The sequence below is a fragment of the Pseudomonas sp. F8002 genome, from assembly GCF_013385495.1.
Lineage (GTDB): Bacteria > Pseudomonadota > Gammaproteobacteria > Pseudomonadales > Pseudomonadaceae > Aquipseudomonas.
On the sequence record NZ_JACAPW010000004.1, the window covers coordinates 1 to 55,232 of the forward strand.

The window sequence follows — 55,232 nt, forward strand, 5'->3', positions numbered from 1 at the left end:
GCCGACAGGCGGGGCAGAGCCCTAATGAGATGGTCAGCCCGGCACGGGCCCCCGGTAAATCTAGACTTACCGGAGGGCCCACTTCCCGCTCAATAAAACCGACCATTACTCTCTTCCCCCCGGGCAAAAAAAACGCCAGACCAGCCTCCCGTGAAAGAGCGCATGATCCAGCGTAAAAATGAACCTCGGCTGCTTCAGCCAGGCCCCATGTTCAACCCCTTCAGACCGGAATCACCACAAAGCTTTCCGGTTTGCAGGTCAACGCCACGTTCGTCCCCGGCGGCAGTGCGTGGCTGCCGGGAGTCGGCAGTTGCTGGCATTTGAGATCAAGCGTGCCACCGGCCACCTCCACGCGGTAGATCACCCGATTACCGATAAACGAAGTGTCCTTGACCTTCCCGGCAAACGCACCGTCGGCCAGTGCGGCGCCCAGAGCCGGCTCAAGGCCGATGGTTTCAGGCCGGATCGACACATTCACCGGCCCTGCACCCACGCCGCTTTTAGCGGTGTGGGCATAACGCCCAAACGGCAACTCGACCACGCCACCGAGCCCATACGTGCCGTTGACGATATTGGTATCGCCGAAAAACCTGGCGGCAAACAACGTGCGCGGCGACCAATACATTTCCTGCGGCCCGCCGATCTGCTCGATGCCACCCTTGTTCAGCAGTACCACACGGTCCGACAAGATCATCGCTTCGTCCTGGTCGTGAGTCACATACACAAACGTGGTGGAAGTCTCTTCGTGGATGCGCTTGATCTCGTTAAGCATGTGATGGCGAATCTTCAGGTCCAGGGCCGCCAGCGGCTCGTCCAGCAGCAACACCGCCGGGCGATTCACCAGTGCGCGGGCCAGGGCCACACGTTGCGCCTGCCCGCCACTGAGCTCGGAGATCCAGCGGCTCTTGAAGCTTTCCAGTTGCACCAGTTCCAGCGCCTTGTTCACTTCACGCTTGATCTCATCCTTGGGCTTCTTCTTCAAACGCAACCCGAAGGCCACGTTGTCGAACACGTCCAGGTGCGGGAACAGCGCGTACTTCTGGAACACCATATTCACCGGGCGGTGTTCAGGCGCCAGGGCGGTGGAGTCCTTGCCGTCGATCACCACTTTGCCGGTGGTGGGCTCTTCGAAGCCGGCAATGATCCGCATCAGGGTGGTCTTGCCGCAGCCACTGGGGCCGAGCAGGGTCAGGATCTCGTTGCGTTTTACCGTGAGGTCGACTTTGCCCAGGGCTGTGAGGTTGCCGTAGCTCTTGGAAATCCCGGTCAGTTCAATACTGTTGGTCATGGTGATTACTCTGCAGTTTCAGCACGTTCAAGTTCGAGGCGGCGACGACGCAAGGTCATGACCAGGCCGGCAATGGCGATGATGGCGATGGTCACCACCAGCATGAATACCGAGGCGGCATTGATGGTGGGGCTGACGGCGCGGCGCATCATCGAAAGAATCATGAGGGGCAGCGTGGTGTCGCTGCCGGTGACGAACACGGTGATCAGGAATTCATCCATCGACAGCGCCACCGCGAGGATCGCGGCGCCGGCAATGGTTGGCCCGATGATCGGCAGCGTCACCAGCCAGAACGCTTTGAGGGGCGAGGCGCCGAGGTCGCGGGCTGCCTCCTCGAACGACAGGTCGAAATACTCCAGCCGTGAGCGCACCGACTCCACGAAGAACGGAAAGGTGAACAGGGTGTGGCCGATGATCACCGTCAGCAGCGAACGGGGCAGGCCGACCAGTGAGAAGAAAATCACCAGTGCAATCCCCAAAAACAAACCGGGCAAGGCGATGGGGGCAAAGTTCATGAACGCGAACACCGCTTTCACCCGGCCTTTCATGCGCATCAGCGCCAGGGCCGAGAACGTGCCCAGCAGCGTGGTGAGAATCGCCGAACCGGCGGCGACGATCGCACTGTTGGTCAGGGCTGTCATGAAGTCCGAACTGCTGAACAGCGCCTCGTACCAGCGCGTGGAAAAACCCTCGAACGGGAACGACAGCGAGGCGGACGAGTGAAAGCTGAACAGCGCGATAATCGCGATGGGCGCGTAGAGGAACAACATGTAGACGTAAGTGAATAACCGGATCATGGCGAGTTACCTTTTTTATGAGCGGCAGTCAGTCGTGGTAACGCTTGCCGGGTGCCAGGTTGGCTGCGCGCAACACCCCCAGCAGCAACGCGTACACCAGCATGAACACGATCAACAGCAGATAAGCCATCGCCGCACCGAGTGGCCAGTTACCTACCGAGCGGAACTGGTTGGCGATCACCAGCCCGGTGGTCATCGCATCCCGGCCGCCCAGCAGTTGCGGGGTGACGTAGTCGCTGGCGGCCAGCACGAAGGTGAACATGAAGGAGCTGACGATGCTCTTGTGGGCCATCGGCATGATCACCCGCCACAGAATGGTGACACCGCCGGCGCCCAGGTCCGCAGCGGCCTCCAGGTAGTCCTTCTTGATGTCTCGCAGGCCCGACACCAGCAGCAACAGGGTGAAGGGCAGCATGATGTGCACCAGGGTCAGCACCACGGCGAACTTGCTGAACACCAGCCACTCCAGCGGCTGGTCGATCAGGCCGAAGTGCAGCAGGGTGGAGTTGATCACGCCGTTGGTGCCCAGGATCGAGCGCCATGCGTAGACCCGTACCAGGTAACTGGAAAACCACGACACCAACGCCAGGTACAACACGGCGTTGGAGCGTGTGCGGTACACGATGTAATAGGCCACCGGCGCACTGATCACGGTGGAGAGCAGGGCGGTCCAGAAGCCGTTTTGCAAGGCGATCCACAGCGAGTCATAAAACCCGCTGGCGCTCAGGGCCTTGGCATAGTTGGCCAGGGTGGCGGCGGGCTCCATGCTGAAGGTCTTGGCGGTCCAGAAACTGGCAATCAGCAACAGTGCCGACGGAACCAGAAAGAACACCACCAGAAACAGCAACGGCGGCGACGCAAGCCAATACCCGCTGAGGGTTCTCTTATCCATCTTCACGTGTTTACCGACCCTTGAATCGCCGTCGTCCAGGGGCATGGACTCGGTGTTGTTGACTACGGTCATGATGAGGTTGCCTTTGCGTTTTTATTCGAGAGTCAGGGCGCGTTGACCCGTGGGGCGCGTGTTGATGAACACCCACCCCACGGTTGCCAGCGCCGGCGTGCCAAGCGCTCTAGAACGAGCCTTTGAAGTTCGCCCACTGATCGATCCATTCCGCATAGGTCACATACTTTTCGGAGCTCAGGGGCGGTTGGCCATAGAGTTTGGATTTCTCGAAGAAGCTGTCGAGGTTCGCGTAGTCAAAGGTGTTTCTCAGGTCCTCCGGCAGCAGCGGCACGGCCTTGGGGTTGACCACGCCGGAGAACATCGTGGTTGCCATCTTGGCCTGGGTATCGGGCTCCAGGGTCTTGTTGATGAACTCCAGGGCCAGGGGAATATCCTTGGCGGTTTTCGGGATGAACAACGCATCGCACCACAGCGCTGCGCCTTCGCTGGGCACCGACAGGGCAGTGGTCACGCCACGCTTGATGGTTTCGCTCGGGGTGTTGGCGGAGGCCGAGAACACCGCGTCCACTTCACCCGATACCAGCAGCGATACCGCGTCACCCGACGAAGCCGCGAACACGCGGCATTGATCACGGTACGGCTTGAGTTTTTCAAAGGCGTCGTTGAATTCGGCGCGGGTCAGGTTGGGGTACTTGTCGCCGTAGCCGGCGATGGTCGCGATCAGCGACCAGTTCGAGGTGCCGTCATCGACAAAGGTCAACTTGCCCTTGAGCTTGGGGTCCAGCAGGTCGGTGTATTGGGTGGGCTTTTTGACGTTCTTGGGGTTGTAGATGATGGTGTTCATCCCCCACAGCAACGGGATGCCCCATTGCTTGCCGTCCCAGTACCAACGGCTGCCCTTGTAGAACAGCGCGAGGGTATTGTCGGCGGAATAGTTGGGGATCTTCGTGGTGTCGATGGCCTTGAGCAGGCCCATTTCCTGATAGATCTTTTCGTAGCCCAGGGCATACATGGTCAGGTCGAGTTGCACCGGATCGGAGCCTGCCAGCCGGGCGGTGATGTCGTCCTGGTTGCTGGCATAACTGGAGCGCACGGTAACGTTGCGTTGCTTGCGCCAGTCGGCGAGTTCGGCGTCGCCGGTTTCGCCTTCCCAGCCGAGGATTTCCAGGTGCCCGGTGGTGGCGGCAAATGCGCTGGGCACGAACGAGCCGAGGTACAAGCCTGCGGCAGAGGCGGCAGCGCCCAGCAGGAACGAGCGTCGTTTCAAGCTGAGGGAATTGAAGTCAATGCCGGTCAAACCATAACCCGTCTCTATTTCTTTTTTCATTTCGAGTTCCTGCCTGGGTGGTGGGTGCAAATGTTGAGCGACTTGCAAGGCGTGGGCCTGGTGTCGATGCCAGGTGCGTCCTTTTGTATGCAGTCAGTTGGATCGGCAGTGTTATGGCCAGCATTGATTCCATGCTGCTGGGGAGGGTGGTAAGGCCTCCACTGTTCCGATTGACTCTTCCTTGGCGGGGCGACGCACGCTTATTCCGGGCTGCAGGGTGTTGCGGGCCTGAAGCGGTGCGCCCAGCGCTTGATAGGCTCGGCTTGTTGTTTTCATGGGTTGAGTATTGAGCGGGGAGGCGGGGGGCTCAATTTCGCAGGGGGGTTAAAAGCGACGCACTCTGACGCATTGGAGTGACCTAAGCGGCGCACGTGGGGGGCCAGGGGTTTCTGGGGGGATCCGTAGCAAGAGCACGGCGGCCTGAAAGCCGACCTGCAGGTTAGAAACCAGAGCAAAAGCAGAGCGGCTTTTCTGTAGGAGCTGGCTTGCCTGCGATGCAGACAACTCGGTACATCAGACACACCTGGGCGATGCCATCGCTGGCAAGTCAGCTCCCACATTTGACCGTGCCCGCTTTAGCTTTTGATTTGGCTTCTAACACTCAAGCCGGCCTGCAGGCCGCTGTGCTGTAGTGAGCCCCAATATCTGCGTCAATCTGCGTCTCTTTTACCCAAGGTGCGAAATTGAGCCCACCCCGCACCAGGCGAATACTCCAAGCCTGATCCCGGCCCAGACGCCGCGCATTCGCTGGAGTATCGAGTGAAATTCACAGGTGGCCAAATCATCGCCAAGGCACTCAAGGCCAACAGTGTCGACTACGTAGCCGGGCCCCCGGGCGACGGCGCCCGGGCCCTGGTGGAAGCGCTGCTGACCCCGGGCACCGACATCCCCTTTATCCACGTCATCCAGGCCCACAGCGCCGTGCACCTCGCCGACGGCTACTACCGTGCGTGCGGTCGCCCCATGGCCGTCGTACTCACGGGCCCCCTGGGCATCCCCTCAGCCCTGGGAGCCCTCGCCACCGCGCACCAGGACGCCTGCGCGCTGCTGGTCATCAGTAACGCCCAGCCCGAAACGATAGCCGCCAACGTCATGAAAGATCACGCGACGGTTTCGACACTACAACAGCTACCCCAAGCCCTGCGCCAAGCCTTCGACACCATGCTGAGCGCCCATCCCGGCCCCGTCAGCCTGTCCATTGACGACGCCCTCCAAGGCGCCTCCACCAACGCCAGCCTGCCACCCGCCACCCTGCGTGCAGAACCCCAACCCACCCCGCGTAAAATCAGCGTACTGCGCGAAGGCCGCGCCTCATCCTCCGTGCTGGAAAACGACGCCATCCTCGTCATCGGTAGCGGCCCCACCCAGCCCATGGCCCGCAAAATGTTCCCGGTGCATTACCCCGGCAGGCACTTGTGCGCCGGCAACCCCGCCACCCTCGGCTGGGCCGTCCCGGCAGCGATCGGCGCCAAGCTCGCCATGCCCGCCCGCCAGGTGGTCTGTGCCGTGGGCAGCCGGGATTTCCTGCAGTCGATGCAAGAGATGGCTGTGTGCGTGATGCACAGCATTCCGGTGGTATTCCTGGTCTTCAACAGCAGCGGTGACGAAGCCCTGGGCGACGTACAGACGCCGCCCATCGAGCAACACCGGGCCGGTGAATTCAACCTGCCGGATGGCAAACCCTATGCCCCGGACTTCGCCGGCATCGCCCGAAACTTCGGCCTTGAAGCCTGGCGCGTGGAACACGCGTCACAACTCAACGCGACCCTCGTCAAAGCCCTCAACAGCAAGGGCCCGTCGCTGGTTGAAATGATGACGGCACGCCAGCCCCTGCAGGTCCCTCAGTCCTGACCGCCCCAGACAATGGTGGCGTTGTCGCCGGTCATGTATTCACGTACGTCCAGCGGGATCGACTGGTCGCTGGGCAACAGCACCGTTGCATTGCGCAAGTGGTGCTTGCGGATCTTGCCCTTGTCCACCAGTCCCAGCGCCATACGCGTGGAGAAGGGCTGGCGGAACGAGGACGACGCCACACCCGTCACCAACCCATAGAGAAAACGGATCGGCCGACGATGCTGCGGCGTGAGGATCGAGAACGTCATTTCGTTACGTTGCTTGCCTTCGAAATCCACCATGAACAGGCGATCGCCCAGCAGCAGGCAGAACCCGTGGTAGGTGAATGAATAACCGATCTTGCCGCTGCCATCGCGCAGCGGAAAGCGCTCGACGGTGACGTACTGCACCATCGAGTCGGCGCGGTACAGGCAGGTGACCGAACGCAGGATCCGGCCCTTGTAGATCGATGAATTGTGGTAGCGGTAATACACCCCCAGATAGTCTTCGAGCACGTCAGCCGACTGCTTGGCCAGCGGCAGGAAATGATTGAACTGCTCCGAAGCCCGCAAGCCGGTCGGCAGTTCGTTTTCATAGCCTTCATAGAACTTCTTGAACTCGGCGGGCGGGCGGAAGAGGTCTTCGGCTTCCATCATGAAATAGCGGCCGATCTTTTGCAGAATCTTCTGCGACGGCACGTGCTGGCCCACCAGGTACTTGTTGAACTGCTGGCGGTTCACATCAACTTTGCGGCACATGTCGGCCACCGACCGGCAGGACTCGACCAGCGTGCTCAGGTTCTTTTGCACATTGGCCTGCAAGTCGCTGCGCGCCTGCTGTCGCTCGGGGTGGGAGGTGGCGGCGGCTAATGACAGGGGCGATGAGTCCGGGCGGCTGGGCATTATTATCTCGATGTACTTGGCTGGGTTAAGGCGCCAGTTATTAAGTTATAGCGCGGTTATCGAATAACCTTGGGCATAACCGTAATAACCGTTTAAGCGTTTGAAACTTCCGATCATTACCAAAGCATCTTTCATGCCGTTTGTTTAAGTTCAAACATGAAGTTTGAGCATAACTGAATGCGTCAGATTGTAAGCGCTTTTGCTGAAGGTTCGGCGCCAGTGCGTTGTGGTTTTCACGGGTCAATCGTGACGGTGGCGGTCCGCCCAGTAACACATTCGATAGCGACGGGTAACACCCCGTGCTGCGCAGGAGTGCTTCAGTCCGCGTCAGGTATCGCCAAGGGTGCGAAATGGTGGAAACACCGGTCACCCCTGATACTCGGGCCAATGCTTTTTGCGGAGGATTGGGCGATGGCAAGGTTGACCGGCGACATTCCCGGAAAGAGGCGACTCAAGGTCGGCATGGTCGGCGGCGGGCAGGGCGCTTACTTCGCCAGTTACCACCGCGCAGCGATGCGCCTGTGTAATCGCTTCGCCATCGTTGCCGGCGCTTTCTCTGCCGACGCGGATAAATGCCGCGAGGCGGGCGCAGCGCTCACTATTGAACCCGAACGTATCTACTTGTCGTTCGAGGACATGGCGGCCGCCGAGTCTCGCCGCCCCGACCCGATCGAGGCGGTGGTTATCGTGACGCCCAACCACTTGCACTTCGAACCGTGCCGGTTGTTCCTGGAGGCGGGCATCCCGGTGATCTGCGACAAGCCCCTGGTCAACCACCCTGACGAAGCCCGGGAGCTGGCGAACCTTGCCGAGCGCCACGGGACATTTTTTGCGCTGACCTACACCTATCAGGGCTACCCGATGGTCAGGGACGCCCGCAGTCGCATCCAGGCCGGCGAGCTGGGTGAGCTGCGCTTCCTGTACGTCGAATACCTGCTGGAGTGGCTGGCCCCCGGCGTGTCCGGCTTGAGCAATAGCCTGGCGTGGCGCGGTGACCCGCAAAAGGCGGGCCCCACCGGCGCGCTGGGAGACGTCGGCACCCACGCCTTCAACCTGTTGGAGTTTCTGTCCGGGCAGCGCTGCACCCAGCTCAACGCCAAGTTGACCAGCGTGGTGCCGGGTTGGGGCCTGGACGATACCTGCGTGGTGCAACTGGAATTCGACGGCGGCGTGGATGGATTGTTGTGGGCCAGTTTCGCCGCGCCAGGGCATCGCAATGGCTTGCGCTTCAAGATCGTCGGCAGCCTGGCTTCGCTCGAATGGTGCCAGGAGTCACCGGAAACCCTGTTGTTCACGCCCACTGACGGTGCAGACCGCATCTATCGGCGAGGCCAGTCCGACAACAGGCCGCAGACGCTGACGTTCACCAGCTTGCCGGCGGGCAATACCGAAGGTTATCTGGAAGCGCTGGCCGTGCTGTACGCCGACTTCGCCGAGGCCCTGGACGCCGGGGCGCAATGGCGCACAGCGACCAGCGTCCCGTTGCCGGATATTCACGAAGGCGTGCGCGGGGTGTTGTTGTCCCAGGCCAGCCTCGAATCCCACCAGCAGCGGGCCTGGGTGCCTTTCCCGCGGTAATTGATTTCATGCGTGGCACCGCTGCGCATCCAACGACTCACCCAAACGCTGTTGAGGAAAAACAATGTCAAGCGAACTGCATCGCGCCGCGTATTCGGTACTGCTTCCCGCATTCGGGGATTTGCACCTGGACGACAATGTGCGCCGTTACCTGAGCCGTGGTGGTGTATCCCTGTTGCTCGGGGAAACCCGGGATGAATACGTGGGCCGAGGCATGAGCCCGGCGCGCAAGGCGGCCGAGTCCAAAGCCGATTTCATCAGTATCGTCAAGGAAGCCACGGCGCTGGCGGGCTCTGCGGTGCTGATCGCGGTAGACCAGGAACTCGGCGGAATCGAACGCCTGCACCAACTGGTCCCGGCGGTCGCCACCCGGGCGCAGCTCCAGGACCTCGGCGCCGAGGACCTCGAGCAACGTTGCTTCGAGATGGCCGCCGCGGCCCGCGGGCTGGGCGTGAATCTGTTCCTGGCGCCCATCGTGGACGTGGTCACCGGCGTCAATCCATGGCTGCACAACCGGCACCTGGGCGCGGATCCAGTGGAAGTCAGCCGAGTGTCCTGCGCGTTTATCCGCGGGGTGCAGCGCGCGGGAGTGATCGCCACTGCCAAGCACTTCCCCGGGCACTACGTCACCGAGCACGATCCGGCGATTGCCGAAGCCACCGTGCCGGGGCCGCTGGAATTGCTGCATGACAATCTTGAAGTGTTCAAGCAGGTCATCGCCACCGGCGTAAAAGCCGTCATGCCTGGCCCGGCGGTGTTTCCTGCGATTGATGCGCAGCAGTCGGCGTCCACCTCGTCGAAGGTCATCGGCGTACTGCGTGACACCCTGGGCTTCGAAGGCCTGATCATTTCCGATGACCTGGACGCCGTGTCGATCCTGCGCGGCAACACCATCCCCGATACCGCCGTAGCCTCCCTGGTGGCCGGTGCGCACCTGTTGCTGGTGTCCAGCGAGTCAGGCCTGGACAGCATCGCCGAGGCGATTGTCGCCGCCGTCCACGAAGGCACCCTGGACCGCCAGGTTCTGTTGGACGCCGCTGCCAAGGTTCGTCAACTGGCAATCGCCACCCAGGAAACCAGCCATGAGCGCGAATGACCGCAAGGCCTACGGCGTACTGTTCCCGGTATTGCTGGACGTGCAGATGACGGATGACGTGCGTCGGTTCCTCGGCAATGGCGGGCGCAGCCTGTTGTTTGGCGAGACGGGAGAGGAATACGTCAGCGGAAAAATGAGCGCCAGCCGCCTGCAAACCGAAACCCTGGACATCTGGCAGCGTTTTACCGGCACGGCCACCGAACTGGGTGGGCCGCTGCTGCTGGCAGCCGATGCCGACATCTCCGCCGTGCACCGCTTGCAAGGGGTGACCCCGGCGCTGCCGGAGCCCGATGTGGCCCGGGCGATGGATTGTGCGGCGCTGGAACAGGCGTGCTTCAAGGTCGCCACCGCCGCGCGGGCGACCGGGGTCAACCTGCTGCTGTCGCCGACGGCGGATGTGGTCGGCGGCCGTAATGTGTGGCTGGCGGGGCGCACGCTGTCGGGCGATGTCCACCAGACGGCGGCGATGGTCGGTGCGTATGTGCGCGGCGTGCGGCGGGCCGGGATGGCCAGCACCCTGAAGCACTTCCCCGGGCACCCGGTGCTGTTTCAGCAGCCGTCGACTGAAACGGCGGTGGTCAGCGAGTCCATGCAGCAACTGCGGGCCTTCTGGCCCGGGTTTCAGGCCGGGATCGACGCTGGCGCCGATGCGGTGATGATGGGCCCGGCGATATTCGCTGCGTGCACACCGCCCACGGCAGCCTCGGTGTCGCCTGAATTGATCGGCGTGTTGCGCCAGGAGTTGGGCTTCAAGGGGCTGGTCATGACCATCGACCTCGATCACCGCTCAATCATCGGCCAGATGTCCCTCGGCGAGGTCGCAGTGGCCGCGCTGAATGCCGGGGCCGACTTATTACTGATTTCCGCAAAGGCTATGCCCCACGTGCCGCAGATCGTTCGGGCGATTGTCGCCGCCGTCGCCGAGGGCCTCTTGCCCCAAGCGCGGCTGGACGCCGCGGCGTTGGCCGTTGGTGCCTTGGCTGATCGCTGTTCAACCGTAGGAGCGCCATATGGCAACCCAAAATAACGTCCTCGCCCTGCATTCCACCGTTGCGAAACACTCGACCCTGGCGATGGATATCGACATCGCCCGGACGCTGGGTTTTGACGCGCTGGAGATCAACAGCGGCAAGCTGGAAGCGTATCTGCAGGCCGGCTATACCGAGTCGGAGCTTCAAACACTGCTCAAGCATGTGCCCGTCACCGGCATCGGCTACCTGCGGGATATCGAACGCCAGGGCGCCGAGCGCGAGGACCTGTTCAAGGAAGCCCGGCGGCTATTTGAGCTGGCCAATCTGGTGGGCGCCAAAGGCGTGCAGGTCCTCACCGGTCCGATCAATGTACAGGCGGTGATTGATTTTCAGGCGACCGGCAAGAGCCTGCATTACTCAGGCTTGCTGGGCCTGGATCAAGCCGAACAGTACGCCCGCACGGCAAGCAACCTGGCGGAGTTGGCCGATGTGGCACGGCAATACGGTCTGCTGCTCTACCTCGAAGCCTTGTCCTGGACGCCGCTCAACACCCTGGATCACCAACTGCAGCTGATTGAGCGCACCGGGCGCAGCAACGTGAAGATGGTGATCGACTATTGGCATTGCTTTACCAGCGGCGTGACCCCTGCGGACGTCGCCCGGCTCGACAAGGACGTGATCTACGGCGTGCATGTCTGCGACTCACTGGCCTTCGAAGGCGGTATCCCGAATGAGGAAGTGCTGCGCGATGTGCCCACCGGCAGCGGCGTGCTCGACCTGGTCGAGTGGACCGCCGCGGTAAAGGCCACCGGTTACGCCGGGTGGTGGAGTTGTGAGTTGTTCTGCAAAAAACAGCAGCAGCAAAACAGCTACGCCGTCGCCCAACAATTGAAGACGCTGTTAACCGGCCTGGTCGGTTGATAACGCGCATTTCGACACTGGCTGAATACTAAAAAGATCTGAGGTTGTCATGGTGGATTTCATCGTAATCGGGGGCGGCTCCACGGGCTGCACAGTCGCATCGCGCCTGAGTGAGGATGCGGGAGCGTCGGTGGTGCTGTTCGAGGAAGGCCCGCGGGATCGCAGCCCTTACATCCATATTCCCGGCGCCTACTACAAGACCGCCCAGGGCCCGCTGCTCAAGCGTTATGCGTGGGAGCCGACCGAGGACCAGCACCGCAGCGAAACGCCGACCATGGTCCAGGCCAGCGTGCTCGGGGGCGGCAGCTCGGTGAATGCGATGATTTATATCCGTGGCGTGCCCGCCGACTACGACGGTTGGGCCGAACAGGGCGCCGCCGGGTGGTCGTATAAAGACGTGTTGCCGTACTTCAAAAAGGCCGAGGACAACGAGCGGTTCTGCAACGAGGTGCACGGTGTCGGCGGGCCGTTGGGGGTGTCGGACCCGATCAATATCCACCCCTTGACCAAAGTCTGGCTGCGGGCCTGCCAGCAGTTTGGATTGCCCTATAACGAAGACTTCAACTCAGGCCAGCCCGAGGGCTGCGGGCTGTACCAGATCACCGCCAAAAACGGCTTTCGCAGCAGTGCCGCCGTGGCCTACCTGGCGCCGGCCAAGTCGCGCAAGAACCTGACGGTGAAGACCGGCTGCCGGGTGCTGCGTATCCTGATGCAGGGCAACAAGGCCGTCGGCATCGAATACCTGGAGAAGGGCGTACGCCAGGTGATGCACGCCGACAAGGAAATCATCCTGTCCTGCGGCGCCATCAACTCACCCCGGTTGCTGATGTTGTCGGGGATCGGGCCCGCTGAGCAGCTGGAAAAACACGGGATCAAAGTGGTTCAGGATTTGCCCGGTGTGGGGCAGAACCTGCAGGACCATATCGAAATTTCACTGGTGTATGAGCTGACCGGCCCCCACAGCTACGACAAGTACAAAAAACCCTGGTGGAAGCTTATGGCGGGGTTGCAGTACGCGTTGTTCCGGCAAGGCCCGGCGGCGTCCAACCTGATTGAAGGCGGGGCGTTCTGGTGGGGCGACAAGACGGCGGTGCACCCGGATATCCAGTATTTCATGGTGGTGGGCGCGGGCATCGAGGAGGGAGTGGATTCGGTGCCCGGCGGCAATGGCTGCACGTTGAACCTGGGGCAGATACGGCCAAGGTCCAGGGGCTATGTGGAGCTTTACTCCGCCGACCCGATGTCCCCGCCGCGCATCGTGCCCAACTACTTTTCCGATCCGTACGACATTGAAAGCCTGGTGGACGGTTGCCTGGTGGGCGAACAGATCATGGCCCAGGCGGCCTTCAAACCCTACGTGGCTCGTCGGCATGTACCGGAACCCACCGTGCGCTCGCGCGAAGCGATGAAGCGGTTTTGCCATCAGGAAGCCCACGCCGCACTGCATCCATCCGGCACCTGTCGCATGGGTGTGGATGAGCGGGCGGTGGTGGGGCCGGACCTCAAGGTGCATGGCATCGAAGGGTTGCGGGTGGCCGATGCGTCGATCATGCCGACCCTGATTTCAGGCAACCCCAACTCGGTGTGCATCATGATCGGCGAAAAAGCTGCCGACATGATCCGGACCGCCCGATAGGGTTGCCCGGGCGGTAACACCGGCCTCTTTTTGGGGCAGGCTCAGGCGCCGATCAACCACAGCGCGAAACAGCTGCCGAGGGCCAGCAGCCCAAGGGCGATGCCAAGCTTTGCCTGCAGTTCAAGGGGCATTGCCCTTGGGTCCTGATGTTTGTCCATGGAATCAACGGACTGTACGCGGCCGTTGATCATCTGAGCGGTTGCAAAGAACAAACTGTGCATGGCATGTGCCTCGTGGGTCGTTTCTGCTCAAGTCGAGGCCGATATCGGCCGCCTGCTGGTCAAGAGCAAGCTCCATGCCATTGCCCAAATCTCAACGGCGCCCCGTCCGTGTACTCACATCCACCCACACCGCCAGCACCAGGATGCTGCCCTTGACGATCATCTGCCAGTAGCTGTCCACGTCGAGCATCGACATGCCGTTGTCCAGGCTGCTGATCACCAGTGCGCCGAGCAGGGCGCCGTACACGGTGCCCGAACCGCCGCGCATTGAAGTACCGCCGATAAAGCACGCCGCGATAGCGTCCAGTTCGCCCATGTTGCCCGCCGAAGGTGAACCCGCCGCCAGGCGCGCGGTGTTGACCAGCCCGGCAAGGGCGCACATCACGCCCATGATCCCGAAGATCCACAGTTTGACCGCCTGCACGTTGATCCCCGACAGGCGTGTGGCTTCCATGTTGCTGCCCACCGAGTAGATGCGCCGGCCAAAGACGGTCTGGCTGGTGACGTAACTGAACACCCCCAGCAGCACCAGCAGAAGCAGCACCGGCACGGGAATGCCGTCGTAGCTGTTGAGGGTGTAGACGAAGCCGGCCAGCACGAAACCGATCAACACCACGCGCACGCTGTCGCGCAGCATCGACGGCAGCGCCAAGCCGTGCAGGGCGCGGTTGTGGCGTTGGCGCCAGGTCAGGAATATCGCCAGCCCGAACAGCAACACGCCGAGAATCACCCCGACCACCGTCGGCAGGTAACCCTGGCCGATGTACACCAGTTGTGGCGAAACCGGTGCAATCGTGGTGCCGCCGGTAATGCCCAGCAGCACCCCGCGAAACGCGAGCATGCCGCCCAGGCCGACGATGAAGGAGGGGATGCGCAGGTACGCGGTCATGTAGCCGTTGCCCAGGCCAATCAGCAAGCCACAGAGGGCGACGATGGCCAGGTTCAGCGGCAGGGGAATGTGATAAACCACATCCAGGATCGCCGCGACGCCGCCGAGCAAACCGAGCATCGAGCCCACCGACAGGTCGATCTCGCCGCTGATGATCACCAGCACCATGCCGCAGGCCAGGATGCCGGTAATGGACATCTGCCGCAGCAGGTTCGACAGGTTGCGCGGGGTCAGGAAACCGCCTTCGGTCTGCCAGCTGAAAAACACCCAGATCAGCACCACGGCGATCAACAGGGCGAGCATTTTGTAGCGGGTGAAGAGCTGTTTGACCTGGTTCATTTACGCGGACTTCCGATCATTATTATTGTCATGCCCGTTCGGTTGGCTGAGGGCGGCGGCGAGCACCTGTTCCTGGGTCAGGCCCTGGTTGATGAAGTCGCCGCGCAACTGGCCCTCGCCGATCACCAGCACCCGGTCGGAGACCCCCAGCACCTCGGCCAGCTCCGAGGACACCATGATGATCGACACGCCTTCGGCCGCCAGCGCGCCCATCAATTTGTAGATCTCATATTTGGCGCCCACGTCCACGCCACGGGTCGGTTCGTCGAGGATCAGCACCCGGGGTTTGGTCAGGAGCATCTTGGCCAATACGGCCTTCTGCTGGTTGCCGCCGGACAGGCTGGTGATCGGCAGGAACGGGTTCGCCGTCTTCAGGTGCATGCGCTTGATTTCCTGTTCGACGCTGCCCAGTTCCGCCTCGGCATCGATGCGCGTCAGGTGCGAGAAACGGTCCAGCACCGCCAGGGTGATGTTTTGCCCAACGCCCAGGTCCGGGACGATGCCCTGGCGCTTGCGGTCTTCCGGGACCATGCACAGCCCGGCGCGAATCGACTTCAGCGGCGTGCGTGTATCAATCGGTTTGCCATCCAGCCACACTTCGCCTTGGTAGCGCCCGGGGTAGCTGCCGAACAGCGCCGACACCAGTTCCGTGCGGCCGGCGCCCACCAGCCCGGCGATGCCGAGGATTTCGCCACGGCGCAGGCTGAACGAAACATTGTCCACCCGCTTGCGGCCCGGGTTGTCGACGTCGTAGCAGGTGACGTTGCGCGCCTCGAACAGCACCTCGCCGACCGCATGGGGTTCGGTGGGGTAGAGGTTGCTCATCTCACGGCCGACCATCTGCGTGATGATGCGCGACACGTCCATCTCGGCCATGGCCGTGGTCGCGATGTGTTTGCCGTCGCGGATCACCGCGATGGTGTCGCAGATGGCCGAGACCTCATCGAGCTTGTGGGAGATGTACACGCAGGCGACGCCCTTGGCCTTGAGCCCACGGATGATGTCCAGCAGCACCTCGATTTCCGAGCGGGTCAGCGCCGAGGAGGGTTCGTCGAGGATCAGCAGGCGCGCCTGCTTGTTCAGGGCCTTGGCGATTTCCACCAGTTGCTGGTAGCCGCCGCCGTATTGCGAAACGGGCAGGGCGACGTTCATGTCCGGCACTTTCAGCTCGCGCATCAGGGCTTCGGCACGGTGCATCATGGCGGGGTAGTTCATGCGCCCGCCGGGCAGTGTCAGCTCGTGGCCCATGAAGATGTTTTCGGCCACCGAGAGGTCGGGTACCAGGGTCAATTCCTGGTGGATGATCACGATGCCGCAGGCTTCGGTTTCGGCGATGGAGTGGGCGCGCAACGGCTGGCCGTCCCAAAGGATTTCGCCGTCCCAGGTGCCATGGGGATACACCGCCGACAGCACTTTCATCAGGGTCGATTTGCCGGCGCCGTTCTCGCCGCACAACCCTACGCATTCCCCGGGTTTTACCTTGATGTCGATGCCATTCAGGGCTTTGACGCCACCGAAGGTCTTGACGATGTTGTTCATTTCCAGCAGGTAGTCGGACATGGCGGGCACTCATTCCACAGCGAAAAGGCAGGAGCGGCCTCAAACCGCCCCTGCAGTGAGCCGTACGCTTACTGCCCGGCGATTTGCGCTTTGGTGTAGAACCCGTCTTCTTCCAGCACGTTGACGTTGTCCTTGGTCAACGCGGTCGGCTTGAGCAGGATGCTCGACACCTGTTTGCTGCCGTTGTCGTACTGCGAGTTGTAGGCCGGTTTCTCGTCACGCACCAGTTGCACCGAGAGCTTGGCCGCCTCCGACGCCAGCAGCTTCAGCGGCTTGTAGACGGTCATGGTCTGGGTGCCGGCGATCACGCGCTTGATCGCGGCCAGGTCGGCATCCTGGCCCGAGACCGGCACCTTGCCCGCGAGTTTTTGTGCCGCCAGGGCCTGGATCGCGCCGCCGGCGGTGGCGTCGTTGGAGGCGACGATGCCGTCGATCTTGTTGCTGTTGGCGGTCAGGGCGTTTTCGACAATGCTCAGGGCTTCGGTGGGGTTCCACTCCTTGACCCATTGCTGGCCGACAATCTTGATGTCGCCCTTGTCGATCGAAGGCTGCAGCACCTTCATCTGGCCCTGGCGCAGGATTTTCGCGTTGTTGTCGGTAGGTGCGCCGCCCAGCAGGAAGTAATTGCCTTTAGGCTGCGCGTTCAACACGCCCTGGGCCTGCATCTCGCCGACCTTTTCGTTATCGAAGGAGATGTAGGCGTCGATATCGGCATTCAAAATCAGCCGGTCGTAGGACAGCACTTTCACCCCGGCTTTCTTGGCCTCGGCCACCACGTTGTTCAGCACCGTGGCATTGAACGGCACGATCACAATCACGTCGACGCCCCGGGAGATCAGGTTTTCGATCTGCGAGATCTGCCGCTGTTCGTTGGCGTCCGCCGATTGCACATAGACCTTGGCGCCCAACTGCTCGGCGGCGGCGGTGAAATAATCGCGGTCGCGGGCCCAGCGTTCAAGGCGCAGGTCGTCGATGGAAAAACCGATTTTCGGGTGGGCCGCGTCAGCCATGACCGAGTTGGAAAGCAGTGCCAGAACGCTGGTGAGCAAGACAGTTTTCAGGTGTTTCATGATGGTGAGTCCCTTTTATTGTTGTTTAGACGCACTGCTGGACCTGGAGCGTAGCGGTCATGGGTAGATAAAGCGATTCACTACGCCTTCGAGCATCTCCTGGCGGCCACTCACGGCTTGTGGGTTCAGCTGGTGGCTGAAGGCATGCTCGGCCAGCGACGCCAGGCTGAAGTCGCCGCCAAGCACGGCACGCCCGAAGGATTGGTCCCAGCCGGCATAACGCTGGGCCTTGAACTGTTCGAGGGCGTCGTTCTGCACCATGGCGGCGGCACGTTCCAGGGACAGCGCCAGCACGTCCATTGCGGCCACGTGGCCATGGAACAGGTCCACTTCGTCGAGGCTTTGGCGGCGTACCTTGGAGTCGAAGTTGTAGCCACCTCCCTTGAAGCCACCGGCCTTGAGTACCTCGTAGGTGACCAGGGTCAGCTCCTCGACGCTGTTGGGGAACTGGTCGGTGTCCCAGCCGTTCTGCGGGTCGCCACGGTTGGCGTCGATGCTGCCGAAAATCCCCAGGGATGCGGCGGTGGCGATCTCATGGTGAAAGCTGTGGCCGGCGAGGGTGGCATGGTTGGCCTCGATGTTGACCTTGATCTCTTTCTCCAGGCCGAACTGATGCAGGAAGCCAAACACGGTGGCGCTGTCGTAGTCGTATTGGTGCTTGGTGGGCTCCTGTGGCTTGGGCTCGATAAACAGCTCGCCGGTGAAGCCGATCTTGTATTTGTGCTCGACCACCATGCGCATGAAGCGCCCGAGTTGCTCGCGCTCGCGCTTGAGGTCGGTATTGAGCAGGGTCTCGTAGCCTTCGCGGCCGCCCCACAACACATAGCTGGAGCCCTTGAGACGGTGGGTGGCATTCATCGCGCTGAACACCTGGGCCGCCGCATAGGCAAACACTTCCGGGTTCGGGTTACTGGCGGCGCCGGCGGCAAAGCGCGGGTTGCTGAAGCAGTTGGCAGTGCCCCACAGCAGCCGGATACCGGTCTGTTCCTGATGGCCTTCGAGCTGGTCGACCATTCGCGCAAAGTTGTCGCGGTACTCCGCCAGGCTTGCGCCTTCTGGGGCCACGTCGGTGTCGTGGAAGCTGTAGTAGTCGATGCCCAGCTTGGAGAAAAACTCGAACGCCGCTTCGGCCTTGCCGCGTGCCACTTGCAGGGCTTCCCCCGGTTGCTGCCAGGGCCGCTGGAAGGTGCCGGAGCCGAACATGTCACTGCCGGGCCAGACAAAGTTGTGCCAGTAACACGCGGCCATCCGCAGGTGCTCGCGCATCGGTTTGCCGAGGATCAGCTTGTTTGCATCGTAGTGCCGGAAGGCCAGGGGAGAGTCGCTATCGGGGCCTTCATAGAGGATTTTTTCGACCGCGGGAAAGTAGGGCATCGCCAGATCCTTGTTGTTATGAGTGCACGTTAACCTTGCCTCGATACTAGCAACGGCCCCCGGCCAACCGATTATGAAAATCACCAGAGCGGGGTTCGATTTTGAGTGGTTTTGCGCGCATAGTGGCTCGACATATCGCATGGAGCCGCCCCTGTGAAAACTGTCCCGCCTGTGCACCGGATTGCCCTGCTGTTCAATGGCAACAAGATCTACGATCGCGGCATCATCACCGGGATCGGCAACTACCTGAGCAGTACGCGGGTGTCGTGGGATCTGTTCCTGGAAGAGGACTTCGTCTGCCGGCTCAAGGGTATCGAGCGCTGGCATGGCGACGGGATCATTGCCGACTTCGACGACCCGGCGATGGGCCCGGCGTTGGCGGGTGTGCATGTGCCGGTGGTGGCGGTGGGCGGGTCTTATGAGGATGAGCGGGCTTACCCACGGCATACTCCGTATGTGGCCACTGACAATTTTGCTTTGATCAAGCTGGCCTATGAACACCTGATCGAAGCCGGGCTGACGCGCTTTGCCTGTTTCAGCCTGCCTGAAGCCGATATCAACCGTTGGGCCCAGGAGCGCGAAAAAGCCTTCCGCCGCCTGCTGGAGCGCGATGGCTTGCCGGTGGAGGTGTATCGCGGGCTCGGCACCAGCGCGCCGCTGTGGGACTCGGCGGTGGAGCAACAAATTGCCTGGTTGCACAGCCTGCCCAAACCCATCGGCATCATTGCGGTCAGCGACGCCCGAGCCCGCCAGTTGCTGCAGGCCTGCCTCACCGCCGGCATCCCGGTGCCGGAGCAAGTGGCACTGATCGGCATCGACAACGACCCCTTGACCCGCACCCTGACCCGCGTGCCGCTGAGCTCGGTGATCCAGGGCACTGAAAAAATGGGCCGCACCGCCGCGCGCCTGCTGCACCAGATGCTGCACGGCATGCCTTCGGCAGGCAGCCAGATCCTGGTGCCGCCGGAAGCGGTCAACGTGCAGACCTCAAGCCTGCACCAACCCCTCGGCCATCCCTACGTGATGCAAGCGCTGCATTTCATTCGCCAGTACGCCTGCCAGGGCATCAAGACTGCCCAGGTCGCCAACTACGTCGGCGTGTCGCGGTCGTCCCTGGAAGCGCATTTTCGCAGTGAACTGAACCGCAGCGTCCACGATGAAATCCTGCGCTTCAAACTCGCGGCTGCGGTTTCCAGCCTCGAAAATACCAGGGCCGCGATTGCGGATATTGCCTATGACTGCGGGTTCAAATCCGCCCAGTACCTGCACACGGTGTTCAAGCGCGAGTTCGGGTGTACGCCGAGGGAGTACCAGGTGGGGCAGGTCGAGCGCGATTCGAGCGATGTCATTTCTTTGTCGCCTTGAGTCCCTATTTTGTCCTGAGCTTCGCTCCAGAACTTCAAGGGATTGAATCGTCTTATGCCGACTCTTACACGCAGAACGTTGTTGCAAGCAGCTGCCATCGGATCCGCCTACACCCTGTTGCCCGACTCCATTCGCCAGGCCCTGGCGATCCCCGCCAACAACCGCACCGGCACCCTGATGGACGTCGAACATGTGGTGATCCTGATGCAGGAAAACCGCTCCTTCGATCACTACTTCGGCACCTTGCCGGGTGTGCGCGGGTTCAGTGACCGCTTCACCATTCCACTGCCGGGCGGGCACCGGGTGTGGGAGCAGCAGGGCGTTGGGCGGCGGATCCTGCCCTATCACCTGGACAGCTCCCGTGGCAACGCGCAGCGGGTCAGCGGCACGCCGCATTCCTGGGTCGATGAGCACGCCGCCTGGAGCAGCGGCCGGATGAACGCCTGGCCAACGTTCAAGACACCTACCTCGATGGGTTACTACCGTGAGCAGGAAGTGCCGTTCCAGTTCGCCCTGGCTAACACCTTTACCCTGTGCGACGCCTACCACTGTTCGGTACACGCAGGTACCAATCCCAATCGGCTGTTCCACTGGACCGGCACCAACGGCCCGACCGGTGCGAATGTGGCGGCGGTGGTCAACGAATGGGACGGCCCCGGCGCGGTGGGCGTGGGCTACACCTGGAAAACCTATCCCGAGCGCCTGGAAGAAGCGGGTGTGAGCTGGAAGGTTTACCAGTACCTGCCGGATAACTTTGGCGACAACCCCTTGGCCGGGTTTCGCCAGTTTCGTGCGGCCAGCGTCGCGGCCGGCAACCCCGCCGTGCCACCGAAAGACTTCAAGGATTTTGTGCCCTACAGCGATCAATTGAACGCCCGCGTGCCGTTGTACAAAGGCAATGGCAACACCCTGCCGGCGGTCAGCGGCAGCGACCTGGAAGCGATCATCCAGGGCTTTCGCAAGGACGTGAACGACGGGCGCCTGCCACAGGTGAGCTGGCTGGTGGCGCCGGCCGATTACTCCGAACACCCCGGGCCTTCCAGCCCGGTGCAAGGCGGCTGGTTCACCCAGGAAATCCTCAAGGCACTGACCGCCAACCCGGACGTGTGGAGCAAGACCGTGCTGCTGGTCAACTACGATGAAAACGACGGTTTCTTCGACCACGTGCCGTCGCCGTCAGCCCCGTCCAAACGCCTGGATGGCAGCTTTGCCGGCAAGTCCACGGTGAAGTTCGACAGCGAGATTTTTACCCACCCGGCACCGCCCGGCTCTAGCCAGCAACCCGCGCCGGACGGCGGGGTGTACGGCCCCGGGCCGCGAGTGCCAATGCTGGTGCTGTCGCCGTGGAGCCGTGGTGGCTGGGTCAATTCCCAGGCGTTTGATCACACCTCCGTGCTGCAATTTCTGGAGAAGCGTTTCCACGTGCGCGAACCCAATATCAGCGCCTGGCGCCGGGCGGTGTGCGGCGACCTCACCTCGGCCTTCAACTTCGTCAACCCCAACACCGAGACCCTGCCGCCGCTGCACACCATCAGCCGCCAGGCTGCCGACTCCCTGCGTCAACGCCAGGAGCAACTGCCCCAGGTCGCCCTGCCGACGGTGGGCCAGCAACAGGCGCCGTTCCAGGTGCGAATGGCGCGGCCATCCCGGGCGCTGCCGTACCAGTTGAACGTTGAAGGCTCGGTTGACCGTCGCGCCAGTTCGGTGAGCCTGGACTTCTTCAACAATGGCGAACAGGGCGTGGTCTTCCACGTCTACGACCGCCTGCACCTGGACGAGGTACCGCGCCGCTACACGGTGGAAGCCGGCAAGCACCTCAGTGACACCTGGCAAGTGGCGGGTGCCTACAAGCTTTGGCTGTTGGGACCGAATGGGTTCCACCGTTCGTTCAAGGGGCACCTGCAGCGTCGCGAGCCGGAGTTATCCCTGGCGTATCACGGTGACACCTTGCTGCTGACCCTGGTCAACCCTGGCAAGCGTGCGGCCTCAATCACCATCGAGCGTTGCCCTTACACCAGGCAGGGGCCGTGGCTGCTCGAGATTGCGGGCGGCGGTCGTGTGCAGCGCACGTTCTCCTGCCAGCCCAATGGAGGCTGGTATGACTTCAAGCTACGCGACGAGCATGGTTGGGTGCGGCGGGTGGCGGGGCGAATCGAGACGGGGGCGCATAGCATCAGTGATCCGTTGATGGGCAAGCGTGGGTAAAGGCTGTTGATCTGCGGGGTGATTTCGTGGGCTTTTTCCCTGTTTTGTGTAGGAGCAGGGCTTTCTCCCCATGCAGCGCTTGAAACGCCACCCCTCTGGGCCATAGCCTCACGCTTTTCCTGACACTGAGGCCCGGCATTGGGTAAGCGAAAAACGGTTTGGCCCACGGAGCGGGAAGTTCGACTGCGCTTTATCCTGCTGGCAATCATTGAAACGGCCTGTATTCGAGGCGTTCCCATCGAACGCCTGCTGCTTTCATACATACTGTTGCGCAACAAGCCGACCCAGGAGCAACTTTGGGAGGCCATCAGCGATTGCCTGCTCCTCGATGAGATGCGTGGCTTTCGATTTGAACCCGGGTCGGAAGCCGATCGGTTGATGCGCAAGATCAGCAGCGAAATCAATCAGTCCTGACGAGCCACCAGCGCCGGCGTGCGCGGCGGCACCAGGCGCTTGCTGCCCGTCGACTCATAGGCCGATGCCAATCGCAGCAGCGCCGAATCGTCATACGCCCGGCCGGCAAATGTCAGCCCCACCGGCATGCCGATGTCGGCCATGACGCCCATGGGCACCGTCACTGTCGGCACGCCCAAATGGCGGATGGCGAGGTTGCCGTTGGCGACCCACACTCCGTTGCTCCAGGCGATATCCGCCGACGCGGGATTCACATCCGCATCCGCCGGACCTACGTCGGCGACTGTCGGAAAAATCACCGCATCCAGCCCCAGGTTATCCATCCAGTCTTCAAGGTCGATGCGTCGTGTCTGTTCCAGGCCGCGCAGGCCGTCGGGCACGGTGCTGATCCTGTCCCACGGCGTGATGCCGCGCTCGGCCATGCGCACGTATTCGTCCATGCCGGCGGCCAGGTCGTCTTCGCGGTTGGGCAGGGTGCCGGGGTCGTGGGGGAAGATCTTCGGGCCGTCGACATCCGCCAGGCGGTTCAGCGCAGGGTCGCCATTGGCCCGCAGGAAATCATCGAACGCCCAGGCCGACAGTTCCCACAATTCATCGTGGAGGAATTCCTTGGACACCAGGCCTCGGGTAAACACTTTCGGTGCGCCCGGGCGATCGCCTTCGCAATTGGAGACCAGCGGGAAATCCACCTCGACCACTTCTGCGCCGGCGGCTTCAAGTGCCTTGCGCGCAGCTTCCCAGAGCTCGATCACCGAGGCCCGGGTTTTGATTGGCTGGCCAGTAGGGCCGCCGATTCCCGGGGCGTCGCTGGTGCCTGCCTCGGGGTCGGCGTTGATGTACATGCGCGGCACGCCGAAGCGTTTGCCGGCGAGTGCATCGCCGGTCGCGGCCAGGTCTGCGTAGGATTGCGGGCGTACCGAGGCGACGCCGGGGATCGGCACCCAGGGTTGCATCCGCCACAGGTCGCCGCGTGTGTCGGGGTCTTCTGCGACCACGACGTCGAGCACTTCAAGCAGGTCGGCCATGGTCCGGGCGTAAGGCACGACCACGTCCATGGTCGGGGTCAGCGGCCAGTTGCCGCGCACCGAGATCACGCCACGGGACGGGGTGTAGGCACACAGGCCATTGTTGGACGCCGGGCCGCGCCCGCTGGACCAGGTTTCTTCCGCCAGGCCAAACGCCGCGAAGCTCGCCGCAGTGGCCGTGCCGGCGCCGTTGGAGGAGCCCGAGGCGAACGGTGCGGTGAGGTAGTCGGCGTTGTACGGGCTCTCGGCCCGGCCATACACGCCGCGCTGCATGCCGCCGTTGGCCATCGGCGGCATGTTGGTCTTGCCCAGGCAAATGGCGCCTGTTGCCCGCAGTCGCTCGATGGTGAACGCATCGCGGTAGGCAACCAGGTTCGCGAAAGCCGGGCTGCCGGAGGCGGCGGTGAGGCCCTTGACCAGGTAGCTGTCCTTGGCTGTGTAGGGAATGCCGTCGAGCGGGCCCAGGGTTGTGCCGCTGGCCCGGCGTGCGTCGGATGCGCGGGCTTCCTCCAGCGCTTGCGGGTTGCGCACCACCACCGCGTTGAGCGCGGTGGCAGTCGTGGGGGCGTCGTAGGCGTCGATCCTGGCGAGGTAAGCCTCGACCAGTTCAACCGCCGTGGTCTGGCCGGATTCGAGCGCAGTGCGCAACTGGGCAATGGAAACTTCGGTTACTTCGATCACGTGGTTATCGCCGGGTGCAGAAAAGGGGGAGGGCTTGAGTGCTGACTCAATCCAATCAGTGAAAGTAGCTTACTGATAGATTTTTCATAGCGCCAGAGAATGGCATCCCTTACTGTGGCGCCTCAATTTCCTTATCGATAACGGTGCTGTTTATGTCCGATGAAGTGCGGCTTGTCGTCATCATCAATACCCAGCCTGGCCGGGGTGCGGACCAGTTGGCGGCCTTTGCCGGGCTCGCTCCGCTGGTCCGGGCCGAAGCCGGTTGCATCCAGTACGACCTGCATCCGGTCGAGGGCAACAGCGACAGTTTTGTGTTGATCGAGACGTGGGCTTCAAAGGCGGCGCTCAAGGATCACCACGCAGCGCCGCACATGCTGGAAGCCGCGAAGCACAACCCGACATTCCGTGCGGGCCCCTCCAACGTATTGGTGCTGGAGCCTGCCGTCCAGGCACGTTGACTTCAACCCGGCAGCTCAAGGGGTTATCATTGCCCCTTCATTTTTTGCTGCCCGGAAAGATTTCGATGTTGTTTACAAGGACTGTCATGGCGAGCGCACTGCTCGCCGTTCTGGCCACCCAGGCCCACGCGTCCAGCCTGGACCTGACCTACGAGGCACCTGTCCTCAGCGCTGTACCGCTCACGCCGCAGGCTGAGCCCAAGCCGCGCTTTGCGGTCAAAAGCCTTGCGCCGGTGACCGTGGAAAACAGCTGCACCGGCCGCGAGTGCACCTACGAAGGCGACATCAGCCTGCCCCGTGAGGAGCAGACTGTGCGGCGCATTTCCATCGGTATTCAATAAAGCCGGCTGGCGCCTCAGACAATCCCATACCGGGGCGCCGGCTTGCCTGTTTGCGTGGCCGCAAATAACGCACCACGCGCCGCATCATAGGTCTCCCACAACGAACCATCGGCCACCGACGGCCAGGTGATCGTCTCACCCTGATCCAGCCCGGCCAGTGCCGCGTCCACCAGGTTTTCGGTGGTCATGACCGACTCCTGTTGCAGGGCGGAAAGCGGAATGCCCGACGCGTCCCAGATCTCGGTAGCGGTGGCTGCCGGCAACACGATCTGCACCTTCACCCCGGTTTCCGCCAGTTCCGATTGCAAGCCACGGCTGAATGCCAGGACATAGCTCTTGGTGCCGCTGTACACCGAGCTGACCGGCAGCGAGTGCACGCCCAACACCGATGCCACGTTGATGATCAAACCTTCATTGCGCACCAGCATGCCCGGCAGCGCCGCGTGGGTCAGGCGGGTGAGGGCGGTGATGTTCAGGGCGATCTGGGTCGTGGAATCCTCGACCGAGGATTGAGCCAGCGGATGCAGGCGGGCCAGGCCGGCGTTATTCACCAGCACCTGGATCGCCGGGTTGCCGGCGAGCAGGCTTTCAACACGGGCCAGGTCCGCGGGGTTTACCAGGTCGGCGCCGATGGTCTGGACCTGGCGCCCGTAGGCTTGAGTGATCTTCGCCGCCAGGGCTTCGAGGCGGTCTTCACGACGGGCGACCAGGATCAAGTCGTAGCCGCGGGCTGCCAATCGGTCGGCATACACGGCGCCAATACCTGAAGAAGCACCCGTGATCAGGGCAATTTTTGTGGAAGCAGGGGTCGACATGAACGGCTCCAATAGATGAGTACTCAACCAATATTGTTGAGGGCTCAAGTTATAGGCTTGGCGTTTGTCCTTGTCAATGGTTTAGTACTCAATCATTCTACCGGCATGGAGGATCTGAAAATGCCAACACACAAGACTGACAAGCCTGATGCCCGTGCCGACCTTTTGAGCCTGCTGGGGGACGTGGCGTGCACCAACAACGCACTGCGCCGTGCCGCCCGGCGGCTGGGCCAACTGTATGACGAAGCGCTGGCGCCGATTGGCCTGAAGGCTACGCAGGTCGGCTTGCTGGGTGAAATCGCCCGGTGGGCGGCGGTGGATGAGCAGGCAGGGCCGACGTTGCAGGAGCTGGCCGGACGCCTGGCGATCCTGATGTCGGCGCTGACCCATGCGATGAAGCCGCTGGTGCGCGACGGGATTGTCGAGCTGCGCCCGGATGCCCTGGACAAGCGCACCAAACGCTGCGTGCTCACGCCCAAGGGCGAAGCGCTGTTCAGTGAGGCGCTGGTGTACTGGGCGGCCGCCAATAACCGGGTAGAGGAGGTGTTGGGGCATGATTCGGCCGCGCAGCTGCGGGGCATGGCAGACCATGTCGCCTCCGAAGAATTTCTGGCGGACTACAACAGCCGATCCGCGCAGGCATAAGCCAGATCCTTTGGTTATTAGACAGACGCCGTTCGCCCATCCGATGCTGGGCCCCTCTCGATCAGGGGCTTTCCATGACCACTCAACGCCAACTGAAGCTGGGCGCGTTCATGCGTCCGGTCAGCATCCACACCGGCGCCTGGCGCTATCCCGGCGCTTACCGTGACGCCAACTTCAACTTCACGCACCTCAAGCAGTTTGCCCAGACCCTGGAGAAAGCGCGTTTCGATGCGTTCTTCATGGCCGACCACCTGGCCCTGCTCAACATGCCTATCGACGCGTTGAAGCGCAGCCACACCGCCACCTCCTTCGAACCGTTCACCTTATTGTCGGCCCTGAGCCAGGCCACCGAGCACATCGGCCTGGTAGCCACGGCCTCGACCACCTACGACGAACCGTTCCACATTGCCCGGCGCTTCGCGTCCCTGGATCACCTGAGCAACGGCCGCGCCGGCTGGAATATCGTCACCACTGCCAACCCGGATGCGGCGCAGAATTTCGGCCTGGAGCAGGCCTATGCCCACGACGAGCGCTACGCCCGTGCGCGGGAGTTCTACGATGTGGTCACCGGGCTCTGGGACAGTTGGGCCGATGATGCCTTCATCCGCGATGCCGACAGCGGTGTGTACTTCGACCCCGACAAGCTGCACACCCTCAATCACCAGGGCCGCTACCTCAATGTGCGCGGCCCGCTGCACATTGCCCGCCCGGTGCAGGGCTGGCCGGTGATCGTGCAGGCCGGCGCCTCGGAGCCCGGCCGGCAATTGGCGGCAGAAACCGCCGAGGTGATCTTCGTGGCGCCCGGGACGCTCGAGGAAGGGCGTAAATTCTATGCCGATATCAAGCGCCGGATGCTGGCGGTGGGGCGGCATCCCGACCATCTGAAGATCTTGCCCGGGGCGTTTGTGGTGGTCGGCGATACGCTGGAAGATGCGCGGCGGATTCGTGCGCATCTCGACAGCCTGGTGCATTACGAAAGTGCGATTGCCTCGCTGTCGATCGCGCTGGGTACCGACGCGACGAAGTTTGATCCCGACCAATACCTCCCGGCGATTCCCCAAACCAACGCCAGCCAGAGCTCCCGCGAACGGGTACTGGCGCTGGCTGATCGCGAACAGTTGACGGTGCGCCAATTGGCCCAGCGTCTTGGCGGTTATGCAGGTCTCTCGTTTGTCGGCACCGCCCACAGTATTGCCGATGAGATGCAGCAGTGGCTGGAAGAAGAGGCCAGCGATGGCTTCAACATCATGTTCCCGTGGCTGCCGGGCGGGCTCGATGACTTTGTGGCCAGGGTGGTGCCCGAGTTGCAGGGGCGAGGGATCTTCCGGCGCGAGTACGAAGGCTCTACCCTGCGGGAAAACCTCGGACTGCCGCGTCCGGCGAACCGCTTCTTCGCCGAATGAGCGGGTATTTCTACTGTGGTTAGATCGTTTATTTCCTTCTGATTGGGAGCCATTCCCCAATCGCATATCCATCGCGCCGGTTTGGCCCTGATAGCGGAGCCGGCCGGCGTGATCACGCCAATTCATCTGTCATCGCGGAATTATCGGCTGCCGCGTCCCGGGAAATCCCCATGCAGCGTCTATTCCTGCTGCTGGGCCAGCGTCTTGCGCCGTTGTGCGGCCTCTCTAGAATCGGCCCCAGAACTTACTCATTTCCTGTCGATTACGGAGTTTCGAAGATGATGAACGCCATGCAGATGCCAATGAACAACGCGATGCCGATGATGCCGATGATGGGCATGCCGATGATGATGGCAACCATGACCTGCAAGATGACCGACGAGGCCATGATGTGCACCATGAAGCCGGCCGCGGGCATGGACATGGCGATGTTCAAGAACAACGCCGAAATGATGGCGATGATGATGAACTGCGGCATGCCGATGATGATGCAGTGCGCCAACATGTCGATGATGTGCATGTCTGAAGACGGCATGGCGATGATGAACAGCATGTCTGCCATGAACATGCCGATGATGATGCCGATGGGCATGCCTATGCCGATGATGAAGTGCGTCATGGAATGCAAGATGGAAGCCGACTGCATGACCTGCAAGATGATGCCGATGCCTGGCATGAGCATGGACATGATGAACAACTGCTGCATGCTGATGATGAAGATGATGAACGACTGCGCCATGCCGATGATGATGAGCTGCAACGGCATGCCGATGATGTGCTGCACCTGCTGATTGGTTTGGCGTGAAATCAAAAAGCCCCGGCGAGTGCCGGGGCTTTTTGCGTTTCAGTCCAGGCGTTCCGGGTAGGTGATCACCAGGAACGCCACCGCCTCACTGTCTGCGGGGTTGCGATAGCGGTGGGGCTGGTCGGCGTAGAACAAAATCGAGTCACCGGTGGACAGCAGCTAGCGTTCCTCGTTGACGCTGACTTCCAGCACGCCCTGGGCCACCACCAGGTTTTCCTGGATGCCGGGCCCGTGACCTTCTGAAATCTCCTCGCCGAGGGCCTTCAGGCGTATCTCGTAGAACTCCGACTGGCGCGCCATATCGTACGGAAACAGCGCCCGGCTGATGAAGCTGCCATCGGCACTCACCAGGCGTTTGCTTTGTTGCGCCGGCAGCAGTTCAACCCCTTCGAACGCACGGTTCTCCAGGAACGCCGCCACCGACACTTTCAAGCCTTTGGCGATCTTGCATAGCACCTTGATCGACGGCACGCTGCGCCCGGACTCGATCTGCGCAAGCATCGCCCGGCTTACGCCGCAGTTGCGCGCCAGGGCATCCAGCGACAGGTAGCGTTTACTGCGCAGGCGCTGCAGGTTCTGCGCGACGCACTGGCCGATGGCGTCATCGTCGCCGCTGTTGCAGTCCTTGGGTTTGGAGGGGAGGTCGGGCACTTCGGGTATCGCGTGCAGGAAATTCATCGCCTCACGCCCGGCGGGTATCGCTGGACGTGGTGACGTGTGCGGTAAACAGCGCGACCCCGGCCCGTGCCGCATACATCGCCCACATCAGTTCAGCCGCTGCGCGAGCCTGGCGGCGTTTGCGGTGGAGGGTGAAATCGATGACGGTGGCGGATGTTTGCATGACGTAAATCTCTGGGGACTCAATGGCTCTACAGTAATCGGTGCCGCTTATTTCCATAAATACTGAGTTTGCATTTGGTAATTCTATTTTGGACTTAACGCCGATGGGGACCTGTGCGTTCATCAATGGTGACCCGCCGCGCTTCACGGGCTTCCCACCACAGACCTTGTGCCGGACCGAGCCCGTCGCAAAAACGAATTCCAAGGATTTACCCCCATGCCCCCCGCGTTTCCGTTCACCTCCCGAAAAGCCTGGCCCTTGCTGGGCTTTGGCGCCGCCCTGAGCTTCAGCCCGGTTTCCCAGGCCGACGACACATTGCAACTGGCACCCGTCGAAGTCAGCAGCGCCGAACTCAGCGCCGACGAACTGGCCCAGGCCCAGCTCAAGAGCGTGCCCGGCGCCACCAACTACATCGACATGGGCAGCGTCGATCAGGGGCGGGTGAGCACCAACGAGGACGTGTTCAAGTACCAGGCCGGTGTTTATGCCAAGGCGGCAAACAACGAAGGGGTCAAGCTTTCGATCCGTGGCTCGGGGATCAACCGAGGGCCGGGTGCCCACGCCTCCGGCCTGTATGAAACCTTCGACGGCCTGCCACTGACCGGCCCGGGTGGCACGCCCTACGAACTCAAGGACCCGTTGTGGCTCAGCCGCGTTGAAGTGCTGCGTGGCGCCAACGGTTTTGACCAGGGCGCATTGGCCCTGGGTGGGGCAGTCAATTATGTGACCCACACCGGCTACGACGCGCCCAGGCTGCAAGTACGCTACGAAGCCGGCAGCCATGGCTACGGCCAGCGGGAGATCAGCTCGGGCCAGGTGCTGGGGGATGCCGACTACTACATCAGCCTCACCGACTCGCAATACGACGGTTTCCAGGACCACAGCGCCGGCAGCGGCAAGGGCATCGCGGCCAACTTCGGCTACCGCTTCAACCCCGACCTGGAAACCCGCTTCTACTTTCGCTACCGCGAAACCGACAACGATTCCCCCGGCAAACTGACCCGCGACCAGATCAGCCACGACCCGCGCGCCGCCGCCAGCCTCAACGTGGCGCGAGACTCGAAACGCACGCAACCGGGCTCGACCTGGATCGCCAACAAAACCACCCTGCACCTGGACGACAACGCCCGGGTCGAGGTCGGGCTGGCGTATCACGATTATCCGATGGACTTGCGCGAGGGCACCAACCGTCTCAAGGTTGCCTACACCGACGTCAGCGGCACCCTGAATTACATCCGCCAGGACACTTTGTTCGGGCGTGACAGCAAGACCACCCTCGGCCTGCGCACCACCCAGGCGATGCCGAACAACGGCGGCTCGGAATTCGTGCGGATCCCCACCGGCAATACGGCGGACTACGCGCCCGGCACCAGGACCCGCGACTACAGCTACCTGGGTTCGGACACCGTGCTGCATATCGGCAATGACCTGGAACTGCTGCCGGACCTGTGGCTGACCACCGGGCTGGCGGCGATCTACACCCGTCGTGAAACCGAAGTCAGCTACCCGCAGACCCACACACCCGTCAGCCAGCACGATTGGGATTACGCGCCAAGGGTTGGCCTGCGCTACGACTTCAGCCCCCAATTGCAGGTGTACGGCAACCTGAGTCGCTCGGTGGAACCGCCCCATGCGTGGTCGATGATCTGGGGTTCCAACAAGTACTTCCCCGTGGGCAGCGGCCCGGCCAGCGGTTTGCAACGTGAAGGGGTGAAGCTGAAAAACCAGACTGCCACCACCCTGGAAGTCGGCGGTCGCGGTGAAGCGTGGTTCGGCCAGTGGGACCTGGCGCTGTACCGCTCCGAGGTGCGCCACGAACTGCTCAGCGTCGAAACCCAGGCCGCGACGTCCACCACGTCCGCAATAATCGCCGAATCCAACGCCAGCCCAACCGTGCACCAAGGCCTGGAGCTGAGCCTGATCAGCCCGCTGTGGGACGGTGGCCGCACGGGCCAGCTCGCCCTGCGCCAGGCCTACACCTACAGCGACTTCCACTACCGCAACGACGACCGCTTCGGCGACAACACATTGCCCGGCATCCCCAGGCACTACTACCAGGCGCAATTGCGCTACAGCCACCCGAGCGGTTTCTACACCAGCCTCAATGGCGAACATTCATCGCGGGTCGCGGTGGACTACGCCAACTCCTACTACGCGGCGGCCTACACACTGCTCGGCGCGACGCTCGGGTACGACGCGCCGAAGCACGACTGGCAAGCCTGGGTCGACCTGCGCAACCTGACCAACCGGCGTTACGCGAACACGGTCACGCCGGGTTATGACGACAAGGGGCTGGATGTGGCGCGGTCGACGCCGGGGGATGGCATGGGGGTTTACACCGGGGTTTCCTGGAGCTGGCGTTAATCCGTAAAGTGTTTGATGTTGGCAGTGGGTGATTGCTGGCAAAGCGCACGTTCAGCGAACGAAGGCTGCATGCACCAGGCGCTGCAGCTGCGTTCGCTCCCACAGGCTCATCAGATCGAGTGGATTGGTGCCGTAACGTTGCCAGGTGTCCAGTGAACCTTGCCTGTTATCCGGTGCAATACAGCGCAGGCAGCACTCCAGAGCCGTCCCGCAGGTTGACAGCGTGACCTGCCAGCCGTCGATGTCGACAACCATTTGCTCGTCGCTGGAGCTGACGGGTTTCAGCGTTCGAACCTCTAATGCCACGTCCTTGAGCAGTTGATAGGCCTCGCGGGTGGAGACCGTGGTGGCGAAGGTTGTCATGCGTGATGTCCTTGTATGAGTCGCAGAAGTGTCGCGTGCGCACTGGTCGCTTTCAAGGTGGGCACAGCAAGTCGCAGATTCGTTGCAACCCATCACTCCATCCTTGCTCCCCCTTCGTTTTACTGTCATCGTTCGCGCAATTGGTAATCTTTCTTGTTTGAGAAATTTTTGCGCATGCATGACTTTCCTGTAGCTGATGGTGATATAGCCCGTCGCCAGCAGACCATCACCACCCTCTACAGCGACCATCATTCCTGGTTGCACGGTTGGCTGCGCAAGAAACTCGGCTGCTCGCAACATGCCGCCGACCTGGCCCACGACGCGTTTATCCGCATCCTGCTGCTGGCCGACCCCCATACCATCAAGGAACCCCGCGCCTTCCTGGCCACCACGGCGGGGCGCTTGATGATCGATGGCGCGCGTCGGCGGCGCATCGAAAAGGCCTACATGGAAGCCCTGGCGATCCAGAGCGAAGATGCCGGCATGCCGGACCCGGCGGCGATTCATGTGGCACTGCAGGCCCTGGAACGCATTGCCGAAATGCTCATCGGCCTGCCCGCCAAGGCCCGCGAGGCATTCCTGCTCAGTCGCCTCGACGGGCTGACCTACAGCGAAATCGCCGAACAACTGCAGGTGTCTTCCAGCACCGTGAAGAACTACATCTCCAGTGCGTTGGTGCATTGCTATCACACCCTGCACGGGGCGGACCCGCTGTCGTGAGTTCCGAGCAGATCATCAGTGAAGCCGCCCGCTGGCTGACGTTGTTGCACGACGACCACGTGACCGAGGCCGACCGCGCGGCCTTCGAGAAATGGTGCCAGGCCGATCCACGGCATGCCGTCGCCATCGAGCGCATGCGCAGCCTGTGGGGCAGCCTCGACGAGTTGCCCGCCGCCCCGGCGCGCATGGCCCTGAACCGTGCATTTGCCCCACAGAAAACAAGGTTTGCCGCCCGCAGCACCCAGGCCGTCGCGCTGTTGGGTGTGTTGCTGTGCGGCTGGGCCGGGATTGAGCGCCTGCCGGTGTGGATGGCCGACCAACGCACCAGCGTGGGCGAACGGCGCCAGGTGGCACTGACCGACGGCAGCCAGGTGCAGCTCAACAGCAACTCGGCACTGGACGTGAAGTTTGACGGCCACCAACGGGTGATCGAACTGTTGCAGGGCGAGATGTGGGTCGAGGTGGCCAAGGACGCGCAACGGCCGTTCGTGGTGCACACCGACCAGGGCACGGCCACGGCGTTGGGCACGCGGTTCCTGGTGCGCAAGGCCGAGGATGGCGCGACGGTGGTCACCGTGATCGAGTCCACCGTGGCCGTCAAAGGCACCGTTGCGGGCGACGTGAAAGTGCCGGCGGGGCAGAAGTCCACGCTCCAGGACGGCCGTGCCGGCACCCCACAACCCATCGGCAACGCCGACCCGGATGCCTGGACCCGTGGTTTGCTCAAGGTCAACGACCAGCCCCTGAGCGAGGTCCTGCAAACCCTCGCCGGTTACCGCCATGGGCTGGTGCGCTTTGATCCGCAGGCGCTGCAAGGGATGCGCGTGTCCGGGGTATTCAAGCTCGACGACACCGGCGCGGCCCTGGCGTCACTGGCAGATAACCTGCCGATCAAGGTCGAGTACTTCACGGATTTGGTGGTGGTGATCAAGCCTCTGTAAAAAGTCTGAATAAAAACTGCTCTCATTCATACCCGATTTTCCGACATGGCCGTCATGACTAATAGAACCCCCATTTCCCAGGACTTCTCATGTCGCGCCTTGCTCGTCCTTTACAGCCATTGACCCTTTCAGTGGCGATGGCGTTTGCCGCCGTACCCCTGCTGACCGTTCAAGCGTCCTACGCGGCTGAAAGCGCTGCGTTCTCCGTTCCCGCCGGTGACCTGAGCCAGGCCCTCAACAGCCTCGCCGAACAGGCGGGCCTGGTATTGGCCTTTGATTCGAGCCTGACCCGTGGCAAACACAGCAATGGCCTGAACGGGCAATACAATACCGACGCCGCCCTGGCCCAAGTATTGGCCGGCAGCGGCCTGCAAGCCCTGAAGATCGCCGACGACCGCTACCGTTTCGAAGCCATCCCGCACACCGATGGCGCCATGGAGTTGCAGGCCACCACCATCAGCGGCGCGTACCCGTCGGAAAGCCCCACCGGCCCGGTGTCTGGCTACGTGGCCACCCGCAGCCTGTCGGGCACCAAGACCGACACCGCACTGATCGAAACCCCGCAGTCGATCTCCGTGGTCACCAAAGACCAGATGCGCGCGCAGAACGCCGAGAGCCTCAACCAGATCCTGCGCTACAGCGCTGCCGTGATCCCGGAAACCCGTGGCTCCACCGCCTCGCGTCTCGACCAGTTGACCATCCGTGGCTTCACCCCGGCGACCTACCTCGACGGCCTGCGCATGCCGTCGAGCCGGGATGCCTTGCCGCAAAAAGACGCCTTCGACCTGGAGCGCGTCGAAGTGCTGCGCGGGCCGGCGTCGGTGCTGTACGGGCAGGGCACCCCCAGCGGCGTGATCAACATGGTCAGCAAACGCCCGCTGGACACGCCGTTCCATGAAGTCGGCGTCGAGTACGGGACCTTCAACAAGAAGCGCACGACCTTTGACTTGAGTGGCCCGCTGGACGACCAAGGCGTGTATTCCTACCGCGTTGCCGGCCTGTTCGACGATGCCGACGGGCAGATCGAGCACACCGAAACCCGGCGTCAATCCCTGTCCACCGCCTTCACCTGGCGCCCGGACGAGAATACCTCGCTGACCTTGCTCGGGCACTTCCAGAAGGACCCCAAGGGCGCGTCCTACGGCTCGATGCCAGCCTGGGGCTCGGTGCTGCACAGCCCGACGGGGCGCAAGATCGGCGTGGATTTCTACGACGGCGAGAAAAGCTTCGAGAAGAGTGACCGCGAGTATTACTCCATCGGCTACGCCTTCGAGCATCACTTCAACGATGTCTGGACCGTGCGCCAGAATGCGCGCTACCTGCGCAGCGAAGGGCAATACCGCAGCCTCTACAGCAACTACCTGGAGAGCGATTACCGCACCATCCGCCGCTCGACCATCGCCAGCGACGTGAATATCGACGCCTATGCCCTCGACAACCAGTTGCAGGCCAAATTCGACACCGGGCCGTTGCAGCACACCGTGCTGATGGGCGCCGACTACCAGAACACCAGCACCGATACCAAGTCGGGCAGCGGCGTGTACACGGCAGGGCCTACGCTGGATATTTTCGACCCGATCTACGGCGCGGCCGTGCCGGTACCGGCGTACACCAGCGACGCGACCTCGCGCAGCGAGCAAACCGGCGTGTACCTGCAGGAACAGATGAAGTGGGACAAATGGGTGTTGTTGATGGGCGGGCGTTATGACTGGGCCAGCACCGACAACAGTACCCTGGCGATGACCACCCAGAAAAAGACCAAGTCGTCCCAGGACAGCAAGGCCTTCACCGGCCGCCTGGGTCTGGTCTACCTGTTCGATAACGGCCTGGCGCCGTATGTCAGCTATTCGGAATCGTTCCAGCCGCAATCCGGCACGGGCTACGGTGGCTCGACGTTCCAGCCGACCGAGGGCAAGCAGACGGAAATCGGCATCAAGTACCAGCCGCCGGGCAGCAACAGCTTCATCACGGCTGCCATTTTCGACCTGCGCCAGACCAACGTACCGACGCTGGACCCGGACGCTTCCCACCTGTGCAACGGCTCCCGCTGCCAGATTCAGGACGGTGAAGTGCAATCCCGCGGGTTTGAACTGGAAGGCAAGGCCAGCCTGAACGACAACCTGGATATCACTGCGGCCTATGCCTACCTGGATAACCGCATCAGCAAATCCAACAACACCGTGCGTTATGCGCCCATCAGCGACATCGGCGTCGGCCCGGCCATTGCGGCCGAAGGCACCACCACCTACGCGGTTCCGCGTCATACCGCGTCGGCCTGGGCGGATTACACCCTGCACGACGGCACGCTGAAGGGCTTCGGCGTGGGGGCCGGTGCGCGCTATGTCGGTTCTTCCTGGGGCGATACCGCCAACACCCTGAAGGTGCCGGGCTACACCTTGTTCGATGCAGCGGTGCACTACGACATCCCGCACATCAATCGTCAGGGTGACAACCTGCGCCTGGCAGTGAACGCCACCAACCTGGCGAATAAAGAGTACGTCGCGTCCTGCTATTCCTACTCGTGGTGCTGGTATGGCTCGCAGCGTACCGTGCAGGCCAGTGCGACCTATCAGTGGTAAATAAAAAGGCCTTGGCGAAAGGATTCGGGAGCAGCATCGCCAAGGCCGAAAAACGTTAGTTCGCCACCGGCTCAATCAGCTTGGAAACCACCGGCGCCTGCCACTGCTCCAGGGCATCAATCAGGGCGCCGGGGTCTGCGTTGAACATCAGCATCCGGCTGTGTTCGAGCTTCATGAAGCCCTCCTGCACAGCGTGATCGAGCAGGGCGCGCACCGGGTTGAAGAACCCCGCCGTATTCAGGCACGCCACGCCCTTGTGGTGTTCGCCGACCTGGGTCAGCGTGGCCGCCTCGAACAACTCCTCCAGGGTTCCCAGCCCGCCGGGCAAGGCAATGAAACCGTCGGCGCAGTCGCTCATGCGTGTCTTGCGGCTGCGCATGTCTTGGGTCACTTCATGGTGGGTAAGCCCGGCGTGGGAATGGCCGCGTTCATGCAGTAACTCGGTGATCACGCCGATGACTTCGCCACCTTCAGCCAGCGCAGCGTCCGCCACCACGCCCATCAAGCCCTTGTGGGTGCCGCCGTAGACCAGGCGTATGCCGCGCCGGGCGATTTCCCGGCCGAGGGCCTGGGCGCCATCCGCATAGCGCGGGTTGAAGCCGAAATTGGTACCGCAGAAAACTGCAAGGCTGCGCAGGGGAGTGGGCATGGGCATTCCAGGCGGGTGAGGACAAGCTGTCCAGCATGGCGCCACTCGCCGGTGGGCAAAAGAGCCAAGAACGCGCTGGCGGATCAGGCCATGAGTGCGTCCAGGATACGTTTTCCAAGGGCTTCGGCGAAGGCCTCGGATTCGATGTTGGCAAAGCCCAGCAGCAGGCCGGGGCCGGTCTGGCCTTGAATATTCCAGTCGCTCAAGGCTTCGGCATAAATGCCGGCCTGCGCCAGACGTTCCACGCACAGGCGGTCTGACTGTTGTGCATTGAGGCGCAGGATCAAGTGCATCCCGCCCGGCTGGGCGTCAATCGAAATATGCTCGCCCAAGGCCTTGCGCAAGCCCCTGGCGGTGGCCTCCCGACGCTCACCGTAGAGTTTGCGCATGCGCTGGATATGCCGCGCAAAATGCCCCTCGGTCATAAACGTTGCGACGATCGCCTGGGTCAACTCCGGGCAGCCCCCGAGGAAGGTCTGGCTGACATGTTCGAAGCGTTCCACTTGAGCTGCCGGCACCACCAGATAGGCCAGGCGGATGCCGGGGAACAACACCTTGCTGAAGGTTCCGGCGTACAGCACCCGGCCGTCGCGGTCCAGGCTCTTGAGGGCCGGCAGCGGGCGGCTCACGTAGCGGTATTCGCCGTCGTAGTCGTCCTCGATGATCCAGGCCTGCTGGCGACTCGCCCAATCCAGCAGTTCCAGGCGCCTGGGCAAGGACAGCGAGACACACAGCGGGCTTTGATGGGCCGGCGTGACCACTACGGCGCGGGCGCCTTTGCCCTGTTGCACGGCCTGGGATACCTGCATGCCATCCGGGTCCACTGGCACCGGTATGGCCTTGATATTCAGGTAATCCAGCAACGGTCGGGTGAACAAGTAGCCTGGGTCTTCCACCAGCACCCGATCGCCCGGTTCCAGCAGTGCATGGGCGATCAGCCCCAGCGTATTGCGATAGCCCGAGGTGACGAAGACCTGCGCCGGCGAACAGTGGATGCCCCGGGCGACCTGCAAGTAGCTGGCAATCGCCGTGCGCAGCGAGTGCAGGCCGAACACGCACGGGTTGGCCATGTCGGCGACCTGGGTGGCCCGCACGCAGCGGGCGGCGATTTTCGACCAGATCTTGCGAGGGAACGCGTCCAGTGCGGGCAGCCCCATTTGAAACGGCAACACGGCGGCCTTGTGCCGCACGGCATTCTGGTCGCTGGCCGTCATGGGGCGCTCCGGCAGGCTGGCCTTGATCCCTTCAGCCACCACCGTGCCGGCCTGGCCTCGGGCCTGGATATAACCCTCGGCTGCCAGCAGCGAATAAGCCGTATCGATGGTGCCCCTGGCCAACCCCAGCTCCTTGGCCAGGGCCCGGGCTGCGGGTATGCGTTCGCCCGGCTTGAGCAAACCGTCGGCAATCGCGCTGCGGAACCGCCAGTAAAGTTGCCGGTAAATCGGCTCCGCGGCGCCGGCGTCCAGCGGTGAAAAGGCCTTGATCGAAGTGCTCATCCGGCGGCGGGTCCTGTTCAGGTGGCGAAATAATCGTGCAGCGCCTGGTCGGTCTGGCGGCGCGTCTGGGCCAGAGTTTCCGGGCGGGAAGCGGTGCCTTCGACGGTGAAGAAGGTCACGTCATGCAGGCCGATCATGCCCAGTATGGTTTTCAGGTACGGCGTCAGGAAGTCCGGCTGGTGCGCGCGCTCCCCGGAAAACCGCCCGCCTGAGGCGATGGCGACGAACACTGGCCGGTCCTGCAACAGGCCGATCTTGCCCTGGGCCGAGATATCGAAGGTGCGGCGCACCCGTGCGATGTGATCGAGCCATAGCTTGAGGGCCGCGGGCACCGAGTAGTTATGCATGGGGGTGGCGATCACCACAATGTCGGCCGGCTCCAGTTCCTGAACAAGCCGCTCGGACTGGGCCATCGACCCCTCGGACGAAACATCCACGAGAGACTGCTGGGACGTTGCATAAGGCTCGTCCACCGGTGCCAGGGCATTTGCGGCAATGCCGCGCTGGATCACCTCGGCGTCCGGGTGCCGCTGGCGCAGGCATTCAATGATCTTGAGGGAGAGGGCGTTGCTCTCCGACGCTTGCCCGCGAGGGCTGGCACTGACATGGAGGATATTCATGGTGCGTTGCTTCCTGGATGGATGGCCCTCAGTCTACGAACCCCATGACCCATGCCAAAGAGCCAAGAATCAAGATTCAGAGTAGGCCATATCCGGGCACTCATGGTCTGGTGTTCAAGCCAGATCATGGATCTTTTGGGGTAGGCCATGGCGTCGCAAGATGGCGGCTTCATCCAACCGCTACAGGATTTCACCATGACAACGCGTCTCGACTACTCCAAAGCTTCCCCTGAAGGTTACAAGGCGTTCGGCGGGGTTTACGTCTACCTGCAAAACAGCGGCCTGTCCAAGGAGCTGATCGACCTGGTCTACCTGCGGGTTTCGCAAGTCAACGGCTGCGCCTTTTGCATCGACATGCACTCGCGGGACCTGCTCAAGCAAGGCCTGGCCGTGGACAAGCTGGTGCTGGTGCCAGTGTGGCACGACGCTGGCGCAGTCTTCACCCAGCGTGAGCGCGTGGCGCTGGCCTTTGCCGAAGCCGTGACCGCCAGTGATGTTTCGGACGCCGACTATGCGGCAGCGGCCGCCGAGTTCAGCGACAAGGAACTGGCTGACCTGACCTACGGCATCGCCTTGATGAATGCCTTCAACCGACTGGGCATCACCTTCCGTACCACGCCAGCGGCGGCTGCCAAGGCATAGCCAACGCTGATTCGGTGTGGCGGGGCTGCTCGCCACACACTCACTGTATTTCCTGAGGGCTCATCCCATGGCATGGCTACTGCTCGGCTTGGCCGGCATCCTTGAAATCGCCTTCGCGTTCGCGATGAAGGCCTCGGACGGTTTCACCCGATTCACCCCCGGATTGCTCACCGTCGTGACCGGCGTTTCCAGCGTGATCCTGCTGTCGATGGCACTGCGCACCCTGCCGGTGGGCAGCGCCTACGCGGTCTGGACTGGAATCGGCGCAGCGGGCACCGCGATCCTCGGCATGGCATTGCTGGGCGATTCCACCGCGCCATTGCGGGTTTTGTGCATCGTGCTGATCCTGGCCGGCGTGATCGGCCTGAAACTGGTCTCCGCCAACTAGTGCTGCCTGCGAGCGGGTATTTCTCGGAGATGGCCTTTTAACATTCCCACCCACTCTTTATCATCCGCCCCCAGCAACTCCGGCCATGGAGACGCTCCATTCACTAAGGAAGTCGTAATGCACATTGGAAAAATGCTGGGGTTGGCCCTGATCACGTTGTCGATGGGCGGCTGCGCCAGCTTCACGAAAGACGAAGTGGCACCCGTCACGCTGCCATCGAAGGCCAGCTACGCCAACAAACCGAACGTCTACGTAGACTTCAAGTTCTACCAGGGCGAGCCGACAAATGCCGCCGCGGCCGAAGTCCCACAAGCGCGTGACATGCTCAAGCCACAGCTGCAGAAAGTCCTGACTGACTCCGGCCTGTTTGGTCGCGTGACCCTGGATGAATTCCAGAAGCAGCCAGGCGATTACAGCCTGCGCCTGAAGGTCTACAACCATCCACCGGGTGGCGGCCAACTGGTATTGGCCTTTATCAGCGGCTTTACCTTCACCATCATTCCGGCGCTTGGGACTGATCAGTACACCATGAAGCTGGAATCGGTGGACGCACAAGGCCAGGCGCTGAGCACCGGCACCAACCACGACTCGATCAATACCTGGATGGGCATCTGGTTCATCCCGTTGATGGCCAACACGCCGAAAGACGCGGTGACCGATACCTTCACCCGCCAGGTCAATGCCCTGCTCAAGCAAATGGTCGACGGTAATAACCTGAAGTATTCGGCGCTGGATGCCGGCGTGCCACGGGCGTGACACGTAACTGAACGTTTGAAACAGCTGCGAGGGCAGGGTGGCCGATCCTCGCAGCCCAGGCCTTACTTAAGCGCCTTGATGAACAACGGGTCGCTGTACAGCGACTTGAGCAAATCACGCACCATCGGGTTGTAGGCGTTGGCGGCATTCGGGATCGCAATGAACCCGAAGAACGAACTGGGCCAGGTGTGATTCACTTCCTTGGTCGCGTCGTACACCACGTCATTGCCCTTGAGCAGGGTAAACCGCGCGGCCAGCGTGCCGTTGCCGGAGCCCATGCCTGCCGACAGCGAATTCTTCACCACCAGCACTTGCAGATGACGTTCTGCTTGCGGGTTCAGCAGGCCTGCCAGTTGCAGTTCCTGGGTGATTGCAGCCTGGATATGCGCCGGGATGCTGCCACTGGGCGAGCGGATCGGGTTGGCACGTACAGACAACGAGCCTTCGCCCGACGCGGCCGTCACCTGGGCATTGCTGACGGGTTGCAGCGGCGCTGCTTGCTTGAGGACCTGGACGTTATCGAAGTTCGGCTCGTATTGCGTCATGGTGACGCCGCAGCCTTGCAACAGCAGCGCGAGCAATGGGGTCAACAGTAGAAGCTTTTTCACGGCGTTTCCTTGCGTGAGTGTGGGAGAGCGCGGGGATTATCGTCAGGCAATGGGCCATCGGCAACCAATAGTGGCAAAATGCCTGAATGGCAACGCTGTTACTCGGTTCGGTTTCAGGTCGGAAAATTCATCGAGAAGGCAATTTGCTGGCCCCTTTGTAACAAAATCCTCGCCAAAATCACTTTTATTTTCAGGTGGTTAGGCGGGATGCAAATGCGCAATGTGGGAATCATGCTGATCGCCTGTGCCGTGGCGGGTGGGGCGGTTTCGGTTGAGGCACGGGAGCTGCGGGACAACGACAAGTACATGTGCAGCTGGGGTGCAGGCACGGCGGCCAGGGCCCAGGAATTGAAGTTGTCGGGCGTCTCGCTGTACGCCGCGCGCCAGAAGCTGAAAACCTACCAGTTCAAGAAACCCTGGATGCACATGATGGCCATGGGCATCACCGAGCAGACCTACGACAGCCGTTCGCGGGTCAAGCCCGAAGTGATTCGCCAGAGTTTTTATCAGGACTGTTTGCGCTACAAGCTGGCGCGTAAATAACCCTTATTTATCCAGCAGCAATTGGAGCCTTGAGAACGACTGGTCGTAGTTGGGCTCCCACGGAAAGCGCCCTTGTTTGTCCGGCCAGACCATTTGCAACGCAGGGAAATCAGCTTTGATCGAGGCGTAGAACCAGCCGGCATAACCGAGGTACTCGCGGTAGTGCCTGCGGTCTACAGGAATGAAGGCGATGCGAATGCCTTCGGCAATATCGTCATAGGGCTTGTAGGTTTCATAGGCGGCTTTTGCACCGGCAAAGCGGATCGCGGCGATGTTCAGCAACTGCTGGGCAATCTGCGGGGGCAGCCCGAATACGATGATTTCCGGTTGGCCGAAGTTGGCGTAGAACCCCAGGGAGTAGGCGAACGAAGGCTCACCGTCTTCAGCCCGCACATGCACATGGTGCCAGCCGATCTTCTTGATATCCGCCAACACCTTCTCGTCATATTCCGAATCTGCCTTGGGCAACTGGAATCCCGGAAGCGGGGCCTTGGCTGAAGTGTTCATCGAGAACAATGAGGCGGCGAAGAGGGCGACGGCGCGAATGATGTTCATCAGAGTCCTTTCTGCGGGATCAGGGGTTGAAAGCGCGATGAGGCTAGCAGTGTTGGGTTCGCTCGGCAAAGTGACCGATGCACCGCCCAGTACAAAATCTGCGTAAGCCTGTCCAACTTCGCCCCGGAGCCCGTCCGCATACTGGCCCCAGGTAACCGAAGAGGCACATGCCATGACCCGCTACGTCATCACCCCCAACGAAACCCCGTCCCTTGCCATCCACGGCGACGACGCCCGCTTCCCGCTGCGCCGGGTGTTCTGTGTCGGGCGCAACTACAGCGAACATGCCCGCGAAATGGGCCACGACCCCGACCGCGAGCCGCCGTTCTTTTTCATGAAGCCGGCGGATGCCGTGGTGCCTGCCGAGGGCGTGATCGCCTATCCGCCATTGACCGCCGACCTGCACCATGAAGTCGAGTTGGTGGTGGCCATCGGCAAGGGCGGCGTGGACATCGCCCCGGAAGATGCGTTTGCGCATATCTGGGGTTACGGCTTGGGCATCGACCTGACCCGCCGCGACCTCCAGGCCCAGGCGAAAAAGCTGTCGCGGCCGTGGGAATGGGCCAAGGCCTTCGATGAGTCGGCACCCTGCACGGCGTTGCAGCCGGTGAGTGCCGTCGGCCACCCGGGCACTGGGCGAATCTGGCTCAAGGTCAATGGCGAGCAACGTCAAGTGGGCGATCTGGCAGACCAGATCTGGTCGGTCAGCGAGGTGATCAGCCATGCTTCCAAATCGGTGGCATTGAAGGCCGGCGACCTGATCTTCACCGGCACCCCGGCGGGCGTCGGCGCCTTGCAACCGGGCGATGTGGTGACCGCAGGCATCGACGGCCTGGCCGAACTGAGCTTCACCCTCGGCCAGGGTTGACGCTACAGTGGTGCCCAGGCCCTCCGAGAAGTACGTATGCCCGGCACCCGCATCACCACCTATGGCATGGAACAACGCAGCGACCGCTCCGACTTCTACATCCGCGACAAGCGGGGCAGGGCGGCGCTGACCAGCCCCCATCGCCACGAATATTTCCAGATCCAGATCAACCTGGGTGGCGACACCGTGCAGCACATCGGCGGCGCGGTGCGCCCGTTCCCGAAAAAGGCAATGGCCTTTATCCTGCCCCATCGCCTGCATGTGATTCCCCATCCCGAAGACGGCGACTTCATGCTGATCAATTTCAGCCAGGGCTTTTTCCTGCCGCAACTGACCTGCGACCCGCTGGACCTGGAAGACATCCCCATCGGCCAGGCGCCGGAGCTGTCGCCGTTCCGCTTCCAGGAGCAGTTGGACTTCATCCTCGACGACGCGGCCTTCGAAGAAGTCAAAACCTGGCTCGAACACATGCGCACCCTGGACGCCCACCGCAGCTTCGGCGCCCGGGAGCGGCTCAAGGGTTACCTGTTCCAGCTGATCGGGCTGGTGTGCCAACAGTACGCCGAACCGCTCCAGGCGTTCGCCGCCAACAACGCCACCCGGCGTGGCCGCAAGGATGCCCTGGCCCGGGTGCAAGGCTACATCCGCGAGCATTTGCACGAGCCGTCGCTGAACCTGACGGATGCCGCGGCGGCGGCGTTCCTGTCGCCCAACTACCTGACCCACCTGTTGCGCAAGGAAACCGGCAAACCCTTCTCCCAGTTGGTGCTCGACCGGCGCATGCAACTGGCGCGCACGCTGCTGCTCAACAGCCCGCAGATGATCGGCGCGATTGCGCACCGCTGCGGGTTTACCGACGAGGCGTATTTTTCCCGGTGTTTCCGCAAGGCCCACGGGCTGGCGCCAGGGCAATTCAGGCGACGTGAGCAGGATTAACGCGCAATCCGGCTGACTGTTTTACAAATCCACCACAACCGATGTGTTTCAATTTACATACAATTGGGCGTCTCGGTGAAAAGCTGGGCGACGATGTTCGCTATCAGAAACACAAGGTGCAATGAGTGTATGAGTGAGCTGGAACCCCCTCAATCCAACGCCTTGCGCTATTTTGGCGTCGGCGTTCTATGTGTCGCGGTGTTGTTGGGGACTTATTTCGTTCGGCTCAATGCCCAGGTAGACCGGCAGCGGGAAGAGGCGGCGGAGCGCCTGGCGTTATGCCGTCAGGCAGCCAGTGTTTCGCGCGCCACGCCCCAGGACGAACTTGTATTGGTGGATCCGTGCAAACACCTGTATCAGCACTATTTGAAGAAGCCCACGCACTTTTAATCAATAACCTTATGTTTATCGCGGAATTAAACAGCGAAGTTTGTTTAACGATACGCTGTTATTGCACCAAAAAGTGGCATTTCCAATAATCGGATCCATTAAAAAAGTGTGGTTATTGAATGACTTAGCGCTGTTTTAATCCGACGAAAGGTTGAAAATTATCTTGTTACAAGTTTTCCCGCTGGGTAATATAGCCGGGCGTTCACCTCCCACGGTTTATGCATTTTTAAATCCCAAGTTTCCATCAGCTACTTGGGATTTTTTTTGCCCGCGATTCGGCTTTTGTGTCAATCCGCTACGTTGGCAAACTCTGCACGCATCCGGCCATTGCGCTTGGCCTGGTACAGCAACTTGTCGACGGCTTCGACAAAGGCCAGCGCCGCGCCGCCCGGCGTTACCGTGCAAGTGCCTACGCCCAGGCTCAGTGTCAGCAGGTCCGACACCGCCGAGTGCGCATGCGCGATCTGCTGCTGGCGGATCAAGTGCAGGCAGCGTTCGGCCACGCGCCGTGCCGACTCGGCATCGGTTTCCGGCAGCAACCACACAAATTCCTCGCCGCCGATGCGCGCAATGAAGTCCCGTGGCCGGTTGGCCGCCTGCGACAGCGTGCGTGCCACCTGGCGCAGGCATTCGTCGCCCTTGATATGCCCATAGAGGTCGTTGTACTGCTTGAAATAGTCGATATCCAACAGGATCAACGACAGCGGCAACTGGCTGCGCTGGGCACTGGTCCATTCCCGCGCCAGCACGGTGTCGAACATGCGCCGGTTGGCGATACCGGTGAGGCCGTCCTGGAACGAATATTCCTCCAGCTGTTTTTGCAGGCGGATCAGGTGTTCCTCGGTCTTCTTGCGCTCGCTGATATCGAACATGAAGCCGATCAGCGCCTGCACCTCGCCGTCCTTGCGCTCCACGTGCACCACGTCGCGAATCCACACGTACTCGCCGCTGGCGGTCAGCGCCCGGTAATCGGCTTCGTGGTCGACCCCGGCCCGGGACTGGGAGACGCAGAAGTTGACCACATACTCGCGGTCGTCCGGGTGCATGCGTTCCACCCAGTCATCGACGGTGGCCCAGCTCTGCGGCGTCCAGCCCAGCAGCGCCTCGATCTGCGGGCCGATGTAGCTGAAAGTCATGGTTGCCCAGTCGATACGCCAGGGAATGGCCTTGGTCGATTCCAGCAACGTCTTGTACACAGCACTGTCGGGTTCGATCAAAGGTTCGATGCTCATGCGGAGTGCTCTCGGTGTCGGAAAAAAACCAGAGCATCTGGCCATCATCGCCAGGAAGCAAGCCCTTCGCGCGGCATCGGATAAGAGGGTGTCGGTGTGGTTTTTTTGGCGTCAGCCGGCCAGCGGTTTTAGCCGAAATGCGCACCAAGTATCACTTTTGCATTAATTCCCGGGCAGTTTGAAAAAGCTCATCTACCCTAGACGGATCACGTCCTCCGAGCCCCGTACAGGGAAGGGTGCCCGCATGATTTCGATCGCCGAGTTTCGCCACATCATGGAGTCGGGCTTCCTGCCCCTCGCCTGTGACTGCTCATTGAACAGCGACGGTTCGCTGCGCATCAACATCTTCGACCCGGCCTCCGGGCGCGTCGACCTGCTGCTGCCCCGTGTGTCGCCTCAGGGTCTGGACAGCATCCGTTCCATCTCAAACCTGATTGGCGAACTGCGCACCGAGATCAAGGCCGGGCGCAGGGGTTTTGCAGCGGTCAGTTAGCGGATCAGGAGATCGCTTGTGCCGTCGGGGTAGTCACTACCCCGTAACCGCGCCAGCAGCAATGCTCGCGGTGCCCCGGCAGGAACACGCAGCCGCCAAGGTTCATGAGCAGGACGGCGGCAACCAGCAGTGAAATTCGACGAGACATGGTGATTTCCTCAAGGTGATGGACGTCGCCAACCAACAGAACGCGCCTGTCGATTACCAACGGTTAACCCTTGAACGCGGCCACATGGATAATTCCGTCGCGGCCTTTCAACAATTTCATCAACTCCCCGCAAACCCTGGGCAATACTGGCCCTGCCTGCCGTCCTGAGCGGTCGCGATAAAAAGTTCTTTTTGTTGCGACGGATTTTCGGACACCTGCCGTTCAACCCTACAACTGCGATCACTGGCGATCGCCGATGAAGGAGTTGTCATGAGACTTGCACGACCGCTGGCCAAATTACGTTATGCCCTGTTGATCCCGCTGGCACTGGCCGCCCTGGTCAGCACGCCGACGTTTGCCCAGACCGAAGTGATCATCCGCGAAGCGCCACCGCCGATGCGCGTCGAGGCCGTTCCCGTCGAACGCCCTGGCTATGTGTGGGATCGCGGGCACTGGCGCTACGAAGGGCGCGGTTATGCCTGGGTACCGGGCCACTGGCAGCCGGTGATGCGCAACGCCCGTTGGGAACCTGGCCACTGGGAGTCACGCGGCCCCAACTGGTACTGGAGAGAAGGGCACTGGATCCGCTGAGCATTCCGTCAACCTGACCCTTAGCCACCGGACCGAGACTTGCCCTATTGAAAGACACTGATCCGGACGTTGAGCTGTTGGCCCGCATCGGTAACAACGAACCGGCGGCCATCAACGAAATGGTGACGCGCAAACTGCCGCGTTTGCTCGCGCTCGCCAGTCGGATCCTCGGGGATGCCGACGAGGCCAGGGACGTGGCCCAGGAAAGCTTCCTGCGTATCTGGCGCCAGGCTGCAAGCTGGCGCAGTGGCGAAGCGCGTTTCGACACCTGGCTGCACCGCGTGGCACTCAACCTGTGCCACGACCATTTGCGTCGGCGCAAGGAGCGCCCGTTGCGCGATGAGGAGGCGGTGAGCGAGGTGGTCGACACAGCGCCTGCGCCCGATGAACAGCTGGAAGCGGCCGCCCGCAGTGAGCGCATGGCGGCGGCGTTGGCGTCGCTGCCTGATCGCCAGCGTGAAGCGATTGTGTTGCAGTATTACCAAGAGCTGTCGAATATCGACGCCGCGGCGCTGATGAACATCAGCGTCGAGGCACTGGAGAGCTTGCTGTCACGGGCCCGGCGCAACTTGCGCAGTTACCTTGACGACACACCCGGGCCCGCCCGCCCAGGAAGGGGAAAACCATGACGCCTGAACGATTTGCCCAATTGGCCGAGGCTTACGGCGGCCACTTGCACCGTTGGCCGCGCGCCGAACAGGCCGAGGCCCAGGCCCTGCTGGATGCAGGTGATGCCAGCCTCCTTGAGGTGCTGCATCAGGCGCGATGGCTCGACGGCCAGCTGGACGGCTATCAACTGGCACCCGTCGACCCAGCGCTGGCGCGGCAGATACGCCAATCGTTTCCCCTGCGCCAGTCCTTCTGGGCGCGCTACGCCGGCTGGCTGTCGCCGGCCGGTTTTGTTGGCGTGGGCATCGCCGGGGTCGCCGCGGGAATCCTGGTGGCGTCGTTGAGCGTGCCGTTGCCCATGCTTGGCCCTGAAGTACTGCCGAGTGTCTTCGACCAGGGCGACGCCGAAGTCGTCTTCACCGTCAACGCCGAGGAAAGCGAGCAATGACCCCGTCACCCAAGTACCTGAAGCCGCTGCTGGTTGTGTCGGTGTTGTTCAACGTGTTTTTGATCGGCGGGGTCGGCGGTGGCCTGTACCAGTGGTTGGCGAACACCAAGCCCGCCGAGGCGGTGGTGAACCAGCATGGCCTGCGCCAGGCGATGGTCAAGCTGCCGCCGGAACGGCGCAAGGAATTGCGCCAACTGTTGCGCCAGAACCGCGCCGACAGCCAGCCGCTGGTACTTGCCGGGCGCGAGGCGCGGCTGGACGTGATCAAGCAACTGGAGGCGCCGACTCTCGACCGTGAGGCGTTGGTGACGGATTTGGGCAAGGCCCGGGAGGCGGACATGGCGCTCAGGGCGCTGGTGGACAACACCCTGGCGCAGTTCGCCAGCACCTTGCCCCGGGATGAGCGCCAGCGGTTGGTGGAGGCGTTGTATATGAAGGGGCAGGCGAAGGGCAAGGTCGCCAAGAGCCACTGAAGATCGTTCCCACGCTCTGCGTGGGAATGCCGCCCCGGACGCTCTGCGTCCAGTTGGCGATGCAAGGTTCAAGTCTTGTGCAGTGGTGACGCGGAGCGTCACGGGATGCGTTCCCACGCAGAGCGTGGAAACGAGCATTAATCACCGGATGGCATCGCCTGGGTCTGACTGACAGACCGAGGTGCCTGCATCGCGGGCAAGCCCGGCTCCCACATGAGCTCGCTGCGCAACTGAATATATGAAGATCGTTCCCACGCTCTGCGTGGGAATGCCGCCCCGGACGCTCTGCGTCCAGTTGGCGATGCAAGGTTCAAGTCTTGCGCAGTGGTGACGCGGAGCGTCACAGGATGCGTTCCCACGCAGAGCGTGGGAACGAGCATTAATCACCGAGACGGGCGACGGATTTTCCCGGGTGGCGGCGTTTAACCCGGGTAGGCCCGCCACTCATGCGAAGGCCAATCTCATTGGGGAACCGTGCCATGTCCCGCCTATTCAAAACTACGCTGGCCGCCACGTTGATGGCGGCGGCGTTGTCCGGTTGTATTGTCGAGCCTGTTCATCCGCGGCGTCCGCCGCCTTTGGTCGAGGTGGTGCCGGTGGCGCCGGCGCCAGGGTATCAGTGGGTGCGGGGGCACTATCGCTGGGGGAACGGGCAGTGGTTATGGGTGCCGGGGCATTGGCGCTACTGATCCACCACACGTTCAACGGCGACACCGAAACCCTGTGGGAGCGGGCTTGCCTGCGATGGCATCACCGCGGTCTTACTGACAGACCGAGGTGCCTGCATCGCGGGCAAGCCCGGCTCCCACAGGTGATAGGGGCTCTGTCAGGACTTTCCTGAACGTCTCCACCAACGGCCGCAGATTGATCCGATGCCACGCCGCCCACAGCGGCGTGGTGTAGGTCAGCCACGGCAGTTCTCGCAGCACAACGCCCGGCGGTGCATTGCGGCTCAAGCCCTTTTGCACCATCGCGACACCTAACCCCGACGCCACCAACCCCAACGCGGTAAACGGCTCGCTGGCTTCCATCGGAATCTGCGGGGTAAACCCTGCCCGAATGCACGCCGCAACAAAGTCATCCGCCGGGTTTGCACCCGCTTTGCGCTGCACGCCAATCCATTGCTGCTCGGCCAGATGCTCAGGCAGCAACTCGCTGACGCTGGCCAGCGGATGCTGCTCGGGCAGCGCCAGCAGCATCGGATCGTCCAGCACTTGCAATGCCATCAGGTCCGGGTCATCCGCCGCCGGTGGTTCACCCACCAGAGCGATATCCAGGCTGCGTTGGCGCAGGCCTTCCAGCTGTTCGGCGGAGGGCAGGTTGTACAGGGCGATATGCACGTTGGGCCGCGCGTCACGCAGTACCTTCAGGGCGTTGGGCAGCACCCCCGCGTGCATGGCGTTTTCGATGTAGCCGATGCACAGTCCGCCTTCTTCGCCTTTACCCAATCGCCGGCCCAATGACTCCAGGCGGTTGGCGTGGGTCAGCAGCGCCTTGGTTTCGGCGAGGAACGTCTGGCCGTCGCGGGTCAGGCGGATGCGCTGTTGGCTGCGCTCGAACAGGGTCAGGCCCAGGCGCTCTTCCAATTGGGCAATCTGCCGGCTCAGGGGCGATTGGGAGATGTGCAACCGTTCGGCAGCACGCCCCACGTGTTCTTCTTCAGCGACTACAACGAAGTAGCGCAATTGGCGGAAGTCGATCATGTCAGACCTTAAGGGACTCAAGTTGGTCGCAGTATGTCTTGGACGGTCCGATCTCTGCAATCTACGATCTGCTCAACGGTCAACACAGCGACCTTGAACAATCTTGAGGATTTACCCCATGAGCTTGAAAGACAAACTGCCCGGCGTGCTGGGTTTTGGCACCGCCCCCTTGGGCAACATGTTCCGTGCGATTCCTGAAGAGGAGGCGCAAGCCACCGTTGAAGCGGCCTGGAACCAGGGCGTGCGTTACTTCGACACCGCACCGTTCTACGGCTCGGGCCTCTCGGAAATCCGCCTGGGCCAGGCCCTGTCCAAGTACAACCGTGACGACTACGTGCTCAGCACCAAGGTCGGCCGGGTGATCCTGGATGAAGTGGAAGAAAGCGCCCGCGACCTCGGCGAGAAAAGCGGCGTGTTTGAACATGGCCGGCCGAACAAGATGGTCAACGACTACAGCGCCGATGCCACCCTGCGCTCCATCGAAGACAGCCTCAACCGCTTGCAAACCGACCGCCTCGACATCGTGTGGATTCACGACATCGCCCAGGACTTCTACGGTGATCAATGGCTGGACTACTTCAATCAGGCGCGCACCGGTGCTTTCAAAGTACTGACCCGCCTGCGTGAAGAAGGCGTGATCAAGGCCTGGGGCCTGGGCGTCAATCGGGTCGAGCCTTGCGAGTTGACCCTGGACCTGACCGAAGCCCAGCCCGACGGTTTCCTGCTTGCCGGTCGCTACACCTTGCTCGACCATGAACGCGCCTTGCAGCGCTTGATGGATGCAGCCCAGGCGCAGAACGTCGAGATCGTGGTCGGTGGCCCTTACAGCTCCGGGATCCTGGCGGGCGGCGCACATTTTGAGTACCAGAAAGCCAGCCCGGCGATCATCAGCAAGGTCGAGCAGATCAAGGCGATTGCCGCTGCCCATGGCGTGAGTGTGAAAGCCGCTGCACTGCAATTCTCCCTGGCTCACCCGGCAGTGGCCGCAGTGATTCCGGGTGCCAGTCGTCCGGGGCGCATTGCTGAAGACGTCGCGGCGTTGTCAGAGAAGATTCCCGCAGCCTTTTGGCAGGCCCTGCGCGAGGCACGATTGATTTCGGCCCGTGCACCGCTGCCGCTCTAACCACAGGAACGCGAACATGAAAATTGATATCAGTGGCAAAGTCGCAATCGTCAGTGGCAGCACCGCCGGCATAGGCCTGGGCATCAGCCAGGCGCTGGCGCAATCCGGCGCTACGGTGGTGGTGATCGGGCGTGAATCGGGCAAGGTCGACGAGGCGCTGGCGACCATTCGCCAGGCCGTGCCCGGCGCGGATCTGCGTGGGCTGGTGGCGGACCTCGGTACGGCCGAGGGCGCTGAAAAGCTGTTCGCCGCCGAGCCGCGGGCCGACATCCTGGTGAACAACCTCGGGATCTTCAACGACGTCGATTTCTTTGACGCTCCCGACAGCGAGTGGACGCGTTTCTACGAGGTCAACGTGATCTCCGGTGTGCGTTTGTCACGGCATTACACGCCGGGCATGGTCGAGCAGGGCTGGGGCCGGGTGATCTTTGTGTCGTCGGAATCCGGGGTGGCAACGCCGGCTGACATGATCAATTACGGCGTGACCAAAAGCGCCAACCTGGCGGTGTCCCATGGCTTGGCCAAACGCCTGGCGGGCACCGGGGTGACGGTCAATGCGATCCTGCCGGGGCCGACCTTTACCGATGGCCTGGAGCACATGCTCAAGGACGCCGTGGCCAAGTCCGGGCGCAGTGCGCGGGACGAGGCGGATGTGTTTGTGCGCAATGCGCGGCCGACGTCGATCATCCAGCGCGCAGCGAATGTGGATGAAGTGGCGAATCTGGTGGCGTACATTGCTTCACCGTTGTCCTCTGCCACCACCGGTGCCGCGTTGCGGGTCGACGGCGGTGTTGTCGACAGCATGGCGATCTGATTTTTCTTGAATGGTTTGGAGTGTTAATCGTGGCAAAAGCATCTGCTGTTATTGAAATCCCGGTTTCGGCCGAACAGGTTTGGCAATTGGTCGGCGGCTTCAATTCGCTGCCGGACTGGCTGCCCTTTATCGTCAAGAGCGAGCCGAGTGAAGGCGGGCGCGTGCGCCACCTGCAAACGGCGGATGGCGGGGTGGTGGTGGAACGGTTGCAACGCTTTGATGATGCGGCGCGTACCTACAGTTATTCGATCAGCGAGTCGCCGTTTCCGGTGAGTGAGTATTTGGCGACGTTGAAGGTTGAGGCGCTGGGTGACAGCTCCGCGAAGGTAACCTGGTCGGGCGTGTTTACTCCGGTGGCCGGTGTGACGGATGCGGCGGTGGAGGAGTTGTTCAGCGGTGTCTACAGCGGTGGGCTGGATGCGTTGCGTGGCAATTTCCCAGGCTGAATGAAGATCAAATGTGGGAGCGGGCTTGCTCGCGAATGCGGTGGATCAGTGCCAGATGGGTTGACTGACACTCCGCATTCGCGAGCAAGCCCGCTCCCACATTGGTTTTGTGGTGTTCTTCAGGCTTCGGGCATCAGTTGTTGGCGGCATTCGAGGATCAGCTTCGCGCCGCCTCGTTCGCTGCTGCCGACTTCCAGCTTGAAACCGTGCAGGTTGATGATCGCGGCCACAATCGACAGCCCCAACCCAAACCCGCCTTGTTGCTGATTGCCTTCGTCCACCCGGTAAAACCGCTGGAACACTGCCGCACGTTCCGCCGCCGGAATCCCGGGGCCGGAGTCGAGCACTTCAATGCGGGTGCTGCCGGCATCGTTCACGCCGCGCAAAATCACTTCGCCGCCCGGCGGGGTGAATTTGATCGAGTTGCTCAGCAGGTTGGCCAGGGCTTCGAACAGCAGCGCGCGGTCACCGGTGATCCAGGGCAATGAGTCCGGCACTTGCAGCAGCAGTTCCATCTCGCCTTCTTCTGCCAGGGGCAGGTAGAAGTCGTGGAGTTCCTGCAGCAAGGGCAGGGGATCAAGCACCAGGAAGCCCGAGCGGCGCTGATGGTCTTCCAGTTCGGAAATCCGCAGCAGGCCGCGAAAACGCGCCATCAAGGTATCGGTCTCGGCGATGGCCGCGTCCAGTTGCAGGGCGTGGGGCGCGTCTTCATCAGCCTGTTGCTGGATTCGGTACAGCTGTGCCCGCAAGCGTGTGAGCGGGGTGCGCAGGTCGTGGGCGATGTTGTCGCACACGCCCTTGACCTCGTTCATCAACTTCTCGATACGGTCGAGCATCGCGTTGACGATGGCTGCCAGCATGTCCAGTTCGTCGCGTCGGTCGGACAATGGCAAACGGTGGGTCAGGTCGCCGGCCACGATGGCTTCGGCACTCGCCTGGATCCCGCGAATCCGCCGCAACGGGCGCCGCCTGAGCAGGTGCCAGCCGGCCGCGCCGGGAATGATCGTCAGGGTGATCCCCCACAGCAAGGCGTGCAGGATGATCCGCGTCACGCCGAACAGCGAGCCGTTGGCCCGCACCAGGATCAGCCAGCGGCCGTCTTCGGTGTGGGTGGCTACGGCGTCGCAGCTGTCGCGCGGCAGTTTCGGGTCGTCGGAGTCGATGCAGTTGGCCAGGGCGTGGATGTGTCCGTCCATTGGCAGGTCGGGCGGTATCACGCGGATCGGGCCGCTGATCGGGTTGAACTGATTGTCGAACAGGCCGTAGGCGTCAACGCCCTTCATGTCGAAGGTCATGCTGGTGGTCAGGGCTTCCACCAGCTCTTCGCCGTCAAACCGCTGGAACAGGTGCTGGCGCTGCATCAGGGAGTGGCGCGAGAGGTCGCCCAGGTAACCGGACACCTCGTAGTACAGCACGCCCATGAGGATGCAGCTCCAGGCCACGAACAACGAACTGTAGAGCGCCAGCAGCCGGCTGCTGGAAGAGCGCCAGCCTTTAGAGGGGTTCAGCAATGACATACCCGGAACCTCGTACCGTGCGGATCAGCGGCGTGAGGCCCGGCGGGTCGATTTTTTTGCGCAGGCGACCGATGTGCACGTCGATCAGGTTGGTGCCCGGGTCGAAGTGATAACCCCAGACTTCCTCGAAGATCATCATCCGCGAGAGGATTTGCCCGGTGTTGCGCATCAGGAATTCCAGCAGTTTGTATTCGGTCGGCAACAGGCTCAGGGGCTGTTCGGCACGGCTGGCTTCACGGCTGATCAGGTTCAGTTCCAGATCCGCCACGCGCAAGGCAGTTTCGAACTCCTTGACCGTGCTTTTGCGCCGCAGCAGCACTTCGACGCGGGCGGCCATTTCGTCGGAGGCGAACGGTTTGGTCAGGTAGTCATCACCACCGGCCCGCAGGCCGCGTACCCGTTCATCCACATCGGAGAGGGCGCTGATCATCAGGATCGGCGTGGATACGCCGATGGTGCGCAGGGTGGTGACGATGGCCAGTCCATCCAGTTCCGGGAGCATGCGGTCGA

The 55,232-nt window shown here is 62.1% G+C and carries 57 protein-coding genes and 1 pseudogene (1 of these 58 running past the window's edge); 33 read left to right on the forward strand and 25 right to left on the reverse strand.

Annotated features, from left to right (window positions below; all coding sequences use genetic code 11):
• Positions 1–220: 220 nt before the first annotated feature.
• From HX811_RS06210 to HX811_RS06225, 4 genes are all read right to left on the reverse strand, one after another.
• The gene (locus HX811_RS06210; RefSeq protein WP_008430152.1) at positions 221–1,288 is read right to left on the reverse strand and encodes an ABC transporter ATP-binding protein; all 1,068 of its coding nucleotides are present in this window, start codon (positions 1,286–1,288) and stop codon (positions 221–223) included.
• Between the two features lie 5 nt (positions 1,289–1,293).
• Entirely contained in the window at positions 1,294–2,085 is a 792-nt protein-coding gene (locus HX811_RS06215; RefSeq protein ID WP_008430153.1) for an ABC transporter permease, read from the reverse strand.
• Between the two features lie 28 nt (positions 2,086–2,113).
• Positions 2,114–3,049, reverse strand: coding sequence for an ABC transporter permease (locus HX811_RS06220; RefSeq protein ID WP_008430156.1), 936 nt, complete (start codon positions 3,047–3,049; stop codon positions 2,114–2,116).
• A gap of 109 nt (positions 3,050–3,158) precedes the next feature.
• The gene (locus HX811_RS06225; protein ID WP_008430158.1) at positions 3,159–4,319 is read right to left on the reverse strand and encodes a PotD/PotF family extracellular solute-binding protein; all 1,161 of its coding nucleotides are present in this window, start codon (positions 4,317–4,319) and stop codon (positions 3,159–3,161) included.
• A 759-nt stretch (positions 4,320–5,078) separates the two neighbouring features.
• On the opposite strand from HX811_RS06225, the gene HX811_RS06230 reads away from it, so the two are divergent.
• Entirely contained in the window at positions 5,079–6,170 is a 1,092-nt protein-coding gene (locus HX811_RS06230; RefSeq protein WP_102369426.1) for a thiamine pyrophosphate-dependent enzyme, read from the forward strand.
• Here HX811_RS06230 and HX811_RS06235 read toward each other — a convergent pair.
• Positions 6,161–7,027, reverse strand: a complete 867-nt coding sequence (locus HX811_RS06235; protein WP_032899479.1) for a helix-turn-helix transcriptional regulator — start codon at positions 7,025–7,027, stop codon at positions 6,161–6,163. The genes HX811_RS06230 and HX811_RS06235 overlap by 10 nt on opposite strands.
• Positions 7,028–7,465: 438 nt before the next feature.
• Between HX811_RS06235 and HX811_RS06240 the strand changes: the two genes are divergently transcribed.
• The 5 genes from HX811_RS06240 (at position 7,466) to HX811_RS06260 (ending at position 13,256) form a co-directional block, all read left to right on the forward strand.
• A complete protein-coding gene (locus HX811_RS06240) occupies positions 7,466–8,632 on the forward strand; it encodes a Gfo/Idh/MocA family protein (RefSeq protein ID WP_177045221.1) in 1,167 nt (388 codons plus the stop codon).
• A gap of 64 nt (positions 8,633–8,696) precedes the next feature.
• Positions 8,697–9,728: a glycoside hydrolase family 3 N-terminal domain-containing protein gene (locus tag HX811_RS06245; RefSeq protein WP_177009789.1), complete on the forward strand. Its 1,032-nt coding sequence runs from the start codon at positions 8,697–8,699 to the stop codon at positions 9,726–9,728.
• The gene (locus HX811_RS06250; protein WP_134326922.1) at positions 9,715–10,755 is read left to right on the forward strand and encodes a glycoside hydrolase family 3 N-terminal domain-containing protein; all 1,041 of its coding nucleotides are present in this window, start codon (positions 9,715–9,717) and stop codon (positions 10,753–10,755) included. Before HX811_RS06245 ends, HX811_RS06250 begins: the two co-directional genes overlap by 14 nt.
• Positions 10,739–11,620 carry a sugar phosphate isomerase/epimerase gene (locus tag HX811_RS06255; protein WP_134326921.1) on the forward strand — a complete coding sequence of 294 codons (882 nt, stop codon included), beginning with the start codon at positions 10,739–10,741 and terminating at the stop codon, positions 11,618–11,620. Before HX811_RS06250 ends, HX811_RS06255 begins: the two co-directional genes overlap by 17 nt.
• Before the next feature lie 49 nt (positions 11,621–11,669).
• The gene (locus HX811_RS06260; protein ID WP_008436028.1) at positions 11,670–13,256 is read left to right on the forward strand and encodes a GMC family oxidoreductase; all 1,587 of its coding nucleotides are present in this window, start codon (positions 11,670–11,672) and stop codon (positions 13,254–13,256) included.
• Positions 13,257–13,568: 312 nt separating this feature from the next.
• Here HX811_RS06260 and HX811_RS06265 read toward each other — a convergent pair whose 3' ends face one another.
• The 4 genes from HX811_RS06265 to xylA form a co-directional block, all read right to left on the reverse strand.
• Positions 13,569–14,705, reverse strand: coding sequence for a sugar ABC transporter permease (locus tag HX811_RS06265; protein WP_003219656.1), 1,137 nt, complete (start codon positions 14,703–14,705; stop codon positions 13,569–13,571).
• Entirely contained in the window at positions 14,706–16,265 is a 1,560-nt protein-coding gene (gene xylG, locus HX811_RS06270) for a D-xylose ABC transporter ATP-binding protein (RefSeq protein ID WP_134326919.1), read from the reverse strand.
• Between the two features lie 68 nt (positions 16,266–16,333).
• Positions 16,334–17,335, reverse strand: a complete 1,002-nt coding sequence (xylF, locus tag HX811_RS06275; RefSeq protein ID WP_003219660.1) for a D-xylose ABC transporter substrate-binding protein — start codon at positions 17,333–17,335, stop codon at positions 16,334–16,336.
• A gap of 57 nt (positions 17,336–17,392) precedes the next feature.
• Positions 17,393–18,709, reverse strand: coding sequence for a xylose isomerase (gene xylA, locus HX811_RS06280; protein ID WP_003219661.1), 1,317 nt, complete (start codon positions 18,707–18,709; stop codon positions 17,393–17,395).
• Positions 18,710–18,862: 153 nt separating this feature from the next.
• Between xylA and HX811_RS06285 the strand changes: the two genes are divergently transcribed.
• The 3 genes from HX811_RS06285 (at position 18,863) to HX811_RS06295 (ending at position 22,693) form a co-directional block, all read left to right on the forward strand.
• Positions 18,863–20,074, forward strand: a complete 1,212-nt coding sequence (locus HX811_RS06285) for a DNA-binding transcriptional regulator (protein ID WP_003219663.1) — start codon at positions 18,863–18,865, stop codon at positions 20,072–20,074.
• Between the two features lie 54 nt (positions 20,075–20,128).
• Positions 20,129–22,279, forward strand: coding sequence for a phosphocholine-specific phospholipase C (locus HX811_RS06290; RefSeq protein WP_177045222.1), 2,151 nt, complete (start codon positions 20,129–20,131; stop codon positions 22,277–22,279).
• A gap of 138 nt (positions 22,280–22,417) precedes the next feature.
• Positions 22,418–22,693: a hypothetical protein gene (locus HX811_RS06295; RefSeq protein ID WP_008436022.1), complete on the forward strand. Its 276-nt coding sequence runs from the start codon at positions 22,418–22,420 to the stop codon at positions 22,691–22,693.
• Here the strand turns inward: HX811_RS06295 and HX811_RS06300 are convergent.
• Positions 22,684–24,399, reverse strand: a complete 1,716-nt coding sequence (locus HX811_RS06300) for an amidase (protein ID WP_008436013.1) — start codon at positions 24,397–24,399, stop codon at positions 22,684–22,686. The genes HX811_RS06295 and HX811_RS06300 overlap by 10 nt on opposite strands.
• Before the next feature lie 152 nt (positions 24,400–24,551).
• Between HX811_RS06300 and HX811_RS06305 the strand changes: the two genes are divergently transcribed.
• Together HX811_RS06305 and HX811_RS06310 are read left to right on the forward strand one after the other, a co-directional pair.
• Positions 24,552–24,857, forward strand: coding sequence for a putative quinol monooxygenase (locus HX811_RS06305; RefSeq protein WP_003219672.1), 306 nt, complete (start codon positions 24,552–24,554; stop codon positions 24,855–24,857).
• Between the two features lie 86 nt (positions 24,858–24,943).
• Entirely contained in the window at positions 24,944–25,198 is a 255-nt protein-coding gene (locus HX811_RS06310) for a hypothetical protein (RefSeq protein ID WP_177009783.1), read from the forward strand.
• Between the two features lie 14 nt (positions 25,199–25,212).
• Here HX811_RS06310 and HX811_RS06315 read toward each other — a convergent pair whose 3' ends face one another.
• Complete coding sequence (locus HX811_RS06315; protein WP_177045223.1) at positions 25,213–26,013, reverse strand: SDR family oxidoreductase; 801 nt, start codon at positions 26,011–26,013, stop codon at positions 25,213–25,215.
• 120 nt (positions 26,014–26,133) lie between these two features.
• Here HX811_RS06315 and HX811_RS06320 point away from each other — a divergent pair, with 120 nt between their 5' ends.
• Both HX811_RS06320 and HX811_RS06325 read left to right on the forward strand, forming a co-directional pair.
• Positions 26,134–26,658: a MarR family winged helix-turn-helix transcriptional regulator gene (locus HX811_RS06320; RefSeq protein ID WP_003219677.1), complete on the forward strand. Its 525-nt coding sequence runs from the start codon at positions 26,134–26,136 to the stop codon at positions 26,656–26,658.
• Between the two features lie 74 nt (positions 26,659–26,732).
• Positions 26,733–28,061: an LLM class flavin-dependent oxidoreductase gene (locus HX811_RS06325; RefSeq protein WP_177045224.1), complete on the forward strand. Its 1,329-nt coding sequence runs from the start codon at positions 26,733–26,735 to the stop codon at positions 28,059–28,061.
• 262 nt (positions 28,062–28,323) lie between these two features.
• Here the strand turns inward: HX811_RS06325 and HX811_RS32180 are convergent, their stop codons facing one another.
• The 3 genes and pseudogenes from HX811_RS32180 to HX811_RS06340 all read right to left on the reverse strand — a co-directional run bounded on the left by HX811_RS32180 (position 28,324) and on the right by HX811_RS06340 (position 29,707).
• The gene (locus tag HX811_RS32180; RefSeq protein WP_008436008.1) at positions 28,324–28,845 is read right to left on the reverse strand and encodes a hypothetical protein; all 522 of its coding nucleotides are present in this window, start codon (positions 28,843–28,845) and stop codon (positions 28,324–28,326) included.
• A 60-nt stretch (positions 28,846–28,905) separates the two neighbouring features.
• Positions 28,906–29,544 (reverse strand): annotated as a pseudogene (locus HX811_RS06335) (helix-turn-helix domain-containing protein).
• Positions 29,545–29,548: 4 nt separating this feature from the next.
• Positions 29,549–29,707 (reverse strand): hypothetical protein, encoded by a 159-nt coding sequence (locus tag HX811_RS06340; protein ID WP_003219684.1) that lies wholly within the window; start codon positions 29,705–29,707, stop codon positions 29,549–29,551.
• A 216-nt stretch (positions 29,708–29,923) separates the two neighbouring features.
• On the opposite strand from HX811_RS06340, the gene HX811_RS06345 reads away from it, so the two are divergent.
• Complete coding sequence (locus HX811_RS06345; RefSeq protein ID WP_177045225.1) at positions 29,924–32,071, forward strand: TonB-dependent receptor domain-containing protein; 2,148 nt, start codon at positions 29,924–29,926, stop codon at positions 32,069–32,071.
• Positions 32,072–32,122: 51 nt separating this feature from the next.
• On the opposite strand, the gene HX811_RS06350 is transcribed toward HX811_RS06345, so the two are convergent.
• On the reverse strand, positions 32,123–32,434 hold the full coding sequence (locus tag HX811_RS06350) for a hypothetical protein (protein WP_177045226.1): 312 nt from the start codon (positions 32,432–32,434) through the stop codon (positions 32,123–32,125).
• A gap of 174 nt (positions 32,435–32,608) precedes the next feature.
• Between HX811_RS06350 and HX811_RS06355 the strand changes: the two genes are divergently transcribed.
• The 3 genes from HX811_RS06355 (at position 32,609) to HX811_RS06365 (ending at position 36,674) form a co-directional block, all read left to right on the forward strand.
• On the forward strand, positions 32,609–33,154 hold the full coding sequence (locus HX811_RS06355) for a sigma-70 family RNA polymerase sigma factor (RefSeq protein WP_003219688.1): 546 nt from the start codon (positions 32,609–32,611) through the stop codon (positions 33,152–33,154).
• Positions 33,151–34,095, forward strand: coding sequence for a FecR family protein (locus HX811_RS06360; RefSeq protein WP_177045227.1), 945 nt, complete (start codon positions 33,151–33,153; stop codon positions 34,093–34,095). The genes HX811_RS06355 and HX811_RS06360 overlap by 4 nt, the downstream gene beginning before the upstream one ends.
• Before the next feature lie 89 nt (positions 34,096–34,184).
• Positions 34,185–36,674 (forward strand): TonB-dependent siderophore receptor, encoded by a 2,490-nt coding sequence (locus tag HX811_RS06365; protein ID WP_177045228.1) that lies wholly within the window; start codon positions 34,185–34,187, stop codon positions 36,672–36,674.
• A 55-nt stretch (positions 36,675–36,729) separates the two neighbouring features.
• Here the strand turns inward: HX811_RS06365 and HX811_RS06370 are convergent, their stop codons facing one another.
• From HX811_RS06370 to HX811_RS06380, 3 genes are all read right to left on the reverse strand, one after another.
• Positions 36,730–37,329, reverse strand: coding sequence for a TIGR00730 family Rossman fold protein (locus HX811_RS06370; RefSeq protein WP_177045230.1), 600 nt, complete (start codon positions 37,327–37,329; stop codon positions 36,730–36,732).
• 77 nt (positions 37,330–37,406) lie between these two features.
• Positions 37,407–38,819, reverse strand: a complete 1,413-nt coding sequence (locus HX811_RS06375) for a PLP-dependent aminotransferase family protein (RefSeq protein ID WP_177045232.1) — start codon at positions 38,817–38,819, stop codon at positions 37,407–37,409.
• 17 nt (positions 38,820–38,836) lie between these two features.
• Positions 38,837–39,439 (reverse strand): FMN-dependent NADH-azoreductase, encoded by a 603-nt coding sequence (locus HX811_RS06380; RefSeq protein WP_177045235.1) that lies wholly within the window; start codon positions 39,437–39,439, stop codon positions 38,837–38,839.
• Positions 39,440–39,634: 195 nt separating this feature from the next.
• On the opposite strand from HX811_RS06380, the gene HX811_RS06385 reads away from it, so the two are divergent.
• The 3 genes from HX811_RS06385 to HX811_RS06395 all read left to right on the forward strand — a co-directional run bounded on the left by HX811_RS06385 (position 39,635) and on the right by HX811_RS06395 (position 41,225).
• Positions 39,635–40,081 (forward strand): carboxymuconolactone decarboxylase family protein, encoded by a 447-nt coding sequence (locus tag HX811_RS06385; RefSeq protein ID WP_029615984.1) that lies wholly within the window; start codon positions 39,635–39,637, stop codon positions 40,079–40,081.
• 67 nt (positions 40,082–40,148) lie between these two features.
• Entirely contained in the window at positions 40,149–40,469 is a 321-nt protein-coding gene (locus HX811_RS06390; RefSeq protein WP_087693029.1) for a multidrug efflux SMR transporter, read from the forward strand.
• A 117-nt stretch (positions 40,470–40,586) separates the two neighbouring features.
• Positions 40,587–41,225 (forward strand): hypothetical protein, encoded by a 639-nt coding sequence (locus HX811_RS06395; protein ID WP_134326911.1) that lies wholly within the window; start codon positions 40,587–40,589, stop codon positions 41,223–41,225.
• 62 nt (positions 41,226–41,287) lie between these two features.
• On the opposite strand, the gene HX811_RS06400 is transcribed toward HX811_RS06395, so the two are convergent.
• A complete protein-coding gene (locus tag HX811_RS06400) occupies positions 41,288–41,833 on the reverse strand; it encodes a hypothetical protein (protein WP_003219695.1) in 546 nt (181 codons plus the stop codon).
• Between the two features lie 213 nt (positions 41,834–42,046).
• On the opposite strand from HX811_RS06400, the gene HX811_RS06405 reads away from it, so the two are divergent.
• Positions 42,047–42,376 carry a hypothetical protein gene (locus HX811_RS06405; protein WP_174717799.1) on the forward strand — a complete coding sequence of 110 codons (330 nt, stop codon included), beginning with the start codon at positions 42,047–42,049 and terminating at the stop codon, positions 42,374–42,376.
• A 3-nt stretch (positions 42,377–42,379) separates the two neighbouring features.
• Here the strand turns inward: HX811_RS06405 and HX811_RS06410 are convergent, their stop codons facing one another.
• Positions 42,380–42,931, reverse strand: a complete 552-nt coding sequence (locus HX811_RS06410) for a DUF4262 domain-containing protein (protein ID WP_177045237.1) — start codon at positions 42,929–42,931, stop codon at positions 42,380–42,382.
• 172 nt (positions 42,932–43,103) lie between these two features.
• Here HX811_RS06410 and HX811_RS06415 point away from each other — a divergent pair, with 172 nt between their 5' ends.
• The 3 genes from HX811_RS06415 (at position 43,104) to HX811_RS06425 (ending at position 45,125) form a co-directional block, all read left to right on the forward strand.
• Complete coding sequence (locus tag HX811_RS06415) at positions 43,104–43,799, forward strand: fumarylacetoacetate hydrolase family protein (RefSeq protein WP_087693026.1); 696 nt, start codon at positions 43,104–43,106, stop codon at positions 43,797–43,799.
• Positions 43,800–43,835: 36 nt separating this feature from the next.
• Positions 43,836–44,735 (forward strand): AraC family transcriptional regulator, encoded by a 900-nt coding sequence (locus HX811_RS06420; RefSeq protein WP_177045239.1) that lies wholly within the window; start codon positions 43,836–43,838, stop codon positions 44,733–44,735.
• 129 nt (positions 44,736–44,864) lie between these two features.
• A complete protein-coding gene (locus HX811_RS06425) occupies positions 44,865–45,125 on the forward strand; it encodes a hypothetical protein (protein ID WP_003219703.1) in 261 nt (86 codons plus the stop codon).
• 287 nt (positions 45,126–45,412) lie between these two features.
• On the opposite strand, the gene HX811_RS06430 is transcribed toward HX811_RS06425, so the two are convergent.
• Positions 45,413–46,357 (reverse strand): diguanylate cyclase, encoded by a 945-nt coding sequence (locus tag HX811_RS06430; RefSeq protein WP_177045241.1) that lies wholly within the window; start codon positions 46,355–46,357, stop codon positions 45,413–45,415.
• A 244-nt stretch (positions 46,358–46,601) separates the two neighbouring features.
• Between HX811_RS06430 and HX811_RS06435 the strand changes: the two genes are divergently transcribed.
• Positions 46,602–46,850 carry a DUF1652 domain-containing protein gene (locus HX811_RS06435; protein WP_008435982.1) on the forward strand — a complete coding sequence of 83 codons (249 nt, stop codon included), beginning with the start codon at positions 46,602–46,604 and terminating at the stop codon, positions 46,848–46,850.
• 4 nt (positions 46,851–46,854) lie between these two features.
• On the opposite strand, the gene HX811_RS06440 is transcribed toward HX811_RS06435, so the two are convergent.
• A complete protein-coding gene (locus HX811_RS06440; RefSeq protein WP_166742173.1) occupies positions 46,855–46,998 on the reverse strand; it encodes a hypothetical protein in 144 nt (47 codons plus the stop codon).
• Positions 46,999–47,268: 270 nt separating this feature from the next.
• Between HX811_RS06440 and HX811_RS06445 the strand changes: the two genes are divergently transcribed.
• The 5 genes from HX811_RS06445 (at position 47,269) to HX811_RS06465 (ending at position 49,808) form a co-directional block, all read left to right on the forward strand.
• Positions 47,269–47,589, forward strand: a complete 321-nt coding sequence (locus HX811_RS06445; protein ID WP_003219711.1) for a YXWGXW repeat-containing protein — start codon at positions 47,269–47,271, stop codon at positions 47,587–47,589.
• A 47-nt stretch (positions 47,590–47,636) separates the two neighbouring features.
• Positions 47,637–48,218: an RNA polymerase sigma factor gene (locus tag HX811_RS06450; protein ID WP_177045243.1), complete on the forward strand. Its 582-nt coding sequence runs from the start codon at positions 47,637–47,639 to the stop codon at positions 48,216–48,218.
• Positions 48,215–48,646 (forward strand): hypothetical protein, encoded by a 432-nt coding sequence (locus tag HX811_RS06455; RefSeq protein WP_177045245.1) that lies wholly within the window; start codon positions 48,215–48,217, stop codon positions 48,644–48,646. The genes HX811_RS06450 and HX811_RS06455 overlap by 4 nt, the downstream gene beginning before the upstream one ends.
• On the forward strand, positions 48,643–49,119 hold the full coding sequence (locus tag HX811_RS06460; RefSeq protein WP_177045247.1) for a periplasmic heavy metal sensor: 477 nt from the start codon (positions 48,643–48,645) through the stop codon (positions 49,117–49,119). The genes HX811_RS06455 and HX811_RS06460 overlap by 4 nt, the downstream gene beginning before the upstream one ends.
• A gap of 479 nt (positions 49,120–49,598) precedes the next feature.
• Entirely contained in the window at positions 49,599–49,808 is a 210-nt protein-coding gene (locus tag HX811_RS06465) for a YXWGXW repeat-containing protein (RefSeq protein ID WP_177045249.1), read from the forward strand.
• 72 nt (positions 49,809–49,880) lie between these two features.
• On the opposite strand, the gene HX811_RS06470 is transcribed toward HX811_RS06465, so the two are convergent.
• Positions 49,881–50,822 (reverse strand): LysR substrate-binding domain-containing protein, encoded by a 942-nt coding sequence (locus HX811_RS06470; RefSeq protein WP_008435969.1) that lies wholly within the window; start codon positions 50,820–50,822, stop codon positions 49,881–49,883.
• A gap of 118 nt (positions 50,823–50,940) precedes the next feature.
• On the opposite strand from HX811_RS06470, the gene HX811_RS06475 reads away from it, so the two are divergent.
• From HX811_RS06475 to HX811_RS06485, 3 genes are read left to right on the forward strand one after another with little or no spacing between them, the layout of a single operon-like run.
• Positions 50,941–51,945, forward strand: coding sequence for an aldo/keto reductase (locus tag HX811_RS06475; RefSeq protein ID WP_008435967.1), 1,005 nt, complete (start codon positions 50,941–50,943; stop codon positions 51,943–51,945).
• 16 nt (positions 51,946–51,961) lie between these two features.
• Positions 51,962–52,759 carry an SDR family NAD(P)-dependent oxidoreductase gene (locus HX811_RS06480; protein ID WP_003219722.1) on the forward strand — a complete coding sequence of 266 codons (798 nt, stop codon included), beginning with the start codon at positions 51,962–51,964 and terminating at the stop codon, positions 52,757–52,759.
• Positions 52,760–52,788: 29 nt separating this feature from the next.
• Entirely contained in the window at positions 52,789–53,205 is a 417-nt protein-coding gene (locus HX811_RS06485; protein WP_102369400.1) for an SRPBCC family protein, read from the forward strand.
• Between the two features lie 119 nt (positions 53,206–53,324).
• Here the strand turns inward: HX811_RS06485 and HX811_RS06490 are convergent, their stop codons facing one another.
• Positions 53,325–54,722, reverse strand: coding sequence for a cell wall metabolism sensor histidine kinase WalK (locus HX811_RS06490; RefSeq protein WP_008435962.1), 1,398 nt, complete (start codon positions 54,720–54,722; stop codon positions 53,325–53,327).
• On the reverse strand, positions 54,700–55,232 hold the 3' portion of the coding sequence (locus tag HX811_RS06495; RefSeq protein WP_003219726.1) for a response regulator transcription factor. It continues 151 nt past the right edge of the window; the window shows 533 of its 684 coding nt (coding positions 152–684); its start codon lies off the right edge, out of view; the stop codon is at positions 54,700–54,702. The genes HX811_RS06490 and HX811_RS06495 overlap by 23 nt, the downstream gene beginning before the upstream one ends.

Excerpts from the sequence above, each read along its gene's own strand:
- HX811_RS06325 (WP_177045224.1), top strand. The coding sequence starts at position 26,733 with ATGACCACTCAACGCCAACTGAAGCTGGGCGCGTTCATGCGTCCGGTC.
- HX811_RS06220 (WP_008430156.1), bottom strand. The coding sequence starts at position 3,049 with ATGACCGTAGTCAACAACACCGAGTCCATGCCCCTGGACGACGGCGAT.
- HX811_RS06315 (WP_177045223.1), bottom strand. The coding sequence starts at position 26,013 with ATGTCGACCCCTGCTTCCACAAAAATTGCCCTGATCACGGGTGCTTCT.
- HX811_RS06210 (WP_008430152.1), bottom strand. The coding sequence starts at position 1,288 with ATGACCAACAGTATTGAACTGACCGGGATTTCCAAGAGCTACGGCAAC.
- HX811_RS06440 (WP_166742173.1), bottom strand. The coding sequence starts at position 46,998 with ATGTCTCGTCGAATTTCACTGCTGGTTGCCGCCGTCCTGCTCATGAAC.
- xylF (WP_003219660.1), bottom strand. The coding sequence starts at position 17,335 with ATGAAACACCTGAAAACTGTCTTGCTCACCAGCGTTCTGGCACTGCTT.
- HX811_RS06265 (WP_003219656.1), bottom strand. The coding sequence starts at position 14,705 with ATGAACCAGGTCAAACAGCTCTTCACCCGCTACAAAATGCTCGCCCTG.
- HX811_RS06430 (WP_177045241.1), bottom strand. The coding sequence starts at position 46,357 with ATGAGCATCGAACCTTTGATCGAACCCGACAGTGCTGTGTACAAGACG.
- HX811_RS06410 (WP_177045237.1), bottom strand. The coding sequence starts at position 42,931 with ATGAACATCATTCGCGCCGTCGCCCTCTTCGCCGCCTCATTGTTCTCG.
- HX811_RS06480 (WP_003219722.1), top strand. The coding sequence starts at position 51,962 with ATGAAAATTGATATCAGTGGCAAAGTCGCAATCGTCAGTGGCAGCACC.
- HX811_RS06460 (WP_177045247.1), top strand. The coding sequence starts at position 48,643 with ATGACCCCGTCACCCAAGTACCTGAAGCCGCTGCTGGTTGTGTCGGTG.
- HX811_RS06415 (WP_087693026.1), top strand. The coding sequence starts at position 43,104 with ATGACCCGCTACGTCATCACCCCCAACGAAACCCCGTCCCTTGCCATC.
- HX811_RS06260 (WP_008436028.1), top strand. The coding sequence starts at position 11,670 with ATGGTGGATTTCATCGTAATCGGGGGCGGCTCCACGGGCTGCACAGTC.
- HX811_RS06385 (WP_029615984.1), top strand. The coding sequence starts at position 39,635 with ATGACAACGCGTCTCGACTACTCCAAAGCTTCCCCTGAAGGTTACAAG.
- HX811_RS06405 (WP_174717799.1), top strand. The coding sequence starts at position 42,047 with ATGCGCAATGTGGGAATCATGCTGATCGCCTGTGCCGTGGCGGGTGGG.
- HX811_RS06365 (WP_177045228.1), top strand. The coding sequence starts at position 34,185 with ATGTCGCGCCTTGCTCGTCCTTTACAGCCATTGACCCTTTCAGTGGCG.
- HX811_RS06380 (WP_177045235.1), bottom strand. The coding sequence starts at position 39,439 with ATGAATATCCTCCATGTCAGTGCCAGCCCTCGCGGGCAAGCGTCGGAG.
- HX811_RS06455 (WP_177045245.1), top strand. The coding sequence starts at position 48,215 with ATGACGCCTGAACGATTTGCCCAATTGGCCGAGGCTTACGGCGGCCAC.
- HX811_RS06465 (WP_177045249.1), top strand. The coding sequence starts at position 49,599 with ATGTCCCGCCTATTCAAAACTACGCTGGCCGCCACGTTGATGGCGGCG.
- HX811_RS06395 (WP_134326911.1), top strand. The coding sequence starts at position 40,587 with ATGCACATTGGAAAAATGCTGGGGTTGGCCCTGATCACGTTGTCGATG.
- HX811_RS06240 (WP_177045221.1), top strand. The coding sequence starts at position 7,466 with ATGGCAAGGTTGACCGGCGACATTCCCGGAAAGAGGCGACTCAAGGTC.
- HX811_RS06425 (WP_003219703.1), top strand. The coding sequence starts at position 44,865 with ATGAGTGAGCTGGAACCCCCTCAATCCAACGCCTTGCGCTATTTTGGC.
- HX811_RS06490 (WP_008435962.1), bottom strand. The coding sequence starts at position 54,722 with ATGTCATTGCTGAACCCCTCTAAAGGCTGGCGCTCTTCCAGCAGCCGG.
- HX811_RS06420 (WP_177045239.1), top strand. The coding sequence starts at position 43,836 with ATGCCCGGCACCCGCATCACCACCTATGGCATGGAACAACGCAGCGAC.
- HX811_RS06340 (WP_003219684.1), bottom strand. The coding sequence starts at position 29,707 with ATGCAAACATCCGCCACCGTCATCGATTTCACCCTCCACCGCAAACGC.
- HX811_RS06225 (WP_008430158.1), bottom strand. The coding sequence starts at position 4,319 with ATGAAAAAAGAAATAGAGACGGGTTATGGTTTGACCGGCATTGACTTC.
- HX811_RS06375 (WP_177045232.1), bottom strand. The coding sequence starts at position 38,819 with ATGAGCACTTCGATCAAGGCCTTTTCACCGCTGGACGCCGGCGCCGCG.
- HX811_RS06390 (WP_087693029.1), top strand. The coding sequence starts at position 40,149 with ATGGCATGGCTACTGCTCGGCTTGGCCGGCATCCTTGAAATCGCCTTC.
- HX811_RS06245 (WP_177009789.1), top strand. The coding sequence starts at position 8,697 with ATGTCAAGCGAACTGCATCGCGCCGCGTATTCGGTACTGCTTCCCGCA.
- HX811_RS06310 (WP_177009783.1), top strand. The coding sequence starts at position 24,944 with ATGGCGAGCGCACTGCTCGCCGTTCTGGCCACCCAGGCCCACGCGTCC.
- HX811_RS06290 (WP_177045222.1), top strand. The coding sequence starts at position 20,129 with ATGCCGACTCTTACACGCAGAACGTTGTTGCAAGCAGCTGCCATCGGA.
- xylG (WP_134326919.1), bottom strand. The coding sequence starts at position 16,265 with ATGTCCGACTACCTGCTGGAAATGAACAACATCGTCAAGACCTTCGGT.
- HX811_RS06370 (WP_177045230.1), bottom strand. The coding sequence starts at position 37,329 with ATGCCCATGCCCACTCCCCTGCGCAGCCTTGCAGTTTTCTGCGGTACC.
- HX811_RS06445 (WP_003219711.1), top strand. The coding sequence starts at position 47,269 with ATGAGACTTGCACGACCGCTGGCCAAATTACGTTATGCCCTGTTGATC.
- HX811_RS06305 (WP_003219672.1), top strand. The coding sequence starts at position 24,552 with ATGTCCGATGAAGTGCGGCTTGTCGTCATCATCAATACCCAGCCTGGC.
- HX811_RS06250 (WP_134326922.1), top strand. The coding sequence starts at position 9,715 with ATGAGCGCGAATGACCGCAAGGCCTACGGCGTACTGTTCCCGGTATTG.
- HX811_RS06470 (WP_008435969.1), bottom strand. The coding sequence starts at position 50,822 with ATGATCGACTTCCGCCAATTGCGCTACTTCGTTGTAGTCGCTGAAGAA.
- HX811_RS06435 (WP_008435982.1), top strand. The coding sequence starts at position 46,602 with ATGATTTCGATCGCCGAGTTTCGCCACATCATGGAGTCGGGCTTCCTG.
- HX811_RS06345 (WP_177045225.1), top strand. The coding sequence starts at position 29,924 with ATGCCCCCCGCGTTTCCGTTCACCTCCCGAAAAGCCTGGCCCTTGCTG.
- HX811_RS06350 (WP_177045226.1), bottom strand. The coding sequence starts at position 32,434 with ATGACAACCTTCGCCACCACGGTCTCCACCCGCGAGGCCTATCAACTG.
- HX811_RS06320 (WP_003219677.1), top strand. The coding sequence starts at position 26,134 with ATGCCAACACACAAGACTGACAAGCCTGATGCCCGTGCCGACCTTTTG.
- HX811_RS06255 (WP_134326921.1), top strand. The coding sequence starts at position 10,739 with ATGGCAACCCAAAATAACGTCCTCGCCCTGCATTCCACCGTTGCGAAA.
- xylA (WP_003219661.1), bottom strand. The coding sequence starts at position 18,709 with ATGCCCTACTTTCCCGCGGTCGAAAAAATCCTCTATGAAGGCCCCGAT.
- HX811_RS06475 (WP_008435967.1), top strand. The coding sequence starts at position 50,941 with ATGAGCTTGAAAGACAAACTGCCCGGCGTGCTGGGTTTTGGCACCGCC.
- HX811_RS06355 (WP_003219688.1), top strand. The coding sequence starts at position 32,609 with ATGCATGACTTTCCTGTAGCTGATGGTGATATAGCCCGTCGCCAGCAG.
- HX811_RS06215 (WP_008430153.1), bottom strand. The coding sequence starts at position 2,085 with ATGATCCGGTTATTCACTTACGTCTACATGTTGTTCCTCTACGCGCCC.